Below are 57671 nucleotides of genomic sequence, written 5' to 3' on the forward strand. Positions count from 1 at the left end.
GTGGGGCTGAGGTACCATGGCACTGATATATCAGATTGTGTAACTGAGCTATCATTGGGAGGAGAGACTTATGACGGCCAAGTTCGATAGACGATCAGTCCTGAAGCTGGGCGGCAGTATGCTGGCCGCTTCGGCGCTGCTGCCGCACCAGGCATTCGCCCAGCAGACGGCGATCAACTACTGGCACACCTTCACCAGCCAGTCGGAGTTCGCCGGGCTCGAAGACGTGATGAAGCTGTTCGCTGCGGCGCACCCCGATATCGCGGTGACGCAGGAGAACATCCCCAACCCCGAGTTCATGGCCAAGATCACCGCCGCGGTGGTGTCGGGCAGCCGGCCGGACTCGACCATGGTGTCGTCGGAACGCGTCGCCGACCTCGTCGCCATGGGCGGCCTCACCGACCTCACCGACCGGATCGCGGCGTGGGAACGGCGCGGCGATTTCGACGACTCGCGCTTCGCTTCGATCACCAAGGAGGGCAAGGTCTACGGCATCCCGGCGTTCACCTTCGTCGACTGGATGTACTACCGCAAGGACTGGTTCGATGAAGCCGGCCTCGCGCCGCCGACCACCTATGCCGAGTTCCGTGACGCCGCCATCAAGCTGACCGATCCGGCCAAGGGCCGCTTCGGCTTCGGCATGCGCGGCGGCGCCGGCGGGCAGGCCTATGTGATCAACATCATGGAAGGTTTCGGCGCCAAGCTGATGCATGAGGATGGCTCGATCAGCCTCGACCGCGACAAGGCGATCGAAGCGGTCGACTGGTGGGCTGGCCTGTTGATCAAGGATGGCGTGGTGCCGCCCAGCGCGCCGAACGATGGCTTCCGCCAGATCATGGAAGCGTTCCAGACCGGGCAGACGGCGATGCTGTGGCATCATACCGGCTCGTTCCAGGACAATTCGAAGCTCCTGAAGGCCGGCGTGGAGTTCGCCACCGCGGCAATCCCGGCCGGTCCGGTCAACCGCGTGTCGCGCCTCGGCTATGCCTACAACACGGTGACCAAGCCCGAGACGATCGACGCCAGCTGGGAGTGGATCAAGTTCTGGGGCGAGCCCGATGCGGCCGTCGCCTTCCTTGAAAAGACCGGCTACTTCCCGGCCTCGACCGTGGCGGCTCAGGACCAGCGCATCTCCGGTAACCCGCTCTACAAGCCGGCCGCCGACACGCTCGGTTTCGGCATTCCGGCGCCGAGCTTTGCCGGCTTCGCCGGCTGGTCGGAAAGCGTGGTGCTCCCCGCCTTCCAGCGCGTGCTGATCAAGGAAGCGACCCCCGAGCAGGCGGTCGACGAAATGATTGACGGGCTGGCACAGGCCATCGCCTGAGGCTTGCACGACGGCGGCCGGAGCGATCCGGCCGCCGACAGTGCCGGCTGTGGCAAAGGTAGTGCGCTGAAAGTCGCACAAACTCGATGTCATCCCTGCGAAAGCAGGGACCCAACTCGCCGCCCGCGCCAGCTAATGGATGGGTCCCTGCTTTCGCAGGGATGACAGCTGGTGGAAGCGGAGGACACCGGGTCACTTCATCCCACGTGGGTGGAACAATCCAGGAGTAACGCATGGCCGAGGCGAGGATCAGCTACCCGCCACCCCGCACCACCTGGGATCGCATCAATCCGGTTCGGATGATCGGCGAGCTCTCGGAGACGCGGTACTGGATGTACCTGCTGCTGATCCCGAGCGCGCTGCTGATCACTGCCGTGGTGATCTACCCGACGCTTTACGGCATGCAGATGAGCTTTCGCGAGATGCGGCTCAACCGGCCGGACCTCGGCACCGACTGGGTCGGGCTGAAGCACTACCAGCGCATGCTGACAGACCCGATCTTCTGGGTGTCGCTGCGCAACACCGCGGTGTGGGTGACCTCGGCCATCGCGCTCGAATTCCTCATCGGGCTGATCGCGGCGCTGGCGCTGAACCGGAACCTGCCGGGTTCGAAGGTGCTCGCGGTGCTGATCCTGCTGCCCTATTTCCTCCCCAACGTGGTCGCCGGCCATATGTGGGCGCTGATGCTCGATCCGCGGCTCGGGGTGATCAACGACCTCCTGGTCAAGATCGGGCTGCTCGAGGGCTACAAGGCCTGGTTCGCCGACCCCTCGACCGCCATGGCCGCGGCGATCGTGGTCGAGGCCTGGCACAGTTTCCCGTTCTTCACGCTGCTGCTGCTGGCGGGACTCAAGGGCATTCCATCCGACCTCTACAAGGCCGCCGATATCGATGGAGCAGGGCCGTTTTCGCAGCTCAGGCTGATCACCCTGCCGATGCTGAAAACCATCATCGCGGCGGCAGTGATCCTGCGCGTCATCGGGCTGGTGAACTCGCCGGATCTGCTGCTGATCCTCACCAGCGGCGGGCCGGGGCGCTCGACCCAGGTACTGAGCCTTTACGCCTTCCAGACCGCCTACAAGGATTTCAACTTCGGCTATGCCGGCGCCCTCTCGGTGGTGATGTTCATCCTGCTGATGGGCTTTGCCTGGGCCTATGTCCGGCTCTCCAAAGTGAACGAGGACTGACGCCATGGCCGCCACCCGTTCACGTTCGAAACTCATCTGGGACGTCATCAGCTACGTCGTCCTGATCGGTCTCGCCTTCATCGCCATCGCGCCGATCGTCTGGACCTTCCTCACTTCGCTGAAGTTCGAAGAGGACATCGTCACCCGCACGATGCAGTACATCCCATCGCGCATCACCTTCGAGAATTACGTCAAGCTGTGGAACCAGTCTGGCTATCCGGTGCTGGTGGTCAACAGCCTGATCGTCACCTCGGTGACGGTGCTGCTCTGTCTCCTCACCGGCACGGTCGCTGCCTATGCGTTCAGCCGCTTCCAGTTCAAGGGGCGCACCCAGCTGATGCTGGGGTACCTCATTGTTCGCATGTTCCCGGCGGTGCTGATGATCATCCCGCTGTTCATCATCATGCGCCAGGTGGGGCTGCTCGACAGCACCATCGGGCTGGCCGTCGCCTACACCAGCTTCCTGTTGCCGCTGTTCGTCTGGATGCTGAAGGGCTTCTTCGACGCGGCACCCAAGGAGCTGGAAAGCGCGGCGCGCATCGATGGCACCACGCGGCTCGGCGCCATGTTCATGGTGGTGATCCCGATCGCCCGCAACGGGCTGCTCGCCACTTGCGTGTTCGTCGCCATCGCAGCGTGGAACGAGTTCTTGTTCGCGCTGATGCTGACCACCAGCCAGGGCTCGCGCACCTGGCCGGTCGGGCTGCAGCTGATGGTTGGCGAGTTCCAGCTGCCCTGGGGCATGCTGGCCGCCGGCGGCATGATTTCCATCCTCCCCGTCATCGTGCTGTTCGCCATCGTGCAGCGGGCGATGGTCGCCGGCCTCACCGCCGGCGCAGTGAAAGGCTAGTCCCCCATGGCGACGCTATCGATCAACTCCATCCGCAAGAGCTTTGGCGCCGTCGAGGTGCTGAACAATATCGATATCGAGGTCGAGGATGGCGGCTTCCTGGTGCTGCTGGGGCCATCGGGCTGCGGCAAGTCCACCCTGCTGTCGATCATTGCCGGGCTGGAGAACAGTTCGGGTGGTGACATCCTGATCGGTGATCGGAACGTCAACGACGTGCACCCCAAGGACCGCAACATCGCCATGGTGTTCCAGTCCTATGCGCTCTATCCGACCATGCCGGTGCGCCGGAACATCGGCTTCGGGCTCGAGATGCGGAAGGTCCACGCGCGGGAGCGTGACGCAGCGGTGCAGCGCGCGGCGGAGCTCTTGCAGATCGAGCACCTGCTCGACCGCAAGCCGGGGCAGCTCTCCGGCGGCCAGCGGCAGCGCGTTGCCATGGGGCGGGCGATCGTGCGCAACCCCGACCTGTTCCTGTTCGACGAGCCGCTGAGCAACCTCGATGCCAAGCTGCGGGTGGAGATGCGGACCGAGATCAAGCGGCTGCACGACCGGCTCGGCACCACCACCGTCTATGTGACGCACGACCAGGTCGAGGCGCTGACGCTCGGCACCAAGGTGGCGGTCATGAAGGGCGGGGTGATCCAGCAGCTCGCCGACCCCGAAACCATCTACGACCGGCCGGCCAACATGTTCGTCGCCGGCTTCATCGGCTCGCCGACGATGAACTTCCTGACCGGCACGCTGGAGCAGGGCGATGGCGGGCTGGTGCTGCGGCACCGGGCGGGCACCCTGGCGCTCAACGGCTTGCAGCAGGAGGTCGGCGCTTTCGTCGGGCGCGAGGTCACCGCCGGCATCCGGCCGGAAACGCTCGATGTTGGGGACGGCGCGGCGGGGCTTTCCGGCATCGTCGACGTGGTCGAGCCGACCGGGCCGGACACCATGGTGATAGCAAGCGTCGGCGGACAGCTGATCACCGCGCGGCTCGGGCCCAAGGTGCGGCCGAAACCGGGCGATACGCTGAACCTCAGCGTCGACACCGCCGCCATCAACCTCTTCGACCCCGTAACGGGCAACCGGATCTAGCCAGCATGAGCAGCGCCTCCAGCATGCCGTCGATCGAGGCGGCCGATATCCTCCCCTTGCCCGAATGGGCGCTGCTGCAGCGGCAGATCTTCGCCGTGCTGAACGAGGCGGCGATCGAGTTTGCCGACCGCTACACCAGGCCTGACGGCACGCTGATCTGGCGCGATCGCTGGCCGGGCATGGATGGTTCGGACGACCCCTATGAGGGGTTCATGAACATGCCGCTGTTCTACGCGCTGGGCGGCTCGGAAGAGGTGTACAAGCGCTCGCGCACCATCTGGGACGGCATCACCTGGCAGTGGACCGAGTATGGGCAGATCCATCGCGAATACGACGCCTATTACGACTGGATGCACCACGGCGAGAGCAACCTGTTCTTCTACTTCTTCGGGCTCGCAGATCCGGCCGTGCCCAAGGACCGCCAGCGTACCCGGCGCTTCGCCGGCTTCTACAACGGCGAGGATGCCGAGGCTGAGAACTGGGATGCGGAGCGCAAGTTGATCCGCTCGCCGATCACCGGCAGCCGCGGCCCCCGCTTCACCCAGACGGCGGAGGACTGGTCGACGCATCGCGAGATCCTCGACGATTACCTGCCGCCCTTCGAGGACCTGCCGGGGATCGACAAATACGGCATGAAGACGCCGTGGTCGGACGATGCGACCTATGCCGAAATCCTCACGCGTATCAACCAGCGGCAATCACGCGGCGACGTACCGCTCAACCTCGGCGCCACTTCGCTGATGACGCATGCCTTCGCCTTTACCGGCGAGGAGAAATATCGCGCCTGGGTGCTCGACTATCTCGCGACGTGGGAGGAGCGCACGGCCCGCAATGGCGGCATCACGCCCGACAATATCGGGCTGAGCGGCGAGATCGGCGAATACAACGATGGCAAGTGGTGGGGCGGTTATTACGGCTGGCGCTGGCCGCACGGCTCGTTCTCGCTGCTCGAGCCGCTCTGTGTCTCGGGCGTCAACGCGGCGGTCCTCACCGGCGACATGCGGCACCTTGGGCTCGCGCGTTCGCAGCTCGATATGCTGTGGGGGCTCAGGCGCGAGGAGGGCGGCCAGCAGCTGGTGCCCAATCGGCACTACGATGAAGGCTGGCGCGACTATCGCCGTTTCCACCCGATGTACGGCGTCTACCTGTGGAACGTCTCGATGGCCGAGGAGGATGCCGAACGGGCCGAGCGCGGCTGGGCCGGCGACCTGTTCGACGTGGTGAACCCTGATTATCACGGCTATGGCAAGACCAATGGCGGCCATATGGGCTTCAACGGCAACACCGCGCAGTGGTTCAGGTTCATGCGCGGCAACTACCCCGATTATCCCGAGGCGGTGCTGAAGGCCGACCTCCAGACCATCACCGAGCAGATCGCCAATTATCGAAAAGCCGAGAATGATCCGGAGACGATGGATCACTACCGGGAGTCGATGACCATCCATATGTGGCAGCAGCTGACGCCGATGGTGGTGGAAGCGCTGACGCAGCTGACGCTGGGCGGGCCGATGCACGTCTATCACGGCGGGCTGCAGGTGGCGCGGTTCCGCTATTTCGACGCGGCGGGGAAGCGCCCGGGACTACCGCAGGGCGTGGCAGCTTTGGTCGATGGGCTCACGCATGATGGCGCGACGCTGACGCTGGTGAACACCGACGCGCTGCATGCCGCGGAAGTGGTGATCCAGGGCGGGGTGTTCGGGGAGCACGACATTACGTCGGTGCAGCTGGGCGATGCCGCGCCGGTGGCGGTCAGCGGGCGGTGGGTAACGGTGAAGCTGGCGGCGGGGGCGACGGCGCGGCTGACGCTCGGGATGCGCCGCTTCGCCAATGCGCCGAGCTATGACACGCCCTGGGTGCGTGCGGCGGATGGGCCGGCGCCGTTGCTGGGGCGGGAGGAGTAGCGCCAGCAACATCGTGCACGCTGCACACCCCACCCCATCCCTCCCCGTCAATGGGATGGGTGCCCGCTGGTGGCCATGGCGGGATCCAGCCACAAACTGGATGCCACCTCCCCCTTGACGGGGGAGGCAAGCGAAGCTTGGGACCAGAGCGACTTAGCGTAGCTCGGAGGGGGTGCGCGGAGGCACGGTGTTTGTCGGGACGGTGCTACCCCCGCCGCTGCGCCAAGTAGATATGATTACACGCCAGCACGGTTTCGCCGCGCTGGTTGAGCACCCGCACCTGCTCGGTCACCCGCCCATAGTTAGGGCGCTTCGGATCGTCATCGAGCCCGGCAATGGTCAGCTCAGTGTGGATGGTGTCGCCGATGAACACGGGCTTGGGGAAGCGCAGGCGTTCGTAGCCGTAGGTGAAGGCGAGCGGGTTGATTTCGGTGGCGGTCAGCCCGATGCCGATGGCGAAGGTCATGGTGCCGTGGGCGATGCGCTGGCCGAATTCCGAGCCCTTCATGAACTCGGCGTCCATGTGGTGTGGGAAGAAATCGCCGGTATGGCCGGCGTGCAGGACGAAGTCGGTCTCGGTGATGGTGCGGCCGGTGGTCTTGCGGACCTCGCCGACGACATAGTCCTCGAAATGCCGTGGCCGCTCCATCAGAAACTCTCCCGGAACAGCCGATCGAGATCGGCGAGGATGGTGGCGGGCGCCTCACGCGCCAGCAGGCCGGCGTTGAGCCGCTGCGATGCGGCATCCTGGAACGCCATGTAGCCATTGTGGCGCGGGCGGACATAGGCGCCCTCGAGGGTTTTGCGGGTGCCGCGATAGAAATTGCCGGTGGCGGCATTGACCGCATCGTCTTCCCACGCAGTGGCATGGCCGGGCTGGCCGCCGGAGCTGGCATAGAGGGTGCGCTGCACGTCGGCTGAGGCGACCCAGTAAGCGTAATCGATGGCGGCCTGCCGGTTCTGCGAGAAGGCGGAGACGGCGATGCCGGTGCCGCCGAGGGCTGAGCCTTTGGCGCCCGACAGCGGGATATCGGCAAAGGTGAGCTGGCGCGAGCGGAAGCCCGGCATGGCGTAGCTGACATAGCCATAGCCGAGCGGCATCAGCGCCAGCCTGGCATCCGGACGCGCCATCGCCTCGGAGGCGGCGATCGGGTCCATGGTGAAGTCGGCGGGGCCGAGATGAGCCGCGACCTCAGCCAGCATCTCGATGGCGCGGATGCCGGTGGCGCTGTCGACCAGTGGTCCGTTCTCGACGGCGCAGGGGTGGCCGAGATTGGCGGTGAGGGTGAAGAAGCTCATCATCGAGTGCGGCGGCAGCAACGGAAAGGCGACGCGCCCGGCTTTGGCCAGCGCCACGACGTCGTCCCAGTTCTTGGGAGCGTCGATCAGGTCGGCGCGATAGGCCATGATCTGCGTCGCGGCGTCGATGGGGAAAGCCCATTGGTGCCCGGCATATTCGTAGCTCGGATAGGACGCGCCGACCGAGCCTTCGGCCAGTGCCTGCCGCTCGGCTTCGCGGCCGGGAACGTCCAGAGGGGCAAGGCAGTTTTCGGCAACGACCTGGCCGACATGCGGATGGTCGATGACGATCATGTCGTATTGGCGGGCCAATTCCTCGACCGGGAAGGACTCGAAATCCTGGAGGCTCCGCTTGTCCCATTCGATGGCAACGCCGGTCTTCTCGGCCCAGGCTTTGGCGGTGGCGACCATCGGGTCATAGCCACGCGGGTGGCTCCAGGTCATGCCCTTGAGGATGGTCACAGGCCGAACTCCTTGCGGATCTCGACGCTCTGCTCGCCGATCAGCGGCGCGGCGCGATGCGTCTGGGTGCGCTGGCCGTCAATGCGGAGCGGCGAGCGGGTGGTGAGAATGGAGACGCCGTCATCGCGCACCACGGTCTGCAGCATGTCGAGCGCCTTGAACCCTTCGCTCTCCAGCAGCTCTGGCCATTCGAGCACCTTGGCGCACCAGATGTCGGCGGGCTCGAGCACGGCGAGCCACTCCGCGGTGGTGCGGGTCGCCAGCCGTTCGGCGATGATGCGCTTGATCTCGTCGCGGGCGCTGAACCAGCTCTTGGGATCAGCGGCGAAAGCTTCGAGCGCCGGCAGTTCGAGCAGGTCGCGGATCTTGCCGAGCGGGGTCATGGCGAGGGCCAGCCAGCCATCGGCGGTGGGGTACACGCCGTAGGGCGCGGAGAGGTAGGCATGGGCCGAGCGGAAGCCGGAGCGCTTCGGCGTACGCCGGCCATCATTGAGATGGGTGGTCAGCACCTCGAACTGGAAATCGACCAGCGCTTCGAGCAGGCTGGTTTCGACATGCGCGCCCGTCCCGGTGCGGCCCTTCTTCACCAGCGAGGCGAGGATGCCCTGTGCAACCGCGGCGCCGGCCAGCATGTCGGCGATGGCGAGACCGAACGGCACCGGACCCTGATCGTGATCGCCGTTGAGCCACATGACGCCGGAGCGGGCTTGCGCCAGCAGGTCCTGGCCGGGGCGCTGCACCCAGGGACCTGCCTCGCCATAACCTGTTATGGAGGCGTAGACGATGCCCGGGTTGAGCGCTTTGACGCTGTCATAGTCGAGGCCCAGGCGTTCGATCACCCCGGGGCGGAAGTTCTGCAGCATGACGTCGGCGCGACCGAGCAGCTTTTTGAGCGCCGCGATATCGGCGGGGTTCTTTAGGTCGAGCGCCAGGCTCTCTTTACTGCGGTTAATTGCGTGGAAGATGGTCGAGTCGCCGCCGATCTCGGTGTCGCTCAGATAGAGCCGGCGGCTGAGGTCGCCGCCATCGGGGCGTTCGATCTTGATGACGCGCGCGCCAAGATCCTGCAGGCGCAGCGAGGCATAGGGACCGGAAAGGAACTGGCAGAGATCGACGACGAGCACGCCGTCGAGGGGGAGGCTGGTCATTTCTCAGCGGTCTTTTGCTGTTTGGCCGCTGTCGCGAGCCTGCCCTTCGAACGCCGCGGGATCGCGGTACTTCACGGTCTGCAGATGCTCGCAGTAGAGCACCAGTTCGCCTTCGCCCTTGAACACTTCGTAGCTGGCGCGGATCAGGCCGAGCTCTTTGTATTTTGGGCGTTTTTCCATGTTGGTACGGATCGTGTAGATGGTGTCGCCGATGAAGGTCGGCTTGATGAACCTGAGCTTGTCATAGCCATAGCTGAAAGCGTTGATGCAGTTGGTGGCAACGAGCCCCAGCCCAGCCGAAAAGACAAAGGCCCCGGCGACGAGGCGGCGGCCGAACTGCCCTTCTGACGTGGCGAAGATCTCGTCCGCCACATAGGGGTGCATGTCGGTGACCAGCGCGTTGAACTGCATGCTCTCGCCCTCCGAGATGGTGCGGCGGAGCGAGCGGATTTTGTGGCCGACCTCAAAGTCCTCGTAGAACCAGTTCTCGGCATTCCACACCGGCAGCCGGGCGTGCTCGCTGGGCATGGTGGTTGGGTTGGTCGAGTGGATGCCGACGGTCGGAGTGCTCATGGCGCGGATCTCACTGGAGTGGCGGGCCTCGCGGCGGACTCGAAGGCGGCTTCGGCCAGCGCCATGGTGTGCCAGGCGTCTTCGACCGAGGTGACGAGGCGATCGTCTTCGCCCGCCGTGTAGCGCTGCAGGTTGCTCATCGTGCCGATGAAAGCGTGCGGGAACCAGCGGCCCTGCAACGGCACCTGGGTCCAATCCTCCTCACCACGAGGGGTGATCCACAGTTCGTCCGGCTCGCCCTCGGGGTAGTTGAGCAGCAGGCCGAGCTTCACCATGGCGGCGCCTTCAGTGCCCTCGATACGGAAGCTCGCATCCTGGAAGCGGCGGCCGAAATCGTGGTTGTGGTTGATCGAGAAGATGACGCGCTGGTCGGGCGCAAAATCAAACAGCGCGGAAGTGCGGGTCTGCGCCAGCGTTGTGGATGGGTGACCGAGGGTCCGGGCATGGACGCCGGTGGGATTGCCGAGCAGCGCGCGGAGCGCATCGAGATAGTGGATCGAGTGCACCGCGATCTCGACCCGCGGCATGCCGACGAGGAACGGGAACAGGTGCCATGGGGTGACGAGGTTGAGATGCACCTCGACATCGATCAGCCGGCCGAGCCAGCCGCGGTCCAGCGCATCGGCGACAGCCAGCAGCATCGGCGAGAAGCGGAGCTGGAAGTTCACTGCGGCTTTGAGCGACTTGGTCCGGCAGAGCTTCAGGATGGCCGTCGCCTCGGCGAGATCGCGGCCCATCGGCTTTTGCAGCAGCACTGCAGCGCCACCCGGCAGTTTTGGCAGCACGTCGAGATGGGCCGCCGGGGGCAGGGCGAGATCATAGATGGCGTCGGACGTGGCGATCGCCTCATCGAGCGAAGTGAAGGCCCGCGTGTTCCACTGCTCGGCGACTGCCCTGCTGCGTGCGGCATCGAGGTCGAACACGCCGGCGACTGGCAGGTTGGCGAGGCGATAGGCCGGCAAATGCGCGTCGGTGACGATGCCGCCGGCGCCGATGATGACGATCGGTTTGGGGGTGCCCGGATGGGGCCAGCTTTGCCTGAGGGCTCCGACGTCGATGCTCACCTGCTCCTCGTCCGCCGCCTGCGGCAGCCATTCTTATGTGAATGGGTATTTCACATGTGGGCTGTCGGAGCAACACTGATATATCAGATGCGGTAGATTGTCTCGGCGTTGCGGTGGAAGAGTTTCGCCTGTTCGTCCTGGCTGGCGCCGGCGACGATTTCCCTGCTCGCGGCGACCCAGCGGGTGAGGTCGGCGGTGAGGGTGAGTACCGGATAGTCGGAGCCCCAGACGACGCGATCCCAGCCGAAACACTCGATGATGTGCTCGACGAAGGGGCGGAGCTCGGCGGTGGTCCAATCGGGGGCCGCATAGGCGACAATGCCGGAAATCTTGGCCGCGACATTGGGCAGCGCCGCCAGCGCCTGGATCTCGCGCCGCCACGGGTGGAGTGCCTTGGCGGCCACATCGGGAACGCCGCAATGATCGAGCACGAACTGCACATCGGGGCAGCTCGCGACCAGTTCGCGGCCGACCGGCAATTGTTTCGACAGCACGCAGAGGTCGAAGGGCAGGTGCTTGTCGGCGAGGCGACGGAGGTTCGAACGGAACAGTTGGCCTTGGCTCAGCTCGTCGGACGAGGTGTGGAGGATGCGGCGAAAACCTTTGACGCCTTTGAGCGCTGCGAGGCGGTCGAGGTAAGCGGGGAACTCCGGGCTCTCCGGGCGGCATGCGGCAATGGCGCCGACGACCAGCGGATGCACTTCGAGGGCGTAGGTGGTTTCGGCTTCCATGTCGGCCTCGGCAACGTCCACCTCCATGTGGAGGGCTGCCTCGATGCCGAGCTTTTGTGCTTCAGCCCCATAGGCTTCGGCCGGCCAGGCCCGGTTCAGCGCGCCGGCGCCGCCGAGCCAGGGGTAGGTGAAGCGATCCATGTGCACCAGGTGCAGGTGGGTATCGACGATGCGCATGGCTTTGACCTCCCATTTACTCTTGTCGGACGATATTAGGGTGCCGCAGGAGTGGCTATTACGCGTTCGTCGACAGCTAGTTAGGCGTGTGTCGTGATCGTGGATGCCGCATTATCGCCTCATAGTCGCCGCCCTTTGACGGTTGCTTGGCATAGCGACATTTGAGGGAATTTTCCCATTGGGCAACGGCGGGTCGGCCGGAGCTCACCACAGCAGCCGCCCGGGCCACGGGCGGGGGTGAGTTAACGGGCAGCCGAGGGCAGGGGTAGTCGGGACTGTTACAGCGGCGGGTAAGAATCGGTCTGGCCATGCTGGCCCTGGCGCCATTGCTGGTGCCGGGAGCATCTGCGTTCGAGTTTTTCGGCATCAAGCTGTTCGAGGATCAGAGCGAAATCGACGCCGATGCGGTGATCGGCGATCCGCAGACCTATACGGCGACGCTCGAAACCACGGCGACAGGTGACGTGGCCAATGCCATCCGCGGCGCCTCGGCATTGCTTGCCGACCAGGGCGCACCGGCTTCGGGCGCAGCGGGGCTGCTCGCCAAGGCACGCAGCGACTATCGGCGTATCCTCGCGGCCCTCTACAACCAAGGCTACTACGGCGGCGCGATCAGCATCCTGGTCGGCGGCAAGGAGGCGGCGAACCTGCCTCCCGATACCGACCTGCCGGATCCGGTGGCGGTGGTGCTGAAGGTCGATGCCGGCCCGCTGTTCCGCTTCGGCAACGTCAAGATCACCAACCGCGCGCCGCTTGCCGGCGAGGCCGGCGACGAGGTCGAGCAGCCCGAGATTGCAGGGTTCGGGGCGGGTCTCGTGGCGAGGGCCACCGTGGTCGGGCGGGCTGAGCAACTGGCCGTCGATGCGTGGCGGCAGCAGGGCTATGCGGAGGCGGCGGTGGTCGACCGGCAGGTGGTCGCCGACCACGCAACCGACACGGTCGATGTCACCATCACGGTGGCGCCGGGCCGGCACGCGACGGTGGGAGCGATCGGGGTCAGCGGCACCAACCGCATGGATCCTGATTTCGTCGCGCAGCAGACCGGGCTGATCGCCGGCCAGGATTATGACCCCGACGACATCGCGCGTGCCGAAAAGCGGCTGGCGCGGCTCGACGTGTTCCGCGCCATGCGGATCGAGGCGGCGGGCGCCATCGGCAATGACGGGGTGCTGCCGTTCAACGTCATTGTCGAGGAGCAGGCGGAGCGGCGGTTCGGCGTCGGCGCCACCTACTCGACCATCGACGGGCTGGGCGTTGAAGGTTTCCACCTGTGGCGCAACCTGTTCGGGCGGGCCGAGCGGCTGCGGCTCGACGCCAAGGTTGCCGGCATCAACTGGCCGATCGCCACCGAGGAGTTCGACTACGCCTTCGGCGGTACCTTCACCAAGCCGGGCTTCCTGAACCCCGACAACGACCTGGTCGCGGCAGTGTCGGCCGAGCGCAGCGTCCTGCCGGCCTACACCGAGACCTCGGCTTCGGCGCGGGTGGGGCTGACGCAGTATCTGTTCGACCAGCTGACGCTCGATGGCTCGGCCTTCTACGAACGCTCGCTGTTCGAGGACGATTTCGGCACCCGCAACTTCTCGCTGGCCGGGCTGACCGGTGGGCTGATCTGGGATGCGCGCGACAACCCCCAGGATGCGACCGAGGGCTTTTACGTCAACGTGACGGCGGAGCCGTTCTACGAGTTCTATTACGGCAACCCGGCGTTCCGGACGACCGCCGAAGTGCGCGGCTACCTCAGCGTCATGGGTGACAAGCAACTGGTGCTGGCCGGCCGTGCCAAGGTCGGCGCGCTGGTCGGACCTGCGATCGACGAGATCCCGCCGGATCGGCTGTTCTTTGCCGGCGGCGGCGGGTCGGTGCGCGGCTATGGCTTCAAGAGCATCGGGGTGGATGGTCCCGGCGACACGGTCACCGGCGGCAAGTACCTGGTCGAGGGCTCGCTCGAGGCGCGCTACAAGGTCACCAACGATATCGGCATCGTCGCCTTCGTCGATGGCGGCTATGTCGCAGCCGAGGAGTTTCCGGGCCTCGATCAGCTGCGCCTCGGTGTCGGCGCCGGCGTTCGTTACTACACCGGGCTAGGGCCGCTGCGGCTCGATGTGGCGCTACCGCTCAACAAGCGGCCGGGCGACCCGGATTATGCGCTCTATGTCGGCATAGGACAGGCGTTTTGAAACGGGTTCTCGCCACCGGCATGATGTTCGGCTTCGGCCTTCTGGCCGCCATGCCGCTGGTCGCGCAGGACCAGGGCCAGATGACGGCCGAGCAGCAGAAGGACTGGTTCGTCGGCTTTGTCGAAGGCCAGTTGTCGACGCCCGAGCGGCAGATTCGCATCTCCAATATCGACGGCGCGCTGTCCTCGACCGCCTCGATCCGCGAGGTCACCATCTCCGACAAGGAGGGCGTGTGGCTCAGGGTCAACAATGCGGCGATCGACTGGGACCAGGGGGCGCTGTTCACCGGCCGCCTGCTGGTGCGGGCGCTCACTGCCGACAGCATCGAGTATCTGCGCAACGCCATCCCGAGCGGCGACCCCAACCTGCCGGCGCCGGAAGCGGCGCCGCTGGCGATCCCGGATTTCCCGGTGGCGATCCAGCTCGACAAGCTGAGCATTCCCAAGGTGACGTTCGGCGAGAACGTCTTCGGGCTCGGCTCCGAGATTTCGGTCGACGGCAACTTCCGATTGGAGGGTGGGTCGCTCGACACGGCCCTCAACATCGTCCGTCTCGACGGGCCGGGCGGCAAGCTCGACGTGGCCGTTGCCTACAAGCGGGCCGATAACAGCATTGATGTCGGGGTGACGCTGACCGAGCCGCCGAACGGCATTCTGGCCAACCTGCTCAACATCGAGGGCAAGCCCGAGATGGCGCTGGCGGTCAACGGCTCCGGCCCGGTCGCCGATCTCAAGACGACGATGACCCTCGATGCCGGCGGCAAGCGGGCGCTCGAGGGGCTGGCAACGATCGTGCAGAAGCCCGAGGGCATGGCGATCGACGCCGATCTGGGCGGGCCGATCGGCATGCTGGTGGCGCCGGCCTATCAGCCGTTCTTTGGCGCCGAGACCTCGCTCAAGGCTTCGGCGCTGCTGCGCTCGGCCGGCGGCGTCGATATCTCCGGGCTGAAGCTCAGCGGCGGGCAACTGGGGCTCGAGGCCTCGGGCGCGACCACGGCGGATGGCTTCCTCAGCCGGCTGAACCTTGCGGCGACCATCGCCGACCCCGCCGGCAACCGGGTGATCCTGCCGGCGCCGGGCGCGGCGACGACGATCGACAACGCTACGCTCAAGGTGGATTTCGGCGGGGCCGACAGCGACGACTGGTCGGCCGACCTTGTCGCCAACGGTTTTGCCAATGGCGGGCTTCAGGCGCGCGAAATCACGCTGCGCGGCAACGGCATTGCCAGTAATCTTGAAGATCCCGCCGGTCGCCGGCTGACCTTCAATGCCGACGGCATGGTCCAGGGGATCGTCTCCGCCGATGCCGATGTGCAGGCCGCCCTCGGCGATAGCGCCGGACTCGGGCTCGCCGGGTTGTGGAATGCCGGCGAGCCGCTGCAGCTGGCGCAGTTCCGGATGGTCGGCAAGGCGCTGACGCTGGGCGCGGCGGGCAAGTTCGACGACAACGTGTTCGACGGGCAGCTGGCGATCGAGACCAGCTCGATCGCCCCATTCTCGGGCGTCGCCGGGCGCGACCTCGATGGCGCGATGCATCTCACTGCCACCGGCACGGTGAGCCCGCTGATCGGCGGCTTCAACCTGACCCTCGACGGCACGGCGGAGAATCTCGCGCTCTCGGAGCCGGCGCTCGACCAGGTGCTGGAAGGCACGGTCAAGCTCAGTGGCCGGGTGGCGCGCACCCCCGAGGGGCTCGAGGCGGAAGCGTTCCGCATCGCCAATGACAATGTGCAGATCGCCGCCGACGGCACCTTCGCCACCGGCGCAGCGGATTTCAGCTTCAGTGCTGACCTCGCCGACCTGGCGCTGGTTTCGGACCAGGCGAAGGGTGCGCTGACCCTCACCGGCACGGCAAAAGGCAAGGGGGCCATTGCGCTCGACGTCGCAGCCAAGGTGCCGAGCGGTACGCTGGCCGGCAAATCGCTGTCGGATGCGGCGTTCGGCTTCACCGGCCAATTGGCCGAGGACGGCTCGCTCACCGGACAGCTCAAGGGCGATGCGTTCCTCGAGCGGTTCCGCGTGGCGCTGGGCGGCGATGTCGCGGTGGACGCCACGACCAAACGGCTGACCGGCTTGCGCTTCGAGGCTGGCCCGACGCTGGTGACCGGCGACGTGGTGCAGGACGCCGATGGACTGCTGACCGGCGCACTGAAGCTCGCCTCGCCAAACGTCAGCACGGCTGCGGCGCTGCTGCTGGTCGATGCGACCGGCAGTGCCGATGCATCGATCACCCTGACGCCTGCCGCTGGCAAACAGAACGCCGAGATCGTCGGCTCGATCGCCAAGCTTGCGACCTCCGACATCGAGATTGGCGCCGCCGAGATTCGCGCTTCGGTGTCGGACCTGTTCGGCGTGCCCGCCATAGACGGTACGGTGAACGGCCGCGCTATCGCGGCGGGTGGCATCAGCATCGACACGCTGCAGGCGCAAGCCTCGCGCAGCGGCGACGCCACGGCGTTCGACCTCACCGCGGCGCTCAGCAACCGCACCAATGTGGCGCTGGCCGGCAGCCTCGCGCCGCTCAATCAGGGCTATCGCCTGGCGCTCGACCGGGCCGATCTGACCCAGGGCCAGTTGCGGGCCCGTCTGGCGCAGCCGACGGCGCTGGCCATTGCCGGCGATACAGTGAGCCTCGATGCCGTGCAGCTCGATGTCGGTGGCGGCCGGATCTCGGCCACCGGCAGTGCCGGCGCGAAGCTCGACATCACGCTCGACGTGCAGGCGCTGCCGCTGTCCATCGCCAATGCCATTGCACCTGACCTGGGGCTCGCCGGCACGCTCAACGGCAGCGGCCGGATCACCGGCTCAGCCTCCGATCCGGCGGCCAGCTTCAGCATTTCCGGATCGGGCGTTTCGGCGGCGGCGATCAGCGAGTTCGGCATTACGCCGATGCAGTTCTCCGGGCGCGGCAGTTTCGCCAAGCAGACACTGGTGCTGGAAAGCGCCTCGGCGCAGGGCGCCGGTGGCTTGCAGCTGACGGCCAATGGCCGGGTGCCGCTCACCGGGCGCGGTCTCGCGGTCGAGGTGCAGGGATCGGCGCCGCTGGCGCTTGGCAACCGGTTCGTTGCCGATCGCGGCGGCCAGCTCAGCGGCACCGCCAACCTTAATGCCCGTGTTACCGGCAGCCTCAGCTCGCCGCAGTTCGCGGGTACGGTCTCGACCAGCGGTTCGGGCTATATCGATCCGGCGCTGAACCTCAGGCTGGTCGATATCACCGGCCGCGCCAGCCTTGCCGGCAACCGCATCAATATCGACAGCCTGACCGCCGGCCTTGCTACCGGTGGCTCGCTGTCGGTCGGCGGCTCGGTTGGGCTTGGCGCCGGCAATCCGGCCGATATCGCGGTGCGGCTCAACTCGGCCCGCTATGCCGATGGCAACATGTTCGTTGCCACCGTCTCGGGCGACCTGGCGCTCAGGGGCCGGCTCGATGCCAGCCCGACGCTGTCGGGCAATGTGATGATCGAGAAGGCCGACATCACCATCCCGGATTCACTCGGCGCCGCCGGGACGATCATCGACGCCAAGCACATCAACGCCTCGAAGCCGGTGCTGGCAACGCTGAAGCGTGCCGCCGTCACGGCGTCCGGTGCGCCGATGCCGCAGCGGCGGCCCTCGGTGGTGCAGCTCGACATCACCGTCAGCGCGCCCAACCAGATCTTCATCCGCGGACGCGGGTTGGACGCCGAGGTCGGCGGGTCGGTGCGGCTCACCGGCTCGGTCAACGACATCCGGCCGGTCGGCGGCTTCGAGCTCAATCGCGGACGGCTCGCCATCCTGGGTCAGCGCGTCACCTTCGAGGAGGGCTCGGTGACACTGGTCGGCGATCTCGACCCGTTCCTCGATTTCACCGCGCGCACCGAAGGCGACGGCATCACGGTGTTCGTCAATGTCACCGGCCGCGTCTCGGAGCTCGATATCGGCTTCAGCTCCAACCCACAGCTGCCGGAAGACGAAGTGCTGTCGCGGCTGTTGTTCAAGCGCTCGATGGGCGAGCTGACGCCGATCCAGTTGGCCAAGCTCGCCGGCGCCGCCGCGGAACTGGCGGGCGGCGGCGGCGGTTCGCTGGTCGACTCGCTGCGAGCCAAGGCCGGCCTCGACGATCTCGACGTGGTCACCAACGAGGATGGTAGCCTCGCCGTGCAGGCGGGCGCGTACCTGCAGGACAACATCTATCTCGGCGTTCAGGCCGGGGCAGATGGCAATTCGCGAGTGACGGTAAACCTCGACATCACCAAGGACATCCGGGCCAAAGTCTCGACCGGCACGGATGGGGATTCGAGCGTCGGCGTGTTCTACGAGAGCGATTACTAGGGGTGGTGGCTTCAGGTCTGCAGTCAGGCCTTCTCCCACAAGGGGAGAAGGCCTGACTGCACTATCGATCAATCTTCCCACCAAAGTCGAAACAAACACTAACATGTCAGTGCTTGCGCAAACGTTTGCGAGCAAGTAGCCTTCTCGTGCCCGCGGATGAGGAAAAACAACCCGCGCCGGGCGATCAGAGGAGGATAGATTCATGGATAGACGCAGTTTCCTGTGGTCTTCGGTGGCGCTCGGCGCGCTCGCCGTTGCTGCTCCTGGTGCCTTCGCGCAGGACAAGTTGACCATCCTGGGCTCGGTGCCCAGTCTCGGCTTCCCGTTCTTCGTGCATATGCTGAACCAGATTAAAGTTGAGGCCGAAGCGCAGGGCGTCAACATCATCGAAAGCGACGGCCAGAACTCGGCGCCCAAGCAGACGGCCGACATCGAGGCGGCAATCGTCCAGAAGGTCAACGCCATCGTCATCTCGCCGCTCGACGTCAACGCGCTGGCGCCGGCGATCGAGCAGGCGGTGCAGGCAGGCGTACCGGTGGTGACGATCGACCGTCGCGTCGATGGCGTCGAGGGCATCCTCGCCCATGTCGGCGCCGACAACGTCAAGGGCGGCGAGGCCGAAGCGCAGGCGCTGGTCGATGCCTTCCCCAATGGCGCCAAGATCTTCCATCTGCAGGGCCAGCCGGGCGCCGGTCCGGCGATCGATCGTAACAAGGGCGTGCACAACGTCATCGACCCGATCAAGGACAAGTACCAGATCATCTTCGAGCAGACCGCCAACTTCGCCCGCGCCGAAGCGCTGTCGGTCACCGAGGCGGGCCTTGCCGCCAACGGCAAGCCCGATGCGATCATCTGCGCCAATGACGACATGGCGCTCGGCGCCATCGAAGCCTGCGCTGCCCGTGGCTTCACCGATGTGAAGATCTACGGCTTCGACGCGCTGCCCGAGGCGCTGGTCGCGGTGCGTGATGGCACGCTTGCCGGCACCGTCGAGCAGTTTCCGGGCGAGCAGTCGCGCACCGCGGTGCGGATCGCGGTTGCCTATGCCAAGGACAAGACCGAGCCGGCCGAGAAGCTGGTGCTGCTGACCCCTGTGGTCATCGGCAAGGACAATCTCGACAAGGCCGAGCGTATCGGCGAAGCCGGGTAAAGTTCCTCCCGCCAACTGGCGCGCCAGTGGTCCGATGTGCAAGCATCGCGATCGCTGGTGCGCCAGTGGCATCTGGAGCGCTTCCAGGAAAGTTGCAGACTTTCCCGGTTCGGAAGCGCGACCGTGAAACCATTCGGGAGGGGACCGATGGCTGCAGTTGCCGCCGCGGAACAACTCGCGGCGCCGCTACTCGAAGTGGTCGGCGTCTCCAAGCATTTTGCCGGCGTTGTGGCGCTCAACGACGTTTCGCTCGATGTGCGGCGGGGAGAAATCCTCGGGCTGCTCGGCGAGAACGGCGCGGGCAAATCAACGCTGCTCAAGATACTCTCGGGGGCGCAGCCGCCGACCAGCGGGCGCATCGTGTTCGATGGTGCCGACTATCGCCCGCATAGCCCGGATGCGGCCAAGCGCGCCGGCATCGTCACTATCTACCAGGAACTGAGCCTGATCCCGACGCTGTCGGTGGCCGAGAACATCTTCATCGGCCGGGCGCCGCTGGGCGCCTTCGGCATTATCGACTGGCGACGGATGCGGCGCGAAACCACCGGGATCATTGCCCGGGTGGGGCTGACGATCGATCCTCATACCCCGGTCTCGGCCCTGTCGGTGGCCGAGCAGCAACTGGTCGAGATCGCGCGGGCGCTGTCGCTCGAGAGCCGGCTGATCATCATGGACGAGCCGACCTCGGCGCTGACCGAGACAGAGGTCAGCCAGTTGCTGAGGATCATGAAGCAGCTGCGGGCCGAGGGCGTCGCCATCATGTTCGTGACACATCGACTGGAGGAGGCCTCGGCGATCTGCGACCGGATGACGGTGCTGCGCGACGGGCGGCTCGCCGGGCATCTCAATCGCACCGACACGCCAATCCCCATCCCGCAGATCATCGAGAAGATGGTGGGGCGGGCGGCGTCGGAACTCTACGCCCGACCGACGCAGCGCAATGCCGCCGGCGCGGTGCGGCTCAGCGTCAGGGGCCTGCGCACGGTGCGCGACCCGGAGGCGCCGCATGCCATCGTGCTCGATGGTGTCGATATCGATCTCAAGGCCGGCGAGATCCTCGGCGTGGCCGGGCTCGTGGGTTCCGGCCGCACCGAGCTGGCGCGCGCGATTTTCGGAGCCGACCGGATCGCTGCCGGCACAATTACGCTCGATGGGCAGACGATCACCCCGGCCTCGCCAGCCGATGCAATCGAGCTCGGGATCGGGTTGGTGCCGGAGGATCGCAAGCACCAGGCGATCTTCGCCATGCTGGGCATCCTGCAGAATTTCTCGGTGGCGGCGCTCAAGGCCTATTCCAACGGGCTCGGGCTGATGGCTGAGGGCAAGGAGCGCGCGGCGCTGGCCGAGTACAAGAAGGCGCTCTCCATCCGCATGGCGTCGCCGGAGCAATCGATCGATGGGCTGTCAGGCGGCAACCAGCAGAAGGTGATCCTTGCCCGCTGGCTGGCCCGCGACCCCAAGGTGCTGATCGTCGACGAGCCGACGCGCGGCGTCGATGTCGGGGCCAAGGCGGAAGTGCACCAGATCCTGGTGCAACTCGCGGCGCGCGGCATAGCGGTGATGGTGATCTCGTCCGAACTGCCCGAAGTGCTGGCGGTGAGCGACCGGATCGTCACCATGCGGCAGGGGCGGATCACCGGCGAAATGCCGGCAGTCGAAGCGACGGAAGAAAAACTGATGGCGCTGATGGCGCTCGACCAGCGGCAGGGGGAGACCAGATGACGACGACAACCGAGCCCGCCGAAAAGAAAGGCCCCAACACGTTCGGCATCCTGAAGCGCTTCGGGCCGCTGTTGTTCCTGCTGGCGCTGGTCGTGGTCTTCACAGCGCTGAAGCCGAGCTTCATCGACCCGATCAACGTGTTCAACATCCTCAGACAGATTTCGATCACCGGGCTGATCGCCCTCGGCATGACCTTCGTTATCCTCACCGCCGGAATCGATCTCAGCGTCGGCTCGCTCCTTGCCTTCTGCGGCATGGTCGCGGCGGTGGTGGCGAAGGGCGGCACGGCCAATTCGATGTCGCTATCATCAGGCGGCGGGCAGGGCTTTGGCTGGTTCGCGGCGCTGCTCGCGGCGGTGATCGTCGGCTCGGTGGCCGGCGGCGTGCAGGGGTTGGCGATTACCCGGCTGAAAGTGCCGCCGTTCGTCGTCACGCTGGGCGGGCTCACCATCTTCCGCGGGCTGACGTTGACACTCTCCAATGGCGGGCCGATCTCTGGGTTCGATGCGTCGATGCGCTGGTTCGGCACCGGGCTGGTCGGGCCGGTGCCGGTGCCGGTGATCATCTTCGCCATCGCGGCGCTGCTCTGTCACCTGGTGTTGCGCTACACCCGCTATGGCCGGGCGGTTTACGCGGTGGGCGGCAATGCCGAGGCGGCGCGGCTCTCGGGCCTGCGCGTCGATCGCATCCTGATCTCGGTCTACGTCATCGTCGGGTTTTTTGCCGGGCTCGCGGCATTCGTCCTTTCGGCGCGGCTCAACTCGTCCGAGGCGGTGGCGGGTATCGGCTACGAGCTGACAGTGATCTCGGCGGTGGTGATCGGCGGCACCTCGCTGTTCGGCGGCATCGGCAGCGTCGGCGGCACCGTCGTCGGCGCGGCGCTGATCGGCGTGCTGCAGAACGGGTTGCAGTTCAACAACGTCTCGTCCTACACGCAGTCCATCGTCATCGGCCTGATCCTGATCGTCGCCGTGGCCTTCGACCGCTGGCTCAAGTCGAGGTCACGCAGCTAGAGGACGGCCACCCCCCGGGAGCAGCAATGGTCACCATCAAGGACGTTGCAAAGCGTGCGAACGTCTCGTTTACGACCGTCTCCCATGTGATCAACAACACCCGCCCGGTGAGCGCGGACGCTGCCCGCCGGGTCAACGCCGCGATCGCCGATCTCGGCTATTTTCCCTCCGACGTGGCGCGCGCCCTGCAATCGAGCCGGACGCGCACCATCGGGATGATCGTTACCACCACCTCTAACCCGTTCTTCGGCGAGGTGATCCGTGGGGTGGAGCGCGCCTGCTTCAAGCACGGGTATACGCTGATGATCTGCAACACCGACGACGTGGCGACCAACCTCGTCGCCTATATGCGGACGCTGTTCACCAAGCGGGTCGACGCCATGGTGGTAATGACCACCAATGCCAGCCCCGAGTTTTTCCGCCGGCTTGGGCAGATCAAGCGCGTGCCGGTGGTGGCGATCGATGCGCCGGCCGATACGGTGGCCTCGGTGTTCTCCGATGACTCGGTCGAAGGCGGGCGGCTGGTGGGTGAGTATCTCGCGACATCAGGCTTTCGGCGCATCGTCTGCGTCTCGGGGCCGGAAAGCCACCCGCGGATGGCCGATCGCATCGCCGGGCTGACAGCGGGGCTCGCGGCGCATGGTATTTCGCTCGATGGGGACTGGCTGGTCCGCACCGACCTCACCATGGATGGCGGGCTCGCCGCGGCGCACAAAATCCTGGCGCGACCTGGACCGCGGCCCGAGGCGATCTTTGCGCTCAGCGACATCATGGCGATCGGGCTGCTGCATGGGCTGCACGATGCCGGGGTGGAGATTCCCGGCGAGATCTCGGTGGTCGGCTACGACGACATCGAGTCGGCGGCGCATTTCTTCCCGCCACTGACTACGGTGCGTCAGCCAATTGCCGAAATCGGCACCAGTGCGGCGGAAGCGGCGATCAACCACCTCGATCGCGGCGTGCCGCTGCCGCGGAGCACGCAGCTAAAGCCCGAGCTGATATTCCGGCAATCGGCACGGTGGCCGGCCGGCGAGAGCTGATGATGGCCACCTGTTCCGTTGCCATCGTGGCTTTCCCCTCATCCGGCCCTTCGGGCCACCTTCTCCCCGATGGGGAGAAGAATCCGGAGAATGTAGCGATCGCCCCCTGCCCGTCGGGGGAGGGTGGATCGGCCGCAGGCCGAGACGGGTGAAGGGGGAGCCACCAAGCTATCCCGTAGTCAAAGCACTGCAACTCGATCGGGAAATGCACTAGCTTCGCGCCTATGGCCGAGCAGAAACTACGCAGCTACCGCGGGAAACGCGACTTCTCCAAAACCACGGAGCCCGCCGGGGGCGCCGTTGCGTCCGGCAGCACGCGCTTCGTGGTGCACAAGCATTCGGCGACCGCCGATCACTATGACCTCCGCCTCGAGCATGATGGGGTGCTGCTGAGCTGGGCGGTGCCGCGCGGCCCCTCGCTCAACCCGGCCGACAAGCGGCTGGCGGTGCATACCGAGGACCACCCGATCGAGTATATCGACTTCGAGGGGGTGATCCCCGAGGGCGAGTATGGCGGCGGGCCGATGATCGTCTGGGATACCGGCGACTGGGCGCCGATGGAGGATGTCGACGCCGGCCTCAGGAAGGGCGGCTTCAAGTTCCGGCTATGGGGCGAAAAGCTGAAGGGCGGCTGGATGCTGACCAGGCTCAAGGGCCGCCCCGGCGACAACGACAAGGAAAACTGGCTGCTGTTCAAGGAGCACGATCCGGCCGTCGACACCGAGACCGATATCCTCACCGAACGGCCGGAGAGCGTGAAATCCGGCCTCACGACCGAGCAGTTGCTGGAGGCGGCGAAGCCGAAACCGGTGAAGCTGCTGAAGGCCTCGGGCGTTACCGGCGCGGTGAAGGCGCCGCCGCCCGAGCAGGTGGAGCCACAGCTCGCCGCCTCGGCGACCGAACCGCCAAAGGAGACGCGGGCGGCGCAGTGGCTGCACGAGATCAAGTTCGACGGTTATCGCACCATTGCCCACGTGATCGACGGCAAGGTGAAGCTGATCACCCGCAGCGGCATCGACTGGACCAGGCGCTATGGCGACCTGCCCAAGGAGTTCGCCAAGCTGCCGGTCAAGCAGGCGATCATCGACGGCGAGATCGTTGTGCTGGACGAGAAGGGCATCTCGCGCTTCTCGGCGCTGCAGGATGCGCTGTCGGAAGGCGCCGGCAGCAAGCTGCATTTCTATGCCTTCGACCTGCTCTACCTCGATGGCTACGACCTCAGAGGCGCCGGGCTGACCGACCGCAAGCAATTGCTGTCGCAGATGCTGGGCGGGCATATCAGCGGGCGCTCGGCGATCCAGCTCAGCGACCATGTCGAGGGCGATGGCGAGGCGCTCTACGAACGGGTCTCGGAACTGGGGCTCGAGGGTATCGTCTCGAAGCGGACCAACGCGACCTACCAGTCGGGACGCACCACTACCTGGGTGAAGGTGAAAGCCAAGCCGGTCGGCGACTTCGTCATAGCAGGTTATACTGTGTCGGCGGCGGCCGAGGGGCTGGCCTCGCTGGCGCTGGCGGAGTTCGTCGATGGCGAACTCGAGTATCGCGGCAAATGCGGCACCGGCTTCGATGCCGCGATGCTGGCGCAACTGGAGCGCCGGCTGGAACCCCTGCGGGATCCGGCGCTGAAGCTCGAGGGTGCGCCCAAGGACATCATCTGGGTGCAGCCGGTGCTGCGCTGCAAGGTCCACTACGCCAACCGCACCTCGGACAACCTGTTGCGGCACTCGGTGTTCAAGGGACTGATCGAGACTGAGCTCACGGCCTCGGCGGCGCCGCGGCAGCGGCTGATCACCGATGCCGACCTCGCCTCGATTTCGATCACCAACCCGACGCGCCGGCTGTTCGGCAAGAGCGGCCCGACCAAGCTCGATATCGCCGTTTACTACGCGGCGGTGGGCGATTTCATGTTGCCGCATCTGTTCAACCGGCCGGTATCGCTGTTCCGCTGCCCGACCGGGTTGCCGAAGGATTGTTTCTTTCAGCGCCACGCTTTCAAGGGCATGCCGGCCTCGATAAATGTGTTCGAGACGCAGAACTCCGACGAGGAGGACAGGACCTACCTCACCATCGAGGACGCCAAGGGCTACCTGGCGCTGGCGCAGTTCGGGGTGGTGGAATTCCATGCCTGGGGTAGCCACCTGACGCATCTCGAACAGCCCGATCGGGTGACCTTCGACCTCGACCCGGGGGAGGGGATCGAGTTCCGCGAGGTGGTGGAGGCGGCGGTGCATCTGCGCGGTGAGCTCGAAGCCTTTGGGCTGGTGCCGTTCGTCAAGACCTCGGGCGGCAAGGGGCTGCACCTGGTGGTGCCGATCGAGCCGAAGCAGACCTGGAAGCAGGTGCATGCAGTCACCAGCGAGATGGCAGCAACGATGGCGAAGACTGCGCCCGACACGTTCGTTACCACCATCGGGGCGCAGAACCGCAAGCGGCGCATCCTGATCGATATCCATCGCAACGCCCGCAGTGCGACCGCAGTGTCACCCTATTCGCTGCGGGCGCGGACCAATATGCCGGCCTCGACGCCGCTCGACTGGCGCGATCTCGAAAGCATCGACGCTCCGGTGGATTTGAACTACTCTACGCTTCCGGGATTATTAACCACGTCCGGCGATCCGTGGGCCGAGATTAACCTGTCAGCCCGCCCTCTGCCTGCATCATCCAAGGCTGGACGTAGTACGCGCGCGTAGGAGGCGACGGTGGCACCCAGGGCAAGCTGGAAAGGCTATATCAAGCTGAGTTTGGTCAGCTGTCCGGTGAAGATGTATCCGGCGACGAGCGCGTCGGAACGCATCACCTTCAACCAGCTGCACAAGGACACCCATAACCGGATCAACATGAAACCGGTGGATCCCGAGCTGGGGCTGGTGGAGCGCAGCGACCTCGTCAAAGGCTATGAGTACGAGGACAAGCAGTACATCATCATCGACGACAGCGATCTCGAAGCGGTGCGGATCGAATCCAACCACACCATGAACATCGAGGCCTTTGTCGACGAGGACGAGGTCGACGTCATCTACCAGGACGCGCCCTACTATCTGGCGCCGGACGGGGCAATGGCGGAAGAGACCTTCGCGGTGCTGCGCGAAGCGATGCGGCAATCGGGCAAGCTTGCCATTGCGCGGCTGGTGCTGACCAACCGCGAGCGGGTGATCACCATCGGGGCGCGCGAGAACGGCATGTTCGTCACTGTGCTGCGCAACCCGAACGAGGTGCGGGGGACGGCCGAGTATTTTGGCAACATTCCTGAGGTGAAGCCGGACCAGGAAATGCTCGATCTCGCCGAAAAGCTGATCGAGCAGAAGGTCAAGCCGTTCAACCCCAAAGACTATGAGGATCGCTACGAGGTCGCGCTGATGGCGATGATCCGCGAGAAGCTCAAGGGTCACAAGCCGATCATCGCGGCGGCGCCGGAGCGCGGCAACGTCATCAACCTGATGGACGCGCTGAAGGCGAGCCTCGGACAGGCCAAGCCTGCCGCCCCGAGCAAGGCCAAGGTCGAGACCGTGGCGCCGGCCAAGAAGCCCTCGCTGAAGGAAGCGGTGGCGGCCTCTAAGGCGGCAGCGGCAAAGCCGGCGGCGAAGAAGAAGGCTTGATCCGGTGCGCTTGGGCGCCAAGCGAACTGGGCTGGCAAATCACCCCAGTGACCCGTAGAATCAGCTGATGCGGAAATCGGACAGCACTGTCGGTATCGTGGGGGCGCTCAGCGCGTTTCCGCGACGGCTGGCGGCGCGGGCGGTGGGGAGCAAGGGCAGCCGGCTGCGGCGTGGCCTGACCCGCCATACCGGCACGCTGGTGCTGGGCCGGACACTGCTCGACAAGCTGTCGGACGCCGAGATCGAATTGAAGGTCGCGAGCTTGCGCGAGACCGACGCATCGCTGATCAGCGAGAATGGGTTTCTGCGCTGGCTGGGGCTCTTAAGCGCGCCCGAGCAATCCAACCTCAGCCGGCAGTCGCTGCTCGATCAGTCGAAGCTCGACGCCCGCGCCTTTGATCTCCTGGTGCTGTTCGACGCGTTCGAGCATCACACCGAACCCTTCTCGTTCCGCGACCTGATCCTGTCGCGCAAATATGCCGGGCTGCTCGCCGGCGGCGCCACCTGGGGGGCGATTGCGCGCTCGGTGCATCGCTCCGGGCCGGTACAGTCGCTGACGGCGATGTCGCTGCATCCGGGCGGGCCGAAGCGCATCCGGGCGCTGATCGGCGATCAGCCGGCCGAGCTCGATGGGCAGCGGCTCCTGGCGCTGGCGCCGATCGAGGACGAGTCCGAGGAGTACTTTTCGCTCGCGGAGGCGGCGGAAGCGGCGGGGCTATTTGCCGAGGCGGCGGTGCTCTATGGGCACTGCCTGTCGATCGACCCCAACGACTCGGTGGCCGCCTATAACCGGGCCAATTGCCTGAAAGCAGCGAACGACAATTCCGAGGCGGCGAACGCCTATATGCAGGCGATCAAGCGCGATCCGGATTTCGTCGAGGCGTGGTTCAACTATGCCGGGCTGTTGCGCGAGGAGGGCAAGATCGCCATCGCGCGCCAGCACCTCAAGACCGCGATCGACATCGACCCCGACTATGCCGATGCGATCTACAATCTCGCGACGCTGGAGTATGACGCCGGGAACCTCGGCGAAGCCCGGCGCTGGTGGGTGCGCTATCTCGAACTCGACCAGGACTCGGAGTGGGCGAAGACCGCCTCGCGCGGCATCGCCTATGCTGACCTTCACACACGGAAATCGGCTGGCTGATGACGACCAGTTTTCTCTTCGACGGCCCCGAGGATGCTCGGGTGACGATCCTCCTGGCGCATGGCGCCGGGGCGCCGATGGACTCGGCCTCGATGAACGCCACGACCAAGGCGCTCGCCGCGGCCGGTTTCCGGGTGGCGCGCTTCGAGTTCGGCTACATGGCGGGCCGGCGGACTGACGCCGGCAAGAGGCCGCCGCCGAAGGCCGAGACGGTGATGCCGGAATATGTCGCGGCGATCGACGATCTCGGACCGACCACCGGGCCGCTGCTGATCGGCGGCAAGTCGATGGGCGGGCGGGTCGCCAGCATGATCGCCGATGCCGAATATGAGGCTGGCCGGATCGCCGGGCTGCTCTGCCTCGGCTATCCGTTCCATCCGCCGGGGCGGCCGACGCAGTTGCGCACCAAGCACCTGATCGGGCTGAAGACCCCGGCGCTGATCTGCCAGGGGACGCGCGATGAGTTCGGCGTGCCGGACGAGGTCGCGACCTATGGGCTGTCGCCGCAGATCGAGGTGAAGTGGCTCGAGGACGGCGATCACGACCTGAAGCCGCGCAAGGCGATTTCCGGGTTCTCGACCGCCGATCACCTGAAGACCATAGCCGACAGCGTCACCGCATGGGTCGGGCGCATCGCGCCCTAGAAAACGCTTCGGGGCCGGTATTGAAGATCGCGACGTTCAACATCAACAACGTCAACCGGCGGCTGGACAATCTCCTCGCCTGGCTGGACGAGGCCCAGCCCGATGTCGTCTGCCTGCAGGAGCTGAAGGCCCGGGATCACCAGTTCCCGGCGACGGCGCTGGCCAATGCCGGTTACGGGGCGGTGTGGCGGGGCGAGGCCAGCTGGAACGGCGTCGCCATCCTCGCCAAGGGCGTCGAACCGGTGCTGACGGCAGAAGAGCTGCCGGGCGACCCCGAGGACACGCAGGCGCGCTACATCGAGGCAGCGGTGAACGGGGTGGTGATCGCCTCGCTCTATGCGCCCAACGGCAACCCGCAGCCGGGGCCGAAATTCGACTACAAGCTGAGCTGGGGCGAGCGGCTGATCGCGCATGCGGCGGAGCTGTTCGACAGCGGCGTGCCGGTGGTGCTTGCGGGCGACTACAATATCGTCCCCGAGCCGCGCGACATCTATGTCACCACCTCGTACCGGGACAACGCCCTGGTGCAGCCCGAGAGCCGGGAGCAGTTTCAGCGGCTGCTCGACCAGGGCTGGACCGACGCGCTGCGGAAGAAATTCCCCAACGAGACGCTCTACACCTTCTGGGATTACATGCGGAACCGCTGGCCCCGCGATGCCGGGCTCAGGCTCGACCACATGCTGCTGAGCAAGCAGTTGGTGCGCAAGCTCGGGGCGGCGGGAATCGATCGCGAGGTGCGTGGTGAGGATGGGGCGAGCGATCATGCGCCGGTGTGGATCGAGCTGAAGGTGTGAGGCCCGTCGCCTTGTGCGTGGGGCTCCCCCTCCCATCCTCCCCCACAAGGGGAGAGGTGCTGTGCGGTGCGTAAGGCACGATCCAGCCCAATCCACCGGTCTGACACCTCCCCCTTGATGGGGGAGGCCGGGAGGGGGGGCCACCAGCACTAGCCTCGCCGAATCCGACGTTTAAGTTGACTGCAAACATCAGAATTAGTAGCGCAGTACCCATTGTTTTGAGCGATGGGTTTGACGATGGTGCCGCTGAAGCTGATCAAGGGCACGGTTATCGGCCGGCAGATGGTGACGCCGGGCATGGTGCGGGTGACGCTGGGTGGCCCCGATATCGAGGCGCTGAAATCGACCGGCGTCGGCGACGAGTATGTGCGGTTGTTCTTCCCCGACCTCGCCACCGGCGAGCTGGTGCTGCCCGAGGTCGATGCGCAGGGCTTCTGGAAGTATCCCGCGGGCAAGAAGCCGGCGCATTGCGAGTGCTACACCATCCGCTATTTCCGCGACGGCGAGATCGATCTCGATTTCGTGGTGCATAAGGACGGGCGCGCCAGCGAGTGGGCGCAGGCCGCAGAACCCGGCGACGAGATCGTGCTGCGCGAGCCCTACGGCATCTACGAGGCGCCCGCCGATGCGGATTGGCAGCTGTTCGTGTGCGATGCGACGGGCCTCCCGGCGCTGGGCCGGCTGCTTGAGGGGCTCGCCGAACATGTCGAGGCGCGGGTCATCGTCGAGGTGCCGGACAAGAGCCACGAGCAGCAGTTCGAGAGTCAGGCCAAGGTGAAGATCGTCTGGCTCCATGGCGCCGGCAACGGCATCGCGGCGAGCCAGCTCGAAGACGCGGTGAAGTCGATGAGCTTTCCGGCCGATCGTTCGGTCTATGTGTGGGTGGCGTCGGAGGCCAAGACCGTGCGGCCGATCCGCAAGTACCTGCGGCACGAACTGAAATGGCCGGCGACGCGCTATTCGATCACCGGCTACTGGACCGACAAGCTGGCGGAATGGGAGCGCAACTGGGGCGCGCTCGATCCGGCGGTGAAAAAGCAGATCGATGATCTTTGGCGCTCCGGCCGCGACGCGCAGGACGTGCGCGACGACGTCGAAGCCGTGATGGAGAAGTTCGGGCTCTAGCCCCTCACCCTAGTTCCGCTACGGACCTTCGGTCCTAGCTGCTCTACCCTCTCCCCTCAGGGGCGAGGGGACGCGGGCGGCTGATTTCGCTCACCCCGCAAAACTCCGGACCGCCGCCGTCACCGCCTCGGTAATCCCCGGGTCGCCGAGCGAGTGACCCGCATTGTCGACCACCTGCACCGTCGCATCCCTCCAGATCGCCGCCAGCGCATGCGCAGTGCGGGGTGGGCAGAGCAGGTCGTAGCGGCCCTGGACGATGATGCCGCGGATGCCGGCGAGGCGGTGGGCGTTGGCCAACAACTGGTCGGGCGCCATGAAGCTGTCATGGCTGAAATAGTGCGCTTCCATCAGCGCCGTCGCCGGGATGCGGGACGAGGGCGAGAAATCGAGCCGCGTCGTCGCCGGGCGCACTTCGGAGAGGATGCGCTCGGTATCGCCATAGGCGCGGGCGGCAGGGGCGTGGATCGCGACATCGGGATCGAGGATGCGCCGGAAATAGCTGTCGACCGGCGAGAGGCGTTCCTCCGGCGTCAACAGGCTGAGGAAATCCTCGTAAAGCGCCGGATAGAAGGTCGAGAGGCCGGTGCCAAAGGCCCATTCGAGTTCGGCGCGGGTGCCGAGGAAGGTGGCGCGCAGCACGATGCCGAGCACGCGCTCGGGATGCGCCTCGGCATAGGCGAGGGCGAGCGTCGCCCCCCAGGAGCCGCCGACCACCAGCCAGCGCTCGAAGCCGAAATGCGTGCGGAGCCGCTCCATGTCGGCGATCAGGTGGGCGGTGGTATTGGCCTCGCGCGAGCGCGCCGGGGTGGAGCGGCCGGCGCCGCGCTGGTCGAACAGCACGGCGCGGAAGCGGCTGGGATCGAACAGCTGGCGGTGCGCCGGCTGGCAGCCGCTGCCGGGGCCGCCATGCAGGTAAACCGCGGGGATACCGTCAAGCGCACCGAGGGTCTCGACATAGAGCTCATGGCCGTCGCCGACAGGGAGGCGGAGGGTGGTGAGGGCGGTGGGGGAGAGGTCGTCCACTGGTGCTACTCGTTTGTTACATATCGGCCGTCGTACGCCGCAGGCGGACGGTGCGATCGCCTCCCTCCCCCTTGAGGGGAGGGACCGAGGGAGGGGGTGGTGCAGTCAGCACCGAGCGTCCCTCACCACCCCCACCCCCAGCCCCTCCCCTCAGGGGGGAGGGGGAGCAGTGACAGCCGGTGGGTGTGGTTAGCACGCGGCCAGAGATTTGGCTCTCGGCAAGGGGCTCATGACTGCTCGCTCTCAGGCTCCAGCGTGCCATCCGCGAAGTTGCGGTAGATGTAGCGGTTCGTTCCGGTAGCAGACTCCTGTTCAGCCGTCCTGAAGATCTCGCTATGGCGCGGCGACAGGCTGCAGGCGGGGTCGGTGTTGGCGGCGCTGCCGGTGAGGGCGAAGGCCTGGCAGCGGCAGCCCCCGAAATCGAGCTCCTTGAAGGCGCAGCTCTGGCACGGCTCGGGCATCCAGCCGGTGCCGCGATAGCGGTTGAAGGCGTCGGAGTTCTGCCAGATCCAGGCGATCGAGTGGTTGGAGCGTACGCTCTCGAAATCGAGCTCGGTGATGGTTTCGGCGGCGTGGCAGGGCAGCACCTTGCCTGCCGGCGTGATGTTGAAGAACTGCCGGCCCCAGCCGCCCATGCATTTCTTCGGGCGGTCGGCGTAGTAGTCGGGGACGACATAGTCGATATCAAGGATGCCCTTCAGACGCAGCGAGGCCGCTTCGACAATGCGGGTAGCCTCGTCGATCTGGGCGATGGTGGGCATCAGCGAGGCGCGGTTCCTCAGCGCCCAGCCGTAATACTGGACGTTCGCCACCTCGATGCGATCGGCATCGAGGGCCACGGCCATGTCGATCATGCCGGGCAACTGGTGGAGGTTCTGCCGGTGCATCACCGCATTGACCGTCAGCGGCAGGCCGAGCTCGCGGGCCCAGCCGGCGGCTTCCAGTTTCTTGCTATGCCCCTTGAAGCCGGCGATGCGGTTGGCAAGTTCGGGCTCATTGCCCTGGAAGCTGATCTGGATGTGGCAGAGGCCGGCATCGGCGAGCGCCGCCAGCTTGTCGCGGTTCAGCAGCACCGCCGAGGTGATGAGGTTGGAATAGAGCCCAAGTTCGCTGGCGTGCTGGATCAATTCGGCGAGGTCCTTGCGGACGGTCGGCTCGCCGCCGGAAAAATGCACCTGCAGCACGCCGATCTCGGCGAGTTCGGTCAGCACCTTCTTCCACTCGTCGGTCGTGAGCTCGTTGCCGGCACGCTCCATCTCGACCGGGTTGGAGCAATAGCCGCATTGCAGCGGGCAGCGATGGGTGAGCTCGAGCAGCACGGCGAGAGGAATGCCGTAGGTTTCGGCGACGGACTTCTCTTCGAGGATGGCGAGACCATCCGTCGGGTCGGCGAAGACGGGCGTGGTATCGAGCAGCGTGGGGCTCATGGCGCGTCCTTTCGAGCCTCGACCACGAAGCCGGAGCCGGCGAGGTCCTGCAGCATGGCGATGACATCGGCGCCGATCTCGTCGCGCGGCGCGGCATAGGCCTCGGACAGTTGGTCGATGATGGCGGCGACGCTGCGCTGGCCGTCGCAGAGCTGCAGGATTTCGACGGCGATCTCGTCGGGCGCCATGACGCGCTCGGGCACCAGCAGCACCCAGCGCTGGCGCGCCTCGTCGTAGCGCAGCCGGGTGCCGCGGGCGAGGGTAGGGATGCTGTCCTCGGCGACGATCAGCCGGCGGCGGGCGGCGGGAGCTGTGGCGGTGCTCATGGCATGGCCGGAACGAAGGCGCCGGGCGGCACGTGGCCCTCGACATAGGCGTGGTAGAGCGCGTCGAGTTGCACCCAGAGCACGTTGGTCTTGAAGATCAGGGCGTTGCAGACCAGCTGGCGCTCATAAGGCGTTTTGGCGTGCTGTTTGACATAGTTCAGGGCGAACTCGGAATCGCGTGGCGCCTGGGTGAGGCGGCGGCTGAAATAGCTCATCACCTCGGGGTTCACGAAGTCATAGTGCTTCAGCATGCCCGAGATGCGCTCCTCATGCAGGTTCGGCGCGAACAGCTCGGTGAGCGAGGAGGCGATGGCCTCGAGCGGCGATTTCTCGCGTACGAAATGCACATAGGCTTCGACGGCAAAGCGGGTGGCCGGCAGGATGCCTTCGGCGCTCTCGACGTAGTCGGTATCGAGGCCAAGGCCCTCGGTCAGCTTGATCCAGCGCTCGATGCCGCCTTCGGTGCCGATATCGCCATCATGGTCGGAAATGCGGTGACGCCACTCGATGCGGGTGTCGCGATCGCGGAAGCGCGAGATCACTACCGCGTCTTTGATCGGGATGGTCGACTGATAGTAGTAGCGGTTGAGCGCCCAGGCCTGCACCTGGCCCTGGTTGAGCTTGCCGCCATGCAGCAGGGCATGGAACGGGTGGAGGCTGTGGTAGCGGGTGGCGCCAATGAAGCGGAGCTGCTCCTCGAGCTGCTCCGGCGTATCGAGCGGGGCATCGGCCGGGACCGAGAAGGCGGTGAGTGCAGTCATAGCGTGATCTCCATCCCGTCGGCCGGTATCTGCCAGCCGGCCTGTTCCACCGCCTGACGCTCCGGCGAGCCGGGCAGCAGGGCGGGGTTCGAATTGTTGATGTGCAGGAAGATTTTCCGCTCGATCCCGAGGCCATCGAGGGCAGGGATCGCGGCGGACATGGCCAGGTGGCCCATGCGCTGGCCGGTTTTTGCCGACAGACCCAGGCGGATCATCTCGTCATCGGTGAACAGCGTGCCGTCGAAGAAGGCCAGCTTGGCGCCGCGCAAGTGAGCCTCGACCTCCGGGGTCAGCGCCGCGCAGGCGGCGAGGAAGACCAGGCCTTCGCTGCTCGCTCGGTCGCGGATGACGAAGCCCAGCGTATCGCCATCTTCGTTGGCGCTGCTGTCCTCGACGAAAAGCGCGGCCTTGCCCGGGGCGATGAAGGGGAGGATCTCGAGACCGGACGGCGTGCCATCGGGCAGAAGCGGCTCGAACGCTGCATCGGGCGTGATGCCGATGCGGGGCACCAGCGCCGGTTTCAGCACATTGAAGATTGAGTTCTCGGCGAGCAGGTCCAGTACGCGCTGGTGGCCGTAGAGCTTGAATGCCGTGCCCTCGCGCAGGCTCAGCAGCCCGGCGATGGCGTCGACTTCGCCGTTGGAGAGAATGACGCCGGCGATCGGGCTGTGGCGCAAAGCGCGCGGGTGCAGCGCCGGGGTCTGCGTGAGCTGCTGGCGCAGGTCCGGCGAGGCGTTGATCAGGAACCAGTGCGCCTCGTCGGCGCTGACGGCGATCGAGGCCTGCGTGGCCTGAAGCTCGGGATGGCCGTTGCGGGCGGCGCGACAGTTGTCGCAGCCGCAATTCCATTGCGGCACCCCGCCACCCGCCGCGGTTCCCAGGACAATTATGCTGAGCATGAGGCCCGTCCCCGCGGCAGGATCGACGTGATTACTTGCGGGTCGCGCAAGCGTACATGTTGATTTCCATGCTCACCGGCACTTCGACCAGCTTGGGCTTCTTCCAGGACTTCATTTGAAGTTCTCCTCACGATTCACGGCTTGGTGCCGCGAGCGAGGAGTTTAGGGAGAACGCCGGGGCCCGCACTCTATCATGCTGATAGACAAGGCCTATTGGTTAGAATTCGGAGAGAGAGGCACGATCGAGGAAGGGCGGCGTGGGCCGGATGCGCGGCAGGGCCAGCGTTTCCCCGGCGGTCTGCAGCGCATCGATCAGGCTCGCGTAAGGCTCCTGCCGGCGGTACTGCGAGGCGACAAGCGCCACGATGCGGCGCGCATTGGCATTGATGCGATAGAGCCGCACGCCGTCGAGCGAAGCGCTGCCGCTGACCGTGGAGAGCGCCGGGGCAAGGCAGATACCGGAGCCGGCGCGGACGAGGCCGATCGCCACCTCGAAGCTGCGGCACTGGGCGGCGACGCGATGCTCGGGCAGCATCTGGTCGTACCAATCGGCGACGCGCTTGGCGTGCTGGGTGCCGAAGATGAACTGGATCGAGCGGTTGAGCATGGCCCAATCCGCAGGGGCGAGTTCGCGCGGGTCGGTAAGGTCGTCGAGGTTCAACTGCTCGGGGACGACGAGCACATAGGGATCCTCGATGATGGGGATCTGCAGGAAGCCGACGCTGGCTTCCGCCACCGAATTGGCGGCGAGGAGGCCGATATTGACGCGGCGGCCATAGAGCATTTCGAGGATGTCGGCCGGGGCGCTTTCCTGGATATCGAAGTCGATATCGGGGAACCTGGCCTGGGTTTTGGTCAGCGCCGTCGGCAGCACGACGCGCAACACCGAGTTGATGCCGGCGAGGCGCACCGTGACACGGTGGCCGCCGCTGTACTGGCCGAGCCCATCCTCGAGATCCTGCATGTTGCGGAGAATCTGCTCGGCCTTTGGCAAGAGATAGGTGCCGGCTTCGGTGAGCGTCATCTCGTTGGAGTGACGGCGGAACAGCCGGGTGCCGACGGTGGTCTCGAGTTTCGACAGCTGCTGCGACAGCGAGGGCTGGGCGAGGCCCAGTTGCTTGGCGGCCCGGGTCAGGGTTTCGGAATGGGCGACGGCCCAGAAGATGCGGAGCTGATGCAGCGTGATTTCCGGACGACGGGCGCGCAAGGTGGAGCGCGGTCGTCCGGTCTGCAGCAGGGCGGCGAGATCCGTGGGGATGGTCCGATCGTCGTCGTCGTCGGTCATGCTGCCACTCCTAACTGAGGAATGGGCTTAACGCGAGACGGCAGTCGGATTGCCAATGAAGAGGATTGGAGGCGGGGGTATGGGCTCTCGACACCGATAGGCCGGCGCGCACAGAGCCCCCCACCCTGTCCCTCCCCCGCAAGGGGGGAGGTGACCCTGTGGCCATTGCCTTCGTCCCGCAGACACCGGTGTCAGTCGAAGCGTCTCCCTCCCCCTTGCGGGGAGGGGACAGGGGTGGGGGTACGTTTCCCGCACCGGCCCTGGTGACAAAAGCTACAGCGTACCCTTGGCCTTCAGCTCACGCACCGCATCCTGCATCGCAGCCAGCGTGTCGTTGATAACCCCGGCGTCGTGTTCGCTGGAGAGGAACCAGGCGCCGCGTTCGAGGGCGCGGACTCCGCGGTACATCAGGGCGGTGGTCAGCGCGATGTAGGCGGGGCGGTTCATCTTGGCGAGGTCACGGTAGTCGCGGGCCGGCTTGTCGAGGCCGAGGGCGACGTGGAAGACCTGCGGGAAGCCGACCACCGAAGCGGTGACGCCAGCCGAGGCGAAGATCTCCTTGAAGCCTTCCTGCAGCGCAGTGCCGGAAACGCCGATCTTCTTGTAGAGCGCCGGAGTCAGCGACTTCAGCGTGGCAGCGGTCGCCGCCATGGCGATCGGCTGGGCGTTATAGGTGCCGCCATGGACGACGCCGCCCGAGGTGAACATGTCCATCAGGTCGGCGCGGCCGGCAATCGCCGCCACCGGGAAGCCGTTGGCGATGGCCTTGCCGAAGGTCGAGAGATCGGGGGTGACGCCGAACAGTTCCTGCGCGCCGCCGGGGGCGAGACGGAAGCCGGTGATGACTTCGTCGAAGATCAGGATGGTGCCGGTCTTGGTGCAGGCCTCGCGCACGCCCTCGAGATAGCCGGCGAGCGGGTGCACGGCCCCCTGGTTGCACATCGCCGCTTCCATGATGACGGCAGCGATATCGCCCTCAGCGAGCCGCGCCTCGAGCAGCTCGAGATTGTTCCAGGGCAGGACGACGAGGGTATCGGCGGTATCCTTGAGCTGGCCTTTCGAACCGATCACCGGGACCGGTGCGTCGGCGGGACCCGCGGCGTCGACGGCCGGAGCCGTGGACCACAGCACGTTGTCGAACCAGCCATGGTAATGGCCTTCGAACTTCAGGATCTTGGTGCGGCCGGTGGCGGCACGGGCAAGCCGCATCGCCGCCTGGTCGACCTCTGAGCCGGAGGAGCCGAAGCGCATGCGCTCGGCCGACGGCACCAGCTCGCAGACGAGGCGAGCGGCCTCGGCTTCGATGGCGGTCTGGCCGGCGAACAGGATGCCGTTGTCGATCTGCGACTTCACTGCATCGACCAGCGCCTGCGGCTTGTGGCCGAGGATCATCGGGCCCATGCCGAGGTAGTAGTCGATCAGCCGGTTGCCATCGACGTCATAGAGATAGGCGCCTTCGCCACGCTCGAACACCAGTGGGGTGGGCGAGATGTTGAGGCGGAAATTGCTGTTCACGCCGCCGGAGATCCACTGCGAGTTGGTGCGGATCGCCTCGACGGATTTATCGAAGCTGAGCGGGCGTGACTGAGCGGCCGATGGTGCGGCAGGGGATGTAACGGTCAACGCGGGACTCCTCAATTCTTGTAGTCCAAGTGGCCCCAGGGCCTGAAAGTTGTAAATGGCCGCCGGTTTCGCGAGGCGAAAAAATGGGCGGAAAGCTGATAACGCCGGCAGTTATGCTTTGGAGTTCTTGGCGACGGCAATGCAGTCGATCTCGTAACGGAGCGCCGCGCCGAGGCAATTGGTGATGGTGGTGCGGGCCGGGAACGGCGCCTGGAAATACTCGGGGTAGATGCGGTTGTAGAGCGCCAGGTCCGCGTCATCGCGCACATAGTTGCGGGTCTGGACCACATGCGCCAGGTCGCTGCCGGCGTCCTCGAGCACCTTGCGCAGGTTCTCGATCGAGCGGCGCATCTCGCCCTCGAAACTGTCCGATACGATCTTGCCGGTGGCATCGACCGAGGCCTGGCCGGAAACGAAGATCAGCTCGCCGACCTTGGTGGCCGGGCTGAACGGTAGATGCGAGCGCGGAGTGTCCGGCGCGCTGGGATATTCGATCATCGATGACTCCAATATTCTCAGCTGATCGGGAAGACGGGCTTCCGAAGCCGCTGGTAGGGCAGGGTCGTTAAGGCACTGGTGCAGGGACCGGGGGTGGTCACGGTGTAGCTGCCCTTGGCGATCTTGTCGTAGGCGCGGCGATGCGCGACGGCCGCCTTGACGCCGATCACCGACAGCTGTTCGGGGATGATGCCCTGCGAACGCAACTGGCCGAGATCGAAGGGCGGGGTTTTGCGGCTCGACAACAGGATCTTGATGCCGTTGGCCTCGACCACGGCCGAGGGCCCCATATTGTAGTGGATGCCCTGCATGGCGGCGAGGTGGCTGTGGCGATCCTCGAGGGTGAAGGCGCCGTCCGAGCGGCTGACGAAGCTGACTTCGAGCTCCACCGGGCCGGGGTCGAGCCGGCTGCCCTTGCCGCCGATCGACAGGGTGCGCTTGTCGCCGGGCTTCAAGCCCTCAAGCGCGCGGACCGCGGCGGCGTCGGCAATAGCGACGGCGGCGTTGGTGATGCCGTGGCGGAGGAAGCCGCGCAGCACCGGGGTGCAGTCGCCGGGGGCGCCGCCGCCGATATTGTCGGAGGGCTCGACGATGACATAGGGGCCGCCGGAGAGGGTCTTCACCTCGGTGAGCGCGGCATCGAGATCCCATTCGGTGGGGATGCCGAGCTCGCGCAGCTCGATGGCGAGGTTTTCCAGCCGGTCGAGGGCGGCCTTGGCGTCGGCATCGTTGCCGGTGGTGGTGACCGAGAAGGCGACGCCGGCATCGGGAATGTCGGAGAACGAGTAGCCGGCGACGACGTTGACGGTCCAGATTTCCGGGTTCTCGGCTTCGATCTGGCGGGCCAGCGCTTCGAGATCGCGCATCGGGCGATCGGCGGTGCCGACGCCGGTCGGGGCCCAGATGATCGGAGCGTTGCGGGCCACCATGTGCGGCAGCACGCCCTCGCGCAGGGCGCGGGCGAGAAGCTGCGCCGAGCGCACGGCGGATTTGTTGGCGTCGGTATGCGGGTTCTCGCGATAGGCGACGAGACCGTTGGCATTTTTCGCCATGGCGGCGGTGAAAGTCGCGTGGAGGTCGAAGACGCCGAACAGTGGCAGCGTCTCGGCGCCGGGGATCTTGCGGATCCGGGCCAGCAGTTCGCCTTCCGGGTCGACGCTCTCGGTGGTGACCATGGCGCCATGCAGCGCCAGCCAGATGCCATCGAGGCCGCCATCGGCGAGCGCTGCTTCGAGGCCGGTGCGCAGTTCGCTCCAGAACAGCTCGAACACCCTATGGTCGGCGGTGCCGGAGGGGAGCGCGGAGAAATCGGCGACCGGCACCACTTCCCAGCCTTCAGCCTCCGCGACCTCGAGGAAGCCGTCGATGGTCGAGCCGTCGCCACGCCGCGCCGTTACCGCGGCGCCGCGGTTGATGGTGAATTCGTCGAGCCCGGTGATCTCGTCGACGAACGTGTGGGTCTCGTGGAACAGGCCGGCGAGAAGGATGCGAGGCTTGGTCATTTGCGAGGTCATTTATTTGGGCTCGGATGCGGCGCGTGATGGGTCATTTCGGCGGTGATCTCGGCAAGGCTGGCGACGAGGAGCTTGCCCAGCCGTTCGATATTCTCGGGTTCGTAGCGGGCCGACGGGCCGGCAATACTGACGGCGGCGATGGCGTCGCCGCCAGGCCCGAAGATCGGTGCGGCGACACAGGCGCTGCCCATCTCGTTTTCCTCGAACTCGGTGGCCCAGCCGAGCGTGCGGCAGCGCTCGAGCACGGTCTCGAGCGCTTCGGGATCGGTGATGGTGCGTGAGGTCGCTGCCGGCAGGTTGCCGACCGAGTAGATGATCCGGCGGAAGTTGAGCGGCTGGTGGGCAAGCAGCGCCCGGCCGCAGGCGGTAGAGTGATAGGCGGCGCGGGTGCCGGAATAGGAGGAGACGCGAAGCGACTGGCTACCCTCGAGGCTTTCGACGATCACCGCGTCGGTGGGGCCGGGCAGCGCCAGGTTCACTGTCTCGCGCGTCGTGGCGCAGAGGCGGATCAGATGCGGGCGGGCGATGGCGGCGATGTCGAGCCGGCGTTCGACCGCCTTGCCGTAGACCAGATGCTGCAGGCTCAGCCGATAGGCGCCGGCCTTGGCGTCGCGCTCGGTGAGGCCGACATCGACGAGCGCGCTGACCAGATTGAAGGCGGTGGTCTTGGCGAGGCCGGTACGGATCGCCAAGTCGCGCAGCGATACCCAATCGCCGCCGGCCATGGCGTCGAGCAGGGCCTTGGCGCGCGCCACCGACTGGATGCGGGCCTCGGCCGTGGGGGTACTGGTCTGCGCGTTGTCGGGGGCGCTGGTTCTGGGCATTCGCACGGTCTCTCGCGGTTGGTTCCACATTGTAGAACATTCACCGGATGGCTGCTACCGGCGCAATAAGACACGAGAGCCAGCACGGCGCAAGCATTGCGACAAGCTTTTGCCGAGATGCGACCTCGGTAGAGTTGACAGCCCGGCCGTCATTATCATTACATCCAGCACGACAAGCAGGGGGTCGTTCCATCATGTAGGATGGATGGCATTGCCGGGGAGCAAACGAGTTGCGGGTCTTTGTAGCGTCGCTGGCCACCGAAACGAATACCTTCTCGCCGCTGTTCGTCGATCGCAGCGCCTTCGAGGAAGCGTTCTATTGCCCGCCAGGCACGCATCCGGACACGCCGACGCTCTGCTCGGCGCCGATGGTAGCGGCACGACGCCGGGCCAAGACCGACGGGTTCACGCTGATCGAAGGCACCGCGACCTGGGGCGAGCCGGCAGGACTGATCTCGCAGGGCGCCTATGAGAGCCTGCGCGACGAAATCCTCGACCAGCTCAGGGCGGCGATGCCGGTCGACATCGTGCTCTATGGCCTGCATGGCGCCATGGTGGCGCGCGGCTATGACGACTGCGAGGGGGACCTGCTGGCGCGAACGCGTGAGATCGTCGGGCCGGGCGTGGTGGTGGGCGCCGAGCTCGATATGCACCACCACTTGACGCAGCAGCGGGTCGACAATGCCGACGTGCTGGTGGCGTTCAAGGAGTTTCCGCACACCGATTTCCTGGCGCGCGCCGAGGACTTGGTCGAGCTGTGCCTCCGCACGGCGCGGGGCGAGATCGAGCCGGTGACCGAAGTGTTCGATCTTCGCTCGCTCAGCTCCGCCTTCATGACCAGCCGCGAGCCGGGTCGCAGCTTCGTCGACAAGCTGATGGAGATGGAAGGCAAGGACGGCATCCTCTCGATCTCGGTGACGCACGGCTTCACCCCGGCCGATGTCGCCGATGTCGGTTGCAAGGTATTCGTGGTGGCCGATGGCGAGGCCAACCGCGCCAAGGCGAGGGCGCTGGCGGAGCAGTTGGGGCGCGAGATCCTCGGCTGGCCGCCGGGCGCGGCCGGGCCCTATCACTATAAGCCCGAGGAGGCGATCCAGCAGGCGCTGGCCGAGCCGGGGCAGCCGATCGTCTTTGCCGACCGCTGGGACAGCCCGGGCGGCGGCGTTGCCGGGGATTCCTCGGTGATGATCGATGCGCTCTTGGCGCATCCGGAAATCCCGTCGGCCATCGGCGCGCTGTGGGACCCGATCGCCGTGCAGTTCTGCCGCGCGGCCGGTGTCGGCGCGGCAATCCGGCTGCGCTTTTGCGGCAAGGTGTCGGAGACGTCCGGCCATCCGGTCGATGCCGACGTGGTGGTCAAGGCCGTGTCGGACAACCTCTTGATCCCGTTCGAGCAGAGCTGGGTGTCGCTGGGGCCGGCCGCGGCGATCAGCATCGGCAACGTCGATATCGTCCTCGCCACCGGGCGGTCGCAAACCTTCAGTCCGCCGGCCTTCACCAACCTGGGCATCGACCTCAGCACCAAGAAGGTCGTGGTGGTGAAGTCGTCGAACCACTTCTATGCCGCATTCTCCAAGATCGCGGCGAAGATCCATTATCTCGATACCGGCGGGCCGTTCCCGAGCGATCCCAGGATGATCCCGTACACCAAGCTTCGCCGTCCCATTTATCCGCTGGATCCCCACCCATGGCTCTGATTCCTCGTCTCGACCTCGCCGCCCTCGATCGCCAGCCGCTCGACCCCTTGACCAAGGGGCTGCCGTTCGACGCGCCGGCGCTCACCGTGGGCGAGGTTGGCCAGCAAGGCTGGAACGTGCTGAAGGGCGACATGCCGCTGCCGCTGGCGGTGATCCGGCAGGAGGTGGTGCGCGCCAACAGCCAATGGATGAGCGCCTTTACCGGGGAGAACGACCTGGTGATCGCGCCGCATGGCAAGACCACGATGTCGCCGGCTTTGTTCGACCTGCAGGTGGCCGATGGCGCCTGGGCGATCACCGTCGCCACAGTACAGCAGTTCAGCGTCTGCGTCCGTTTCGGGGTGAAGCGCGTGCTGATCGCCAACCAGCCGGTGGGCGCGCAGGCGATCGATGCCTGCTTCCGCGCGCTGCAGGGCGACGGCTTCGAGCTCTACTGCCTGGCCGACGGGCTGCCGGGGCTGAAGCTGCTGGCGGACGGCGCCAAACGCAACCCGCCGCCCAAGGGCAATCCGCTGCGTGTGCTGGTCGAGATCGGCTTTCTCGGTGGGCGCACCGGGGCGCGGACCCGCGAGCAGGCGATGGAGGTGGCGCGCGTCGTTGCGTCGACGCCGGGCCTGGTGCTGGGCGGGTTCGAGTGCTTCGAAGGCTTGCTGCCGACGCCGGAAGCCGCCGATGGGCTGATCGACGATGTGGCGGCGCTGGCAGTGAGCGCGCTCGCCGAGGGGCTGTTCCGCGATGGCCAGCCGGTGGTGGTGAGCGCCGGCGGTTCGGCGTTCTTCGACCGGGTCGGCACGCGCTTCAACCAGGTGGCGTTCGCCCGCCCGGTGGTGAAGGTGCTCCGCTCGGGCTGCTACCTGACGCATGACTCGATCTCCTATGCCGCAGCCTTCGAGCGCATCATCAACGACACCTCGCTGAAGCTGCCGGAGGGGCGGCTCGAGGCGGCGCTTGAGGTGTGGGCCTATGTGCAGTCGCGCCCCGAGGATGGGCGCACCGTGCTGACCATGGGCAAGCGCGACATCAGCTTCGATGCCGGCATGCCGGTGCCGCTGCGCTGGTTCCGGCCGGGCCGGATGGCGAAGCCCGAGACGATGCCGGCGGGCCATGCCGTGGTGGCGCTCAACGACCAGCACTGCCACATGACCACGCCCACCGACAGCCCGCTCGAGGCCGGCGACATGGTGGCGTTCGGCATCGGGCATCCGTGCACGACATTCGACAAGTGGCAGATGCTGGTGCTGGTCGACGAGGATTACGGCGTAACCGGCGCCCTCAAAACGTTCTTCTGACCGATCAACCAAGGGGTAAGCGATGAGCAAGTCTGGTGGCGACTATATCGTTCTTCCTGTGATGAAGGCCCTGCAGGTGCTGGATTACGTGGCGCGGCAGGGACACGACGTGACGCTCACCGAGACGGTGCAGGAACTGAAGCTCCCCAAGACCACGGTGTTCCGCTACCTGCAGACGCTGTCGGCAGCGCAGTTCCTCGAGCACGACCTGAAGCGCGATCGCTATGGCGTCGGCAGCAAGTTCCGCTCGCTGGCGCGGGTCGACCAGGAGCTGCAGGGGCTGCGCGATATCGCCCAGCCCGAAATGCGGACGCTGATGGAGACCTTCCACGAGACGGTGAACCTTGCCGTGCTGTCGGAGAACGAGGTGGTCTATATCGATATGCTGGAGCCCGGCCGGCCGTTGCGCGCCAATGCGCGGATCGGGCACCGGCATCCGGCGCATTCGACCTCGTTGGGCAAGGCCATGATGGCGTTCCTGCCCGACGCGGATGCGCTGGCGCTCCGCAGCGAGTTGCCGCAGCGGACCATCAACACGCTGACCGATGCCGACAAGCTGCGCCGGCAGGTCGATGACGTGCGGCGCCGCGGCTACGCCATCGAAGTGGGCGAGAACGAGGACGGGCTGATGTGCATCGGCGTGCCGATCCTCGACCGGACCGGCTACCCGGTGGCGGCGATGAGCCTGTCGGCGCCGGAGCGGCGGATGAAGCCGGAGCTCACCATGGTGGCGGCCGATGCGCTGAAGGGCGCGGCGAAGCGGATTTCCACACATCTGTCGGCCCAGCACTGAAGGGTTTCGCGCTGCACCGGTGAGCCTGATTGGGGCTCGGGCTTTGCCCAACCCACCGGATGCCGTGGGTGGGGCGGTCGTGGTGGGTTAGCTGACAGATCCGCCAACCTTCCCTCCAGCCGCTCCTAAGGTCGATACTCTCTGCCGCCGTTGTTCCCCCTGACGAAACCTGGCGTTATTGACAGCATTTTGGGCCGTTAATAGCGTGATGATCTACGGGTGCGCCCTGTGATCGCAATGGCTTAGCGCTCCGTTTCCGAGACTATTTCTGAAGTTCTCCACCTTCGGAGAACCGATATGACTGTTCACCTCGCCAAACCTGCATTTGGCGTGACGGGGTGGCGCTGCCGGAGATTGCCTTGCGTATTGCCGTTATTCACGTCGCCCAGGAAACCAACGACTTCAATCCGGTCTTCACTACGATGGCGGATTACGAGGCGTTCGGCATCTACGAGGGCCCCGAGATCGTCGAGAAGTTGCGCGGGCTCGGCCAGGTCGGCGGTTTCCTCAAGGTGATCGAGGACTGCGGTCTCGACATCGAGATCGTGCCGATCATCCGAGCCTGGGCGGTGGCCGGAGGCCGGATCGACCGTGCCTCCTACGACTATTTTGAGCAGCGGATCCGCGCGGGGCTCAAGGCGGCGCTGGCCGAAGGCCCGATCGATGGGCTGGCGCTGCAGCTGCATGGCGCCTGTGCCGCCGAGGGCATCGACGATGTCGAGGGCGAGCAGGCGGCCTTGTGCCGCGAGGTCCTCGGGCCCGATGTGCCGATCGTGCTGGGGCTCGATCACCACGCCAACGTGACGCAGAAGATGGTCGACAGCGTCGACGCCATTGTCGGGCACCGGACGCAGCCGCATGACACGTTCGACACCGGGGTGATCGGCACCGAGCTCTTGCTGAAGATCATCACCAACAAGCTCAGGCCGACGACAGCCTGGCGAAAGATCCCGCTGGTGTCGCACCAGGAGCAGTTCCTCACCTCGAAAGGGCCGATGAAGGCCTGGTTCGACCGGGCGCGCGCCATGGAAGCCGACCCGCGGGTGTTGCAGGCCTCGAACTACCCGATGCAGCCCTGGCTGGATGTGGCCGAAGGCGGCTGGTCGACCATCGTCGTTACCGACAACGACCAGGCGCTGGCCGAGAAGCTGGCTGACGAGCTGGCCGATCTCTGCTGGTCGCTGCGTGACGAGTTCCAGGTGCGCGAGGCGGTGTCGATCGACGACGCGGTGCGCCTGGCGGATGCCGAGCCCAAAGGCATCGTGGTGCTGTCCGACACCGGCGACACGGTGTTCGGCGGCTCGGCCGGCGACAGCAACCTGATCCTCGAGGCGATGCTGCGGTTGAAGATCCAGAGCAAGGCGCTGGTGCCGCTGATCTCGCCGGGCGCCGCGAAGACGCTGAGCGAAGCCGGCGAGGGCGCCGAGGTGACGCTGCTGCTCGGGGGCGATGCGGCGACGGCCTTCTTCACGCCGCTCGAGGTGACCGGCACCGTCCGCACTGTCGGCGGCGGCGTGATCCACATCACTGACAGCCATCAGAACGAGGTCGATCTCGGCCAGGCGGTGATCTTCGATGTCGGGCCGATCACCATGATGATCACCGAGTTGCGCGGGCTCGCCGGCAACCTGCCGCAGCTCTACGAGGCGATGGGGGTGAACCCGCGCGACTACAAGATCGCGGTGCTGAAGACCGCGTCCAACTTCCAGTATTTCGCGCCGCTGACCTCGCGGGTGATCCGTGCCGACACCCGCGGACCGGGCCAGTCGGACGTGTTGACCCTGCCATGGCAGCGCGTGCCGCGGCCGATGTACCCGCTCGACCCGGTCGAGGACTGGCGCGCGGTGTCGTCGCAGCCGGGACCGCGCCGGCCCGCCTGACCTTGGTTTCTGCCTGTTGCCGTCACGTCTTTGAACTCACAGGGGAGTCGCTTGCATGAAGTACGGATTTCTTAGGCCATTGAAACTGGCGAAGGTCTTGGGGCTGGCGCTATTCGCCGCCGCTGCCCCGCTCAGCACCGCTCTCTTCGCGCCGATCGCGGCCGAGGCGCAGGAGCTGAAGGGCGGCACGCTGCGCGTCGGCCTGCTCGCCGACATGACCAATTACGATCCGCAGCAGTTCTCGACGGTGAACTTCCACCTGATCAAGAACCTCTATGACAGCCTGATCGAGTACACGCCGGAAGGCGAGGCGGTGCCGAGCCTCGCGACGGAGTGGACGATCAATGCCGACAACACCTCGGTGACGCTGAAGCTGCGCGATGACGTGACCTTCGCCTCGGGCGGCAAGTTCAGTTCGGCCGATGTGGTGGCGACGCTGGAGAAAGCGGCCAACCCCGATCTCGGCAAAAACGTCTTCGCTACCATGGCGATCGTCAAGGATTGGGCGGCGCCGGACGCAACGACCATCACCATCAACTTCAAGGCCCCGGTGCCGACCAAGCAGATCACCGACCTCCTGCAGTTCATGATCCCGATTGAAGCAGCCGGGATCGCGACGGTCGAAACCGTGCCGGCCGGTACCGGGGCCTATCTCCTCGCCGATCGCGCCGTCGGGCAGAGCCTGACGATGAAGAAGAACCCCAATTACTGGCGCGAGAACGAGCCGATCCTCGACGAGATCGTCTTCACCATCTTCGCCGACGACGCGGCCGCCAGTGCAGCGCTGGAATCGGGCTCGATCGACATGGTCTATGGCAGCACGGCCCGCAACGCCGTGCGGCTGCAGGACGCGGGCTACCAGGTGGTGCGCGGGCCGGGCTCGCTGGTGCAGGTCTTCCGCATCAACGCTACCCGGGCGCCGTTCACCAACGAGAAGTTCCGCCAGGCCTTCAACTACATCATGGACCGCGAGGGCATGGTGAAGGTGGCCTATGCCGGTCTTGGCACAGTCGTCGCGCTGCCCTGGGCACCGGCCTCGCCGGCGTTCGACGAAAGCTACACGGCCGAGTTCGCCTACAACATGGACAAGGCCAAGGAGCTGTTCGCGGCGTCGGGCCTGTCGGCGGCCGAAATGAGCGACTGGAAGATGCTGGTTTACGGCAATGACGAGCCGGGCGTGGTGGTCAGCCAGATCGTCCAGAGTGCACTGGCGGAAGCCGGTATCAATATCGAGCTCGATGTCCGCCAGGGCGCCGAATACACCGATGCGCTGCTGGGCGGCGACTTCTGGGCGACCTTCGGTGCGGTCGGCAATGCGCAGAAGTTCCCGTCGCGCATGGCGACCAACTCGATCTACCGCACGGCCAAGAATCCGGTGCTGAAGGACCCGCACCCGTTCCCCGACTATGTCGCGGCGATCGACAAGGTGAACACCACCTCCGGCCCGGAGGAGGCGGTGAAGGCCGCCTATGCCGAGCTCAACCGCGTGCTGGTGACGGACTCGTTCGCCGTTCCCACCAACACTGTCGATACCGGACTGATCGTTGCTTCCGACAAGCTCGGCGGCTTCACGCTCGATATCGACAACCTGCTCGTCGCCCGCACGATCGGCTTCAAGTAATGGCTGACGCAGGCGCCGTGCGACCCGACATTGACCCGAACGCTGCTCCGGTCCTGTCGGTCAGGAATCTCCAGGTGGAGTTCACCGGTTCCGGTCGCGCGGTGCCTGTGGTGCGAGGCGTCGATTTCGACGTCTACGCCAATGAAGTGCTCTGCATCGTCGGCGAAAGCGGATCGGGCAAGAGCGTTACCTCCCTCGCGGTCACCGGGCTCTTGCCCGAGACCGCGCGGGTCTCCGGCTCGATCCGGCTCGGCAAGATCGAGGTGATCGGCGCCGAGCCGGAAGCGCTGCGCCAGATGCGTGGGCGCGATGTCGGCTTCATTTTCCAGGACCCCACGACCACCCTCAATCCGGTGCTGCCGGTCGGCCGGCAGATCACCGAGGGGCAGGTGGCGCACGGGCTGCTCGCCAGGGGCGACGCGCAGAAACGCGCGGCCGAGCTGCTGCGCGAAGTGGATATCGCCGATCCCGAAGGGCGGGCCGGGCAATATCCGCATCAGTTCTCCGGCGGCATGCGGCAGCGGGCGGTGATCGCCATGGCGATGGCCGGGCAGCCGAACCTGATCATCGCGGACGAGCCCACCACGGCGCTCGATGTCACCGTGCAGGCACAGGTGCTGGCGGTGCTGGCGCGGCGGCAGGCCCAGACCGGCGCGGCGGTGATCCTCATCACCCACGATCTCGGCGTCGTGGCGGAAGTCGCCGACCGGGTGGCGGTGATGTATGGCGGCCGCATCGTCGAGACCGGGCCGGTGGCCGAACTGTTCCGCTCGCCGCGCCACCCCTACACGCGCGCGCTGCTGCGCTCGATCCCGCGGATCGATACCACCGATGCGCGGCTCGACCCCATTCCCGGCCAACCGCCGACCCCCAGCGCGCTGCCGACCGGCTGCAGCTTCCATCCGCGCTGCGCCCTCGCAGTGGGTCGGGCCCGTTGCAGCGGCGAAGAACCGTCTCTACGAGTAGTGAACGAGCTGCAGCAGGCAGCTTGCCATTATGCGGACGAGATCCCCGTTGCGAGCGTAGTTGCCACGCCGCGCGAGGCGGCCGGCGGAGCCACCCCGCCGGCCAACCCGCTGCTCGAAGTCGACGACCTCAAGGTGCACTTCCCGGTCAGATCCTCGATTCTGCGCCGTACTATCGGTTGGGTCCGGGCGGTGGACGGCGTCAGCCTTGCGGTGCGGCCGGGCGAGACGGTGAGCCTTGTCGGCGAATCCGGTTGCGGCAAGACCACGACCGGGCGCGCCATCATGGGGCTGATCGGGGCGACCGGCGGCGATATCCGCTTCGAGGGGCAGTCGATCGTCGGGCTGGAGCGCGCCCAGATGCGCAAGGCCCGCCGGCAGATGCAGTACATCTTTCAGGACCCCTACGCCTCGCTCAACCCGGTGCTGACGGTCGAGGATATCGTCGCCGAGCCGCTGCGCATTCACGGCATCTACGACGAGATGGGCGGGGCGCCGCGCATCGCTGAGCTGTTCGATATGGTGGGGCTGTCGCGCTCGATGCTGGGGCGCTACCCAAGCGAGTTCTCCGGCGGGCAGAAGCAGCGCATCGGCATTGCCCGGGCATTGGCGCTGAAGCCGCGACTGCTGATCCTCGATGAACCGGTGGCAGCGCTCGACGTGTCGATCCAGGCGCAGGTGATCAACCTGCTGCAGGATCTGCAGAAAGAGTTGGGCCTCGGCTACCTGTTCATCGCCCATAATCTCAGCGTAGTGAGGCACATCTCGGACCGCGTGGCGGTGATGTATCTGGGCCGCATCGTCGAGGAGAGCGGACGGGACGCGCTCTACGACCAACCTGTGCACCCTTACACGCAGAGCCTCCTCTCCGCCGCACCGGTGCCCGATCCGGCGGTGCGCGACAGCCGGCGGCGCATCGTGCTCGAAGGCGAGATCCCCAATCCGGCCAGGCCGCCCAGCGGCTGCACTTTCCATCCGCGCTGCTTCCGCGCCACCGAGCGCTGCCGCAGCGAGGCGCCGGTATTCGGAGCCTATCCAGGGCTCGAAACGCGCACCTCATGCCATCACGCCGGGCCCTTGTCGGCAGGCGCCGAACGGCAGCCGGAGGCGGTGCAATGAAGCTGCTTCGTTCGACCGGCACGGTGCTGCAGCGGCTGATGCGGAGCCCGGGGTCGGCGCTGGCGCTGATGTTTCTTGCGGCGATCACCCTGGCAGCGATCTTCGCGGATTTCCTGCCGCTCAACCCCTATGCGCAAAAGCTGGTCAACGCGCTCAACGGACCGTCGGCGGCCAATTGGTTCGGCACCGACGAGGTGGGCCGGGATATCCTGGCGCGCGTGGTGTTCGGGGCGCGCACCTCGCTGCTCACCGCCGCCGGCGCGGTGGCGATTGCCGCGGTGATCGGAGTGCCGATCGGGCTGGTCGCCGGGTTCTTCGGTGGCTGGCGCGATGCGACGCTGATGCGCTTCGTCGATGTGCTGCTGGCGCTGCCGGCGATCCTCTTCGCCATGGCGATGATCGCGGTGCTGGGGCGCAGCCAGGTGGCGGCTTTGATCGCGGTGGGGATCACCGGCATTCCGAGCTTTGCCCGCATCACCCGGGCGCAGGTGCTGTCGCTCAGGCGGCGTGATTTCGTTACTGCCGTCGAGGCCTTCGGCGGCAGCTCGGCCTACAACATGTTCCGCACCATCCTTCCCAATTCGTGGAGCCCGATCTTCGTCCAGATCGTCGTGCTCTGCTCGGTGGCGATCCTGCTCGAGGCGGCCCTGTCGTTCCTCGGCGTCGGCGTCGCGCCGCCAACGCCGAGCTGGGGCGAGATGCTCAGGACCGGCAAATCCTACCTGCATGAGGCGCCGTATTACGCGGTCCTGCCGGGGATCGTGCTGACGCTGACCATCCTCAGTTTCGACGTCATCGGCCGAGCGCTGGCCGGCATTCTTGAAAACCGCAGCGAGGTCGTCACACCCGCCAAGGTCGGGGGCACGCCATGATCGGCTTCGTGTTGCGGCGCTTCGGGCAGTTGCTGCCGGTGCTGCTCTTGGCCTCGATCGGCATCTGGGCGATGATCTTCGCGGTGCCCGGCGGACCCATCGGCATGCTGGTGGGCGAGAATGCCACGCCCGAGGCGATCGCCGCCGCCGAAAAACAGTTCGGCCTCGATCGGCCGGCGGTGGTGCAATATCTCGACTGGCTGTGGAATGCGCTGCAGGGCAATTTCGGCATGTCGATCCATGGCCGCGAGCCGGTGCTGCATCTGATCGGGCAGCGGCTGCCGGCAACGCTCCACCTCGCGGTGGCGGCGACACTGGTGTCGCTGGTGATCGGCATTCCCGTTGCCATCCTCAGTGCGCTGAAGCCGGGCTCGTGGATCGATCGGGTGCTGAGCGCCTGGAGCGCGCTGGCGCTGGGCGTGCCGACCTTCTGGCTCGGGATATTGTTGATCCTCCTATTCGCGGTGGAGTTGCACTGGCTGCCTTCGGCGTCGGGCTATGTGCCGATCTGGGAAGATCCGTTGCAGGCGCTGCGCAACCTGGCGCTGCCGGCGCTGACGCTCGGGGTCTATGTCTCGGGCATCCTGGCGCGGTTCCTGCGCGCCTCGCTGGTCGGCGAGTTGCGAGCCGACTATGTGCGCACGGCGCGCTCCAAGGGGCTGCCGGAGAGGCAGGTGGTGGGCACCCATATCATGCGCAATGCGCTGCTGCCGTTCGTCACCATCGTCGGGCTGATGATGGCCAACTTCATCGGCGGCGCGGTGGTGACCGAGGCGGTGTTCACCTATCCGGGGCTGGGGCGGTTGCTGATCCAGGCGATCAGCACCCGCGACTACCCACTGATCCAAGGCTGCATCGTGGTGATCCTGGTGCTCTATATCGGCATCAACATGGCCGTCGACGTGCTCTACGCCTATATCGATCCGCGGATCGAATACAGCTGATGACAGACCCGGCACCGCGCAATCCGGCGCAGCTTTTCGACCTCTCGGGCCAAGTGGCGCTGGTCACCGGCGCCTCCAAGGGACTCGGCTGGGCGGTGGCCCAGACGCTGGCTGCGGCCGGGGCCCGCGTGGTGCTGACCGGGCGGCGGGCCGAGTTGCTCGAAGAGCGGCTCGAGCAGATGCTCGGCTGGGGGTTCAGCGCCGAGATCGCGGCCTTCGATGCCGCCGACGGCGATGCGGCGGTCGAGGCGCTCAACGATATGGCGGCCCGACATGGGCGGCTCGACATCCTCTATTCGAACACCGCCGCCGGGGTGCGGAAGCCGTTCGTCGAGCTCGCAGAGGACGAGTGGCAGTCGGTGATCGATGGCAGCCTCACCGCCGGGTGGCGGCTGGCGCGGCATGCGGCGCCACTGATGATCAAGGCCGGCTACGGGCGGATCGTCTTCGTCTCGTCGATCAACGCCACGGTCGCCCGACCGGGGATCAGCGCCTATGTGACGGCCAAAACCGCGCTGCATGGGCTGGTGCGTGGCCTCGCGGTGGAGCTGGCGCCCAACGGCATCACCGTCAATGCGCTGGCGCCGGGCTATTTCCTCACCGATGGCAACGCACCACTGCGTGGCGCGGTGCCGGAGTTCCAGCAGAAGATCGCCGACCGTACCCCGATGGCGCGTTGGGGCGATCCCTCCGAACTCGGTGCGGCTGCCCTCTATCTCGCCTCACGCGCCTCGGGCTACACCACCGGCAGCGTCATTACCGTCGATGGCGGACTCACCGCCGCGATCTGAAGTTTTCAAGGAAACCAAGGAATGTCCGAGACCAAGATGCACCTCGTCCCGTGGGACCGGCTGCAGGCGAATACCGTAAGTGTTTTCCGCGCGGCCGGATCGGCGCCGCGGGAAGCCCAACTGATCGCCGAGCATCTGGTGGAAGCGAACCTGCGCGGCCACGATTCTCACGGCGTCGGTGTGGTGCCGATGTACATCAACGGCGTGCGCTCGGGCGGCATGGTGATGAACCAGAGCCTCAAGGTGGCGATCGATACCGGCGCCATGCTGATCTGCGACGCCGGGCAGGGCGCCGGCCAGGTGATGGCTCATGATGCGATGGCGCTGGGCATCGCGCGCGCCAAGGACGAGGGCAGCGCCATCGTCAGCTTGCGCAACAGCCATCATATCGGCCGCATCGGCCATTGGGCCGAGCAGTGCGCGGCCGCCGGCATGGTGTCGATCCATTTCGTCAACGTGGTCGCCGGCGCCATCGTCGCGCCGTTCGGTGGCACGCAGTCGCGATTGGGCACGAACCCGTTTGCCGCAGCCTTCCCGCGCGATGGCGCGCCGCCGGTGGTGGTGGATTTCGCCACCTCCAGGCTCGCTGCCGGCAAGGTGCGCGTGGCTCACAACAAGGGTGTCGAGCTGCCACCGGGGGCGCTGCTCGACAACCAGGGCAGGCCGACGATCAATCCCGGTGCGCTGTTCGAAACCCCGCCCGGTTCGCTGACGACGTTCGGCGAGCACAAGGGCTGGGGCCTGATGCTGGCCTGCGAACTGCTGGGTGCGGCGCTCGTCGGGGCGCCGACGCAGCACGAGAAGAACGGCAACGGCGCGGTGATCAACTCGATGTTCTCGGTGATCGTCTCGCCGGAGCGGCTGGGAACGGCCGGGCCGTTCGCTGCCGAGATGGAGGCGGTGCTGGGCTGGGTGCTGTCGGAGAACGAAGGTGGCGGCAGCGTGAAACTGCCTGGCATGCCGGAACTCGAGACCAGGGCGAAGCGGCTTGCGGAGGGCGTGCCCATAGATGCGGCGACGCTCGACCAGCTCGGCGCTGCAGCGCGGGATGTCGGGCTCGCGGGCTTCGGAGCCCTCTGATGCGCATCTTCATCGCGGCGCTCGGTACCGAGACCAACACTTTCTCGCCGCTGCCGACCGGACGGAAAACGTTCGAGGAAACGCTGTGGGTGCGCCGCGATGCCAGCCTCAGCTCCGACAACTACTTCGTCCTGCCGCTCGTCGAGTGGCGCCGCCTCGCCGAGGCGGCGGGCGACACGGTGATCGAAAGCCTCTCGGCCTTCGCACAGCCGGCCGGCCGTACGGTGCAGGCGGTATGGGAAGAACTCAGGGACACGCTGCTCGGCGACCTCCGGGCCGCCGGTCCGCTCGACCTGGTGCTGTTGAACCTGCATGGCGCGATGGCGTCAGAGGGGTGTGACGACTGCGAGGGCGAACTGGTCGAGATGGTGCGGCAGGTGGTCGGGCCAGAGGTCACCGTGGGGGTCGAGTTCGACCTCCATTGCCACATTTCCGAACGGCTGATGCGCAACGCCGACCTGCTGGTGCTGTACAAGGAGTATCCGCATACCGATGTCGCTGAGCGCGGCGCCGAGCTGTTCGACCTCGCCCGGCGCACCGTGCTGGGCGAGATCAGGCCGGTGATGGCGCTGCGCGATCTGCGCATGCTCGATGTGTGGCGCACCTCGGATGCGCCGGTGCGCGCCCTGGTCGACTGGATGCAGGCGGCCGAGCAGCGCGACAAGGTGCTGTCGGTGAGCTTCGGGCACGGCTTTCCCTGGGCGGACGTGCCCGATGTCGGGGCCAAGACGGTGGTGGTGACCGATGGCGACCCCGAGCTGGCCGAGGCGGTGGCAAAGGAACTCGGCGACCGCATCTGGCAGTTGCGCGAGACCTACGCGGCAAACCTACTCGACGTGGCTGAGACGATGGCGGCGATTGCCGGCGGCAATGGCTGCACGGTGGTGGCCGATATCTCGGACAATGCCGGGTGCGGCGCGGCGAGCGACTCGACCTTCCTGCTCGAGCCACTGCTCCAGGCGAAAGCCGAGCGGGCGTTGTTCGGGTTGCTGTGGGACCCGGCGGCGGTAAGGATCTGCGAGGAAGCCGGTGAAGGCGCGACGTTGCGGCTACGGATCGGCGGCAAGGTCAGCGCCATGTCCGGGCGGCCGGTGGATGTCGAAGCCAGGGTGCTGAAGCTCATCCACGACGCCAAGGTCACCTATGGCGACGGCAAGATGCCAATGGGCGACGCGGTGCTGCTGGAGGCCGATGGCGTCCACATCGTCATCAACACCATCCGCACGCAGACCTTCAATCCGGATGCCTTCACCCAGTTCGGCATCGAGATCAGCGATTACCGCACGGTGGTGCTGAAGTCGGCGCAGCACTTTCATGCCGGCTTCGCGCCGGTGGCCGACCGGATCATCTATGCCGTGGCCGAGGGCACGTCGTCGCCGGATTTCAGGACGCTGCCATTGCCGCATGCCGGGCGGCCGCTATGGCCGCAGGTGGCGGATCCGTGGGCGTGAGAGGGAGGCCGGTGCACGGGCACGGATCGAGTTCCAAAGATACCCCCACCCCTGTCCCCTCCCCGCAAGGGGGAGGGAGACGCTCACACTGATGCCGGTGTTTTGGTCTCCTCCCCCCGAGGCCGAACGCTCAGACCTTGTGCCCAGGCCAGCCCATCAGCAGCTGCACGTCCTTCTCGGCTTCCTTGGCTTTCGCCGCGTCCTTGAACACCCGCATGACGCATTGCGGTTTCTTGCGGTCGATCACGTCGTAGACCAGGTGGTAGCCGGTCTTGTCGAAGATCGGGCCGATCCAGCCGGCGCAGTGGTCGCAATAGCGGCCCATCGGCTCGGCGTCGTTGTCCATGACCTTGGAAAGGCTGGGGCAGACATTCATCCGCAATTCGAGGCGATCCTCGTTGCGGTCGATGTCCATGTCGCAGTTCTCTTCGATCTTGATGTGGGTCCAGTACTCCTCCATGCCCTCGAGACCCTTGGTCTGGATCAGTTCGAGGATGTGCTTTTCCTGGTTCTTCGAGATGGCGAGGAAATAGGCCTGCAACTGGTCCTCGCCCTGCGACTCCAGGAACTTGAAGACCTCGTTGTAGAAGCGGGTGAAGTGGTCGGACGGGATCATGCGCGCCTCCTGATCACCTGACGGCAGCTGCCCGGGCCGGTGATTTCCGTGTCGATGGCATAGGGCGAGCCCTCGGCCAGCGCCTCGTTGGTGCGCGTGGTCTGGTCGCAGAAATGCGGCGAGGGCGTGCCGACGAGTTTCGCCACGTGATGCCAGGCGGTACAGTGGCGGACCGTCAGGACGATCTCGTCGGCGCCGACCTCGATGTCGTAATCGCAGTTCTCGCGGGAAAAGAAATGCCGCCAGTGGCGGACCAACTGGCCGGTATCGCCGGCAACAAGGTCGTCGTGGATCGAGCGGTAGACGTCCTTGCCGACCTTCTTGAAGATCGCGTCCATCGCCTCGACGCCATAGCGCGAGATGATGAAATCGATGGTGGTGTTGGTGGCGCCGTGGAAATCGAGATGGACCTCGCCGCCTTCGGCGTAGCGCAGGTGTTCACTCATGCTTGGGGCTCCCAGGACATCTGGTTGGCGAGGATGCCGCCATCGACATAGAGCATCTGTCCGGTGATGTAGCGGGCGGCGGGTGAGGCGAGGAACACGGCGGTGCCGCCGATATCGGCGGGCATGCCGACGCGGCCGAGCGGGATCTGCCGCTCGAGCGCGGGGCGGACGCCGGGGGTATCGAGCCCGGCTTTGGTGAGCGGAGTTTCGACGATGCCGGGTCCGATGCCGTTGACGCGGATGCCGCGGCTGGCGAGCGTCACCGCCAGCGAACGGATCAGCATCAGCACGGCGCCCTTCGAGGTATCGTAGACGACGCTGTTCTTTTCGGCGGCGAGCGAATTGGTGGAGCCGACGCAGATGATGCTGGGGTTCGATTGCTCGGCCGACAGCTGCTTCACGAAAGCCTGCGCTGCGAACAGGTAGCCCTTCACGTTGAGGTTGAAGGTGCGCTCGAATATCGCCTCGGTCAGGTCGTCGAACTCGGTGTCGCGGTAGGTGCCGGCATTGTTCACCAGCGTATCGAGGCGGCCGAGCTTTTCGCTTGCCTGGGCGACAAAACCCTGTGCACCGGCGACGGTCGAGATGTCGGCCTCGATGAAGTGGCACTCGGTGATATCAGAGAGCCTGGCGACCGCCGCGGTGTCGGCAATGTGCGAGTTGATGGCGAGGCGCGCGCCGGCTTGGGCGAAGGCTTCGGCAATGGCGTAACCGATGCCGGTGGTGGAGCCGGTGATGGCGACAGCTGGAGTGGTCATGCGAGTGCGTTTCCGGCAAGGCCGCTTTCGACGCTGAGCACGGCGCCGACGAGGTTCTTGGTGGCCTCGGCCTTGGGGTGGCTGAACAGGTCGAGGGGTTTGCCAACCTCGACGATCTTGCCCGCGGACATCACCGAGACGCGGCTGGTGGTGTAGGCGACCACCGAGAGGTCGTGGGCGATGAAGACAAGGCCGAGGCCGAGATCGCGCACCAGATCCTTCAGCAGGTTCAGCACCTGGGCCTGGATCGACACGTCGAGCGCGGAGACCGGCTCGTCGGCGATCAGCACTTTCGGCCCCGGCATCAGGGCGCGGGCGATGGCGATGCGCTGCAGCTGGCCGCCGGAGAACTCATGCGGGAAGCGCTCAAGCGCATTCTTGTCGAGCCCGACCTGGTCGAGCACTTCGAGCACACGGGCGGCGTGGTCGCCTTCGATCCTGAGGCTACGCAGCGGCTCGAGCAGCGAGGTGCCGACGCGCATGCGCGGATCGAGCGAGGAGCGCGGGTTCTGCAGCACCACCTGCACCGAGCGGCGGAACAGCTTGCGGTGCGCTTCACCGCCGGTCCAGACGTCGACGCCGTCGTAGAGCACCTGGCCTTCGCCCGGGCGTTCGACGCCGGTGAGCATGCGGGTGAGGGTGGTCT

The 57671-nt window shown here is 66.1% G+C and carries 50 protein-coding genes (2 of these 50 only partly in view); 29 read left to right on the plus strand and 21 right to left on the minus strand.

What is annotated here, in order from left to right; genetic code table 11:
• From AC1ROK_RS17910 to AC1ROK_RS17935, 6 genes are all read left to right on the plus strand, one after another.
• Positions 1-26, plus strand: the 3' portion of a protein-coding gene (locus tag AC1ROK_RS17910; RefSeq protein WP_492849377.1) for an enolase C-terminal domain-like protein. The gene continues 1129 nt to the left of window position 1, outside the view; only the last 26 of its 1155 coding nucleotides appear in the window; its start codon lies off the left edge, out of view; its stop codon occupies positions 24-26.
• 44 nt (positions 27-70) lie between these two features.
• Positions 71-1324, plus strand: coding sequence for an extracellular solute-binding protein (locus AC1ROK_RS17915; protein ID WP_492849379.1), 1254 nt, complete (start codon positions 71-73; stop codon positions 1322-1324).
• A 233-nt stretch (positions 1325-1557) separates the two neighbouring features.
• Positions 1558-2511 carry a carbohydrate ABC transporter permease gene (locus AC1ROK_RS17920; protein ID WP_492849381.1) on the plus strand — a complete coding sequence of 318 codons (954 nt, stop codon included), beginning with the start codon at positions 1558-1560 and terminating at the stop codon, positions 2509-2511.
• A 4-nt stretch (positions 2512-2515) separates the two neighbouring features.
• Entirely contained in the window at positions 2516-3361 is an 846-nt protein-coding gene (locus AC1ROK_RS17925) for a carbohydrate ABC transporter permease (protein ID WP_492849383.1), read from the plus strand.
• 6 nt (positions 3362-3367) lie between these two features.
• A complete protein-coding gene (locus tag AC1ROK_RS17930; RefSeq protein WP_492849385.1) occupies positions 3368-4444 on the plus strand; it encodes an ABC transporter ATP-binding protein in 1077 nt (358 codons plus the stop codon).
• Positions 4445-4449: 5 nt separating this feature from the next.
• On the plus strand, positions 4450-6345 hold the full coding sequence (locus tag AC1ROK_RS17935; RefSeq protein ID WP_492849387.1) for a DUF8034 domain-containing protein: 1896 nt from the start codon (positions 4450-4452) through the stop codon (positions 6343-6345).
• Between the two features lie 205 nt (positions 6346-6550).
• Here AC1ROK_RS17935 and AC1ROK_RS17940 read toward each other — a convergent pair whose 3' ends face one another.
• The 6 genes from AC1ROK_RS17940 to AC1ROK_RS17965 form a co-directional block, all read right to left on the minus strand.
• Entirely contained in the window at positions 6551-6994 is a 444-nt protein-coding gene (locus AC1ROK_RS17940; RefSeq protein ID WP_492849389.1) for a MaoC/PaaZ C-terminal domain-containing protein, read from the minus strand.
• Positions 6994-8088 (minus strand): extracellular solute-binding protein, encoded by a 1095-nt coding sequence (locus tag AC1ROK_RS17945; protein WP_492850008.1) that lies wholly within the window; start codon positions 8086-8088, stop codon positions 6994-6996. Before AC1ROK_RS17945 ends, AC1ROK_RS17940 begins: the two co-directional genes overlap by 1 nt.
• Positions 8089-8102: 14 nt before the next feature.
• Complete coding sequence (locus tag AC1ROK_RS17950; RefSeq protein WP_492849391.1) at positions 8103-9254, minus strand: CaiB/BaiF CoA transferase family protein; 1152 nt, start codon at positions 9252-9254, stop codon at positions 8103-8105.
• A 3-nt stretch (positions 9255-9257) separates the two neighbouring features.
• Positions 9258-9827 carry a MaoC family dehydratase gene (locus AC1ROK_RS17955; protein ID WP_492849393.1) on the minus strand — a complete coding sequence of 190 codons (570 nt, stop codon included), beginning with the start codon at positions 9825-9827 and terminating at the stop codon, positions 9258-9260.
• Complete coding sequence (locus AC1ROK_RS17960; RefSeq protein WP_492849394.1) at positions 9824-10891, minus strand: Gfo/Idh/MocA family protein; 1068 nt, start codon at positions 10889-10891, stop codon at positions 9824-9826. Before AC1ROK_RS17960 ends, AC1ROK_RS17955 begins: the two co-directional genes overlap by 4 nt.
• An 83-nt stretch (positions 10892-10974) precedes the next feature.
• Entirely contained in the window at positions 10975-11799 is an 825-nt protein-coding gene (locus AC1ROK_RS17965) for an amidohydrolase family protein (RefSeq protein ID WP_492849395.1), read from the minus strand.
• Between the two features lie 308 nt (positions 11800-12107).
• Here AC1ROK_RS17965 and AC1ROK_RS17970 point away from each other — a divergent pair, with 308 nt between their 5' ends.
• The 12 genes from AC1ROK_RS17970 to AC1ROK_RS18025 all read left to right on the plus strand — a co-directional run bounded on the left by AC1ROK_RS17970 (position 12108) and on the right by AC1ROK_RS18025 (position 30523).
• Positions 12108-13979 (plus strand): autotransporter assembly complex protein TamA, encoded by a 1872-nt coding sequence (locus AC1ROK_RS17970; RefSeq protein ID WP_492849396.1) that lies wholly within the window; start codon positions 12108-12110, stop codon positions 13977-13979.
• Positions 13976-18289, plus strand: coding sequence for a translocation/assembly module TamB domain-containing protein (locus AC1ROK_RS17975; protein ID WP_492849398.1), 4314 nt, complete (start codon positions 13976-13978; stop codon positions 18287-18289). Before AC1ROK_RS17970 ends, AC1ROK_RS17975 begins: the two co-directional genes overlap by 4 nt.
• Before the next feature lie 202 nt (positions 18290-18491).
• On the plus strand, positions 18492-19439 hold the full coding sequence (locus tag AC1ROK_RS17980; RefSeq protein ID WP_492849400.1) for a substrate-binding domain-containing protein: 948 nt from the start codon (positions 18492-18494) through the stop codon (positions 19437-19439).
• Positions 19440-19586: 147 nt separating this feature from the next.
• Positions 19587-21161 carry a sugar ABC transporter ATP-binding protein gene (locus tag AC1ROK_RS17985; protein WP_492849402.1) on the plus strand — a complete coding sequence of 525 codons (1575 nt, stop codon included), beginning with the start codon at positions 19587-19589 and terminating at the stop codon, positions 21159-21161.
• Positions 21158-22174: an ABC transporter permease gene (locus AC1ROK_RS17990; RefSeq protein ID WP_492849404.1), complete on the plus strand. Its 1017-nt coding sequence runs from the start codon at positions 21158-21160 to the stop codon at positions 22172-22174. Before AC1ROK_RS17985 ends, AC1ROK_RS17990 begins: the two co-directional genes overlap by 4 nt.
• A gap of 26 nt (positions 22175-22200) precedes the next feature.
• Positions 22201-23214 carry a LacI family DNA-binding transcriptional regulator gene (locus tag AC1ROK_RS17995; protein ID WP_492849406.1) on the plus strand — a complete coding sequence of 338 codons (1014 nt, stop codon included), beginning with the start codon at positions 22201-22203 and terminating at the stop codon, positions 23212-23214.
• 224 nt (positions 23215-23438) lie between these two features.
• Positions 23439-25907: a DNA ligase D gene (ligD, locus tag AC1ROK_RS18000; RefSeq protein WP_492849408.1), complete on the plus strand. Its 2469-nt coding sequence runs from the start codon at positions 23439-23441 to the stop codon at positions 25905-25907.
• Positions 25908-25916: 9 nt separating this feature from the next.
• Positions 25917-26813, plus strand: a complete 897-nt coding sequence (ku, locus tag AC1ROK_RS18005) for a non-homologous end joining protein Ku (protein WP_492849410.1) — start codon at positions 25917-25919, stop codon at positions 26811-26813.
• 67 nt (positions 26814-26880) lie between these two features.
• Positions 26881-27960, plus strand: a complete 1080-nt coding sequence (locus AC1ROK_RS18010) for a tetratricopeptide repeat protein (RefSeq protein WP_492849412.1) — start codon at positions 26881-26883, stop codon at positions 27958-27960.
• A complete protein-coding gene (locus AC1ROK_RS18015; protein WP_492849414.1) occupies positions 27960-28604 on the plus strand; it encodes an alpha/beta hydrolase family protein in 645 nt (214 codons plus the stop codon). The genes AC1ROK_RS18010 and AC1ROK_RS18015 overlap by 1 nt, the downstream gene beginning before the upstream one ends.
• 20 nt (positions 28605-28624) lie before the next feature.
• Complete coding sequence (locus AC1ROK_RS18020; RefSeq protein WP_492849416.1) at positions 28625-29398, plus strand: exodeoxyribonuclease III; 774 nt, start codon at positions 28625-28627, stop codon at positions 29396-29398.
• A 225-nt stretch (positions 29399-29623) separates the two neighbouring features.
• Positions 29624-30523: a siderophore-interacting protein gene (locus AC1ROK_RS18025; protein ID WP_492849418.1), complete on the plus strand. Its 900-nt coding sequence runs from the start codon at positions 29624-29626 to the stop codon at positions 30521-30523.
• 90 nt (positions 30524-30613) lie between these two features.
• Here the strand turns inward: AC1ROK_RS18025 and pip are convergent, their stop codons facing one another.
• From pip to AC1ROK_RS18080, 11 genes are all read right to left on the minus strand, one after another.
• The gene (gene pip, locus AC1ROK_RS18030; RefSeq protein WP_492849420.1) at positions 30614-31546 is read right to left on the minus strand and encodes a prolyl aminopeptidase; all 933 of its coding nucleotides are present in this window, start codon (positions 31544-31546) and stop codon (positions 30614-30616) included.
• A gap of 227 nt (positions 31547-31773) precedes the next feature.
• A complete protein-coding gene (gene pqqE / locus AC1ROK_RS18035) occupies positions 31774-32973 on the minus strand; it encodes a pyrroloquinoline quinone biosynthesis protein PqqE (RefSeq protein WP_492849422.1) in 1200 nt (399 codons plus the stop codon).
• Positions 32970-33299 carry a pyrroloquinoline quinone biosynthesis peptide chaperone PqqD gene (gene pqqD / locus AC1ROK_RS18040; RefSeq protein WP_492849424.1) on the minus strand — a complete coding sequence of 110 codons (330 nt, stop codon included), beginning with the start codon at positions 33297-33299 and terminating at the stop codon, positions 32970-32972. The genes pqqE and pqqD overlap by 4 nt, the downstream gene beginning before the upstream one ends.
• Positions 33296-34060: a pyrroloquinoline-quinone synthase PqqC gene (pqqC, locus tag AC1ROK_RS18045; RefSeq protein ID WP_492849426.1), complete on the minus strand. Its 765-nt coding sequence runs from the start codon at positions 34058-34060 to the stop codon at positions 33296-33298. Before pqqC ends, pqqD begins: the two co-directional genes overlap by 4 nt.
• Positions 34057-34959, minus strand: a complete 903-nt coding sequence (gene pqqB / locus AC1ROK_RS18050) for a pyrroloquinoline quinone biosynthesis protein PqqB (RefSeq protein WP_492849428.1) — start codon at positions 34957-34959, stop codon at positions 34057-34059. The genes pqqC and pqqB overlap by 4 nt, the downstream gene beginning before the upstream one ends.
• Positions 34960-34990: 31 nt before the next feature.
• Positions 34991-35074, minus strand: a complete 84-nt coding sequence (gene pqqA / locus AC1ROK_RS18055; RefSeq protein ID WP_055046352.1) for a pyrroloquinoline quinone precursor peptide PqqA — start codon at positions 35072-35074, stop codon at positions 34991-34993.
• A 102-nt stretch (positions 35075-35176) separates the two neighbouring features.
• The gene (locus AC1ROK_RS18060; protein WP_492849430.1) at positions 35177-36244 is read right to left on the minus strand and encodes a LysR family transcriptional regulator; all 1068 of its coding nucleotides are present in this window, start codon (positions 36242-36244) and stop codon (positions 35177-35179) included.
• 273 nt (positions 36245-36517) lie between these two features.
• The gene (locus AC1ROK_RS18065) at positions 36518-37867 is read right to left on the minus strand and encodes an aspartate aminotransferase family protein (protein ID WP_492849432.1); all 1350 of its coding nucleotides are present in this window, start codon (positions 37865-37867) and stop codon (positions 36518-36520) included.
• Positions 37868-37978: 111 nt separating this feature from the next.
• The gene (locus AC1ROK_RS18070; RefSeq protein WP_244488473.1) at positions 37979-38365 is read right to left on the minus strand and encodes a RidA family protein; all 387 of its coding nucleotides are present in this window, start codon (positions 38363-38365) and stop codon (positions 37979-37981) included.
• A gap of 17 nt (positions 38366-38382) precedes the next feature.
• A complete protein-coding gene (locus AC1ROK_RS18075) occupies positions 38383-39867 on the minus strand; it encodes a M81 family metallopeptidase (protein WP_492849434.1) in 1485 nt (494 codons plus the stop codon).
• 8 nt (positions 39868-39875) lie between these two features.
• Positions 39876-40703: an IclR family transcriptional regulator gene (locus AC1ROK_RS18080; RefSeq protein WP_492849436.1), complete on the minus strand. Its 828-nt coding sequence runs from the start codon at positions 40701-40703 to the stop codon at positions 39876-39878.
• 230 nt (positions 40704-40933) lie between these two features.
• On the opposite strand from AC1ROK_RS18080, the gene AC1ROK_RS18085 reads away from it, so the two are divergent.
• The 11 genes from AC1ROK_RS18085 to AC1ROK_RS18135 all read left to right on the plus strand — a co-directional run bounded on the left by AC1ROK_RS18085 (position 40934) and on the right by AC1ROK_RS18135 (position 55205).
• A complete protein-coding gene (locus tag AC1ROK_RS18085) occupies positions 40934-42400 on the plus strand; it encodes a M81 family metallopeptidase (protein ID WP_492849438.1) in 1467 nt (488 codons plus the stop codon).
• Positions 42391-43689, plus strand: coding sequence for a type III PLP-dependent enzyme domain-containing protein (locus AC1ROK_RS18090; protein ID WP_492849440.1), 1299 nt, complete (start codon positions 42391-42393; stop codon positions 43687-43689). The genes AC1ROK_RS18085 and AC1ROK_RS18090 overlap by 10 nt, the downstream gene beginning before the upstream one ends.
• A 22-nt stretch (positions 43690-43711) precedes the next feature.
• The gene (locus AC1ROK_RS18095; RefSeq protein ID WP_492849442.1) at positions 43712-44482 is read left to right on the plus strand and encodes an IclR family transcriptional regulator; all 771 of its coding nucleotides are present in this window, start codon (positions 43712-43714) and stop codon (positions 44480-44482) included.
• Between the two features lie 359 nt (positions 44483-44841).
• Positions 44842-46362 (plus strand): M81 family metallopeptidase, encoded by a 1521-nt coding sequence (locus tag AC1ROK_RS18100; RefSeq protein WP_492849444.1) that lies wholly within the window; start codon positions 44842-44844, stop codon positions 46360-46362.
• 55 nt (positions 46363-46417) lie between these two features.
• Complete coding sequence (locus tag AC1ROK_RS18105) at positions 46418-47983, plus strand: ABC transporter substrate-binding protein (protein WP_492849446.1); 1566 nt, start codon at positions 46418-46420, stop codon at positions 47981-47983.
• Positions 47983-50067, plus strand: coding sequence for an ABC transporter ATP-binding protein (locus AC1ROK_RS18110; protein ID WP_492849448.1), 2085 nt, complete (start codon positions 47983-47985; stop codon positions 50065-50067). Before AC1ROK_RS18105 ends, AC1ROK_RS18110 begins: the two co-directional genes overlap by 1 nt.
• Complete coding sequence (locus AC1ROK_RS18115; RefSeq protein ID WP_492849450.1) at positions 50064-50939, plus strand: ABC transporter permease; 876 nt, start codon at positions 50064-50066, stop codon at positions 50937-50939. The genes AC1ROK_RS18110 and AC1ROK_RS18115 overlap by 4 nt, the downstream gene beginning before the upstream one ends.
• Complete coding sequence (locus AC1ROK_RS18120; RefSeq protein ID WP_492849452.1) at positions 50936-51883, plus strand: ABC transporter permease; 948 nt, start codon at positions 50936-50938, stop codon at positions 51881-51883. The genes AC1ROK_RS18115 and AC1ROK_RS18120 overlap by 4 nt, the downstream gene beginning before the upstream one ends.
• Positions 51883-52674: an SDR family NAD(P)-dependent oxidoreductase gene (locus AC1ROK_RS18125; RefSeq protein ID WP_492849454.1), complete on the plus strand. Its 792-nt coding sequence runs from the start codon at positions 51883-51885 to the stop codon at positions 52672-52674. Before AC1ROK_RS18120 ends, AC1ROK_RS18125 begins: the two co-directional genes overlap by 1 nt.
• A gap of 21 nt (positions 52675-52695) precedes the next feature.
• A complete protein-coding gene (locus tag AC1ROK_RS18130; RefSeq protein WP_492849456.1) occupies positions 52696-53754 on the plus strand; it encodes a malate/lactate/ureidoglycolate dehydrogenase in 1059 nt (352 codons plus the stop codon).
• Positions 53754-55205, plus strand: coding sequence for a M81 family metallopeptidase (locus AC1ROK_RS18135; protein ID WP_492849458.1), 1452 nt, complete (start codon positions 53754-53756; stop codon positions 55203-55205). The genes AC1ROK_RS18130 and AC1ROK_RS18135 overlap by 1 nt, the downstream gene beginning before the upstream one ends.
• A gap of 130 nt (positions 55206-55335) precedes the next feature.
• On the opposite strand, the gene AC1ROK_RS18140 is transcribed toward AC1ROK_RS18135, so the two are convergent.
• The 4 genes in view from AC1ROK_RS18140 to AC1ROK_RS18155 are tightly spaced (each overlapping or abutting the next) and all read right to left on the minus strand, a layout consistent with a single transcriptional unit that may run on beyond the window.
• The gene (locus tag AC1ROK_RS18140; RefSeq protein WP_492849460.1) at positions 55336-55821 is read right to left on the minus strand and encodes a hypothetical protein; all 486 of its coding nucleotides are present in this window, start codon (positions 55819-55821) and stop codon (positions 55336-55338) included.
• Entirely contained in the window at positions 55818-56267 is a 450-nt protein-coding gene (locus tag AC1ROK_RS18145; protein WP_492849462.1) for a hypothetical protein, read from the minus strand. Before AC1ROK_RS18145 ends, AC1ROK_RS18140 begins: the two co-directional genes overlap by 4 nt.
• Positions 56264-57025: an SDR family NAD(P)-dependent oxidoreductase gene (locus AC1ROK_RS18150; RefSeq protein ID WP_492849464.1), complete on the minus strand. Its 762-nt coding sequence runs from the start codon at positions 57023-57025 to the stop codon at positions 56264-56266. The genes AC1ROK_RS18145 and AC1ROK_RS18150 overlap by 4 nt, the downstream gene beginning before the upstream one ends.
• On the minus strand, positions 57022-57671 hold the 3' portion of the coding sequence (locus AC1ROK_RS18155; RefSeq protein ID WP_492849466.1) for an ATP-binding cassette domain-containing protein. It continues 190 nt past the right edge of the window; 650 of the gene's 840 nt are visible here — the last part of the coding sequence; its start codon lies beyond the right edge, outside the window — the gene reads right to left on this strand; it ends in the stop codon at positions 57022-57024. Before AC1ROK_RS18155 ends, AC1ROK_RS18150 begins: the two co-directional genes overlap by 4 nt.

The organism is Devosia sp. GW821-FHT12F11 (genome assembly GCF_058806655.1).

What these genes read in the sequence shown, in the direction of transcription:
- AC1ROK_RS17915 (WP_492849379.1), top strand. Translation starts at nt 71, where the DNA reads ATGACGGCCAAGTTCGATAGACGATCAGTCCTGAAGCTGGGCGGCAGT.
- AC1ROK_RS17920 (WP_492849381.1), top strand. Translation starts at nt 1,558, where the DNA reads ATGGCCGAGGCGAGGATCAGCTACCCGCCACCCCGCACCACCTGGGAT.
- AC1ROK_RS17925 (WP_492849383.1), top strand. Translation starts at nt 2,516, where the DNA reads ATGGCCGCCACCCGTTCACGTTCGAAACTCATCTGGGACGTCATCAGC.
- AC1ROK_RS17930 (WP_492849385.1), top strand. Translation starts at nt 3,368, where the DNA reads ATGGCGACGCTATCGATCAACTCCATCCGCAAGAGCTTTGGCGCCGTC.
- AC1ROK_RS17935 (WP_492849387.1), top strand. Translation starts at nt 4,450, where the DNA reads ATGAGCAGCGCCTCCAGCATGCCGTCGATCGAGGCGGCCGATATCCTC.
- AC1ROK_RS17940 (WP_492849389.1), bottom strand. Translation starts at nt 6,994, where the DNA reads ATGGAGCGGCCACGGCATTTCGAGGACTATGTCGTCGGCGAGGTCCGC.
- AC1ROK_RS17945 (WP_492850008.1), bottom strand. Translation starts at nt 8,088, where the DNA reads ATGACCTGGAGCCACCCGCGTGGCTATGACCCGATGGTCGCCACCGCC.
- AC1ROK_RS17950 (WP_492849391.1), bottom strand. Translation starts at nt 9,254, where the DNA reads ATGACCAGCCTCCCCCTCGACGGCGTGCTCGTCGTCGATCTCTGCCAG.
- AC1ROK_RS17955 (WP_492849393.1), bottom strand. Translation starts at nt 9,827, where the DNA reads ATGAGCACTCCGACCGTCGGCATCCACTCGACCAACCCAACCACCATG.
- AC1ROK_RS17965 (WP_492849395.1), bottom strand. Translation starts at nt 11,799, where the DNA reads ATGCGCATCGTCGATACCCACCTGCACCTGGTGCACATGGATCGCTTC.
- AC1ROK_RS17970 (WP_492849396.1), top strand. Translation starts at nt 12,108, where the DNA reads ATGCTGGCCCTGGCGCCATTGCTGGTGCCGGGAGCATCTGCGTTCGAG.
- AC1ROK_RS17980 (WP_492849400.1), top strand. Translation starts at nt 18,492, where the DNA reads ATGGATAGACGCAGTTTCCTGTGGTCTTCGGTGGCGCTCGGCGCGCTC.
- AC1ROK_RS17985 (WP_492849402.1), top strand. Translation starts at nt 19,587, where the DNA reads ATGGCTGCAGTTGCCGCCGCGGAACAACTCGCGGCGCCGCTACTCGAA.
- AC1ROK_RS17990 (WP_492849404.1), top strand. Translation starts at nt 21,158, where the DNA reads ATGACGACGACAACCGAGCCCGCCGAAAAGAAAGGCCCCAACACGTTC.
- AC1ROK_RS17995 (WP_492849406.1), top strand. Translation starts at nt 22,201, where the DNA reads ATGGTCACCATCAAGGACGTTGCAAAGCGTGCGAACGTCTCGTTTACG.
- ligD (WP_492849408.1), top strand. Translation starts at nt 23,439, where the DNA reads ATGGCCGAGCAGAAACTACGCAGCTACCGCGGGAAACGCGACTTCTCC.
- AC1ROK_RS18010 (WP_492849412.1), top strand. Translation starts at nt 26,881, where the DNA reads ATGCGGAAATCGGACAGCACTGTCGGTATCGTGGGGGCGCTCAGCGCG.
- AC1ROK_RS18015 (WP_492849414.1), top strand. Translation starts at nt 27,960, where the DNA reads ATGACGACCAGTTTTCTCTTCGACGGCCCCGAGGATGCTCGGGTGACG.
- AC1ROK_RS18025 (WP_492849418.1), top strand. Translation starts at nt 29,624, where the DNA reads ATGGGTTTGACGATGGTGCCGCTGAAGCTGATCAAGGGCACGGTTATC.
- pqqE (WP_492849422.1), bottom strand. Translation starts at nt 32,973, where the DNA reads ATGAGCCCCACGCTGCTCGATACCACGCCCGTCTTCGCCGACCCGACG.
- pqqD (WP_492849424.1), bottom strand. Translation starts at nt 33,299, where the DNA reads ATGAGCACCGCCACAGCTCCCGCCGCCCGCCGCCGGCTGATCGTCGCC.
- pqqC (WP_492849426.1), bottom strand. Translation starts at nt 34,060, where the DNA reads ATGACTGCACTCACCGCCTTCTCGGTCCCGGCCGATGCCCCGCTCGAT.
- pqqB (WP_492849428.1), bottom strand. Translation starts at nt 34,959, where the DNA reads ATGCTCAGCATAATTGTCCTGGGAACCGCGGCGGGTGGCGGGGTGCCG.
- pqqA (WP_055046352.1), bottom strand. Translation starts at nt 35,074, where the DNA reads ATGAAGTCCTGGAAGAAGCCCAAGCTGGTCGAAGTGCCGGTGAGCATG.
- AC1ROK_RS18060 (WP_492849430.1), bottom strand. Translation starts at nt 36,244, where the DNA reads ATGACCGACGACGACGACGATCGGACCATCCCCACGGATCTCGCCGCC.
- AC1ROK_RS18070 (WP_244488473.1), bottom strand. Translation starts at nt 38,365, where the DNA reads ATGATCGAATATCCCAGCGCGCCGGACACTCCGCGCTCGCATCTACCG.
- AC1ROK_RS18075 (WP_492849434.1), bottom strand. Translation starts at nt 39,867, where the DNA reads ATGACCAAGCCTCGCATCCTTCTCGCCGGCCTGTTCCACGAGACCCAC.
- AC1ROK_RS18080 (WP_492849436.1), bottom strand. Translation starts at nt 40,703, where the DNA reads ATGCCCAGAACCAGCGCCCCCGACAACGCGCAGACCAGTACCCCCACG.
- AC1ROK_RS18090 (WP_492849440.1), top strand. Translation starts at nt 42,391, where the DNA reads ATGGCTCTGATTCCTCGTCTCGACCTCGCCGCCCTCGATCGCCAGCCG.
- AC1ROK_RS18095 (WP_492849442.1), top strand. Translation starts at nt 43,712, where the DNA reads ATGAGCAAGTCTGGTGGCGACTATATCGTTCTTCCTGTGATGAAGGCC.
- AC1ROK_RS18105 (WP_492849446.1), top strand. Translation starts at nt 46,418, where the DNA reads ATGAAGTACGGATTTCTTAGGCCATTGAAACTGGCGAAGGTCTTGGGG.
- AC1ROK_RS18110 (WP_492849448.1), top strand. Translation starts at nt 47,983, where the DNA reads ATGGCTGACGCAGGCGCCGTGCGACCCGACATTGACCCGAACGCTGCT.
- AC1ROK_RS18115 (WP_492849450.1), top strand. Translation starts at nt 50,064, where the DNA reads ATGAAGCTGCTTCGTTCGACCGGCACGGTGCTGCAGCGGCTGATGCGG.
- AC1ROK_RS18120 (WP_492849452.1), top strand. Translation starts at nt 50,936, where the DNA reads ATGATCGGCTTCGTGTTGCGGCGCTTCGGGCAGTTGCTGCCGGTGCTG.
- AC1ROK_RS18125 (WP_492849454.1), top strand. Translation starts at nt 51,883, where the DNA reads ATGACAGACCCGGCACCGCGCAATCCGGCGCAGCTTTTCGACCTCTCG.
- AC1ROK_RS18130 (WP_492849456.1), top strand. Translation starts at nt 52,696, where the DNA reads ATGTCCGAGACCAAGATGCACCTCGTCCCGTGGGACCGGCTGCAGGCG.
- AC1ROK_RS18135 (WP_492849458.1), top strand. Translation starts at nt 53,754, where the DNA reads ATGCGCATCTTCATCGCGGCGCTCGGTACCGAGACCAACACTTTCTCG.
- AC1ROK_RS18140 (WP_492849460.1), bottom strand. Translation starts at nt 55,821, where the DNA reads ATGATCCCGTCCGACCACTTCACCCGCTTCTACAACGAGGTCTTCAAG.
- AC1ROK_RS18145 (WP_492849462.1), bottom strand. Translation starts at nt 56,267, where the DNA reads ATGAGTGAACACCTGCGCTACGCCGAAGGCGGCGAGGTCCATCTCGAT.
- AC1ROK_RS18150 (WP_492849464.1), bottom strand. Translation starts at nt 57,025, where the DNA reads ATGACCACTCCAGCTGTCGCCATCACCGGCTCCACCACCGGCATCGGT.